54 protein-coding genes and 2 pseudogenes (2 of these 56 cut by a window edge) are annotated in these 54,949 nt (G+C 61.5%); 29 read left to right on the forward strand and 27 right to left on the reverse strand.

Annotated features, from left to right (window positions below):
* The 10 genes from ACRAWE_RS19110 to ACRAWE_RS19155 form a co-directional block, all read right to left on the reverse strand.
* On the reverse strand, nt 1-493 hold the 5' end (the start) of the coding sequence (locus ACRAWE_RS19110; protein ID WP_060430817.1) for a carbon starvation CstA family protein. Its footprint begins 1,688 nt before the window's first position; only the first 493 of its 2,181 coding nucleotides appear in the window; the start codon lies at nt 491-493; its stop codon lies beyond the left edge, outside the window.
* Nucleotides 494-754: 261 nt separating this feature from the next.
* Nucleotides 755-1,639, reverse strand: a complete 885-nt coding sequence (locus ACRAWE_RS19115; RefSeq protein WP_432525754.1) for a LysR family transcriptional regulator — start codon at nt 1,637-1,639, stop codon at nt 755-757.
* 27 nt (nt 1,640-1,666) lie between these two features.
* The gene (locus ACRAWE_RS19120; protein WP_019453282.1) at nt 1,667-2,359 is read right to left on the reverse strand and encodes an MgtC/SapB family protein; all 693 of its coding nucleotides are present in this window, start codon (nt 2,357-2,359) and stop codon (nt 1,667-1,669) included.
* Nucleotides 2,360-2,471: 112 nt separating this feature from the next.
* Nucleotides 2,472-3,251: an ABC transporter ATP-binding protein gene (locus ACRAWE_RS19125; RefSeq protein ID WP_063918074.1), complete on the reverse strand. Its 780-nt coding sequence runs from the start codon at nt 3,249-3,251 to the stop codon at nt 2,472-2,474.
* Nucleotides 3,252-3,834: 583 nt separating this feature from the next.
* Complete coding sequence (locus tag ACRAWE_RS19130) at nt 3,835-4,917, reverse strand: porin (RefSeq protein ID WP_432525755.1); 1,083 nt, start codon at nt 4,915-4,917, stop codon at nt 3,835-3,837.
* 32 nt (nt 4,918-4,949) lie between these two features.
* Nucleotides 4,950-5,741: an ABC transporter ATP-binding protein gene (locus ACRAWE_RS19135; protein WP_432525757.1), complete on the reverse strand. Its 792-nt coding sequence runs from the start codon at nt 5,739-5,741 to the stop codon at nt 4,950-4,952.
* Nucleotides 5,742-5,756: 15 nt separating this feature from the next.
* The gene (locus tag ACRAWE_RS19140) at nt 5,757-7,367 is read right to left on the reverse strand and encodes an ABC transporter permease (RefSeq protein ID WP_244889058.1); all 1,611 of its coding nucleotides are present in this window, start codon (nt 7,365-7,367) and stop codon (nt 5,757-5,759) included.
* Between the two features lie 595 nt (nt 7,368-7,962).
* On the reverse strand, nt 7,963-8,652 hold the full coding sequence (locus ACRAWE_RS19145) for a trehalose-6-phosphate synthase (RefSeq protein ID WP_432525759.1): 690 nt from the start codon (nt 8,650-8,652) through the stop codon (nt 7,963-7,965).
* 13 nt (nt 8,653-8,665) lie between these two features.
* Complete coding sequence (locus ACRAWE_RS19150; RefSeq protein WP_197667682.1) at nt 8,666-9,076, reverse strand: GNAT family N-acetyltransferase; 411 nt, start codon at nt 9,074-9,076, stop codon at nt 8,666-8,668.
* A gap of 29 nt (nt 9,077-9,105) precedes the next feature.
* Nucleotides 9,106-10,476 (reverse strand): glutamine synthetase family protein, encoded by a 1,371-nt coding sequence (locus ACRAWE_RS19155; protein ID WP_432525761.1) that lies wholly within the window; start codon nt 10,474-10,476, stop codon nt 9,106-9,108.
* 236 nt (nt 10,477-10,712) lie between these two features.
* Between ACRAWE_RS19155 and ACRAWE_RS19160 the strand changes: the two genes are divergently transcribed.
* Nucleotides 10,713-11,033 (forward strand): hypothetical protein, encoded by a 321-nt coding sequence (locus ACRAWE_RS19160; RefSeq protein WP_211130204.1) that lies wholly within the window; start codon nt 10,713-10,715, stop codon nt 11,031-11,033.
* Here the strand turns inward: ACRAWE_RS19160 and ACRAWE_RS19165 are convergent.
* The 4 genes and pseudogenes from ACRAWE_RS19165 to ACRAWE_RS19180 form a co-directional block, all read right to left on the reverse strand.
* A complete protein-coding gene (locus ACRAWE_RS19165; protein ID WP_154747159.1) occupies nt 11,021-11,416 on the reverse strand; it encodes a hypothetical protein in 396 nt (131 codons plus the stop codon). The genes ACRAWE_RS19160 and ACRAWE_RS19165 overlap by 13 nt on opposite strands.
* A gap of 13 nt (nt 11,417-11,429) precedes the next feature.
* Nucleotides 11,430-11,822 carry a hypothetical protein gene (locus ACRAWE_RS19170; RefSeq protein ID WP_063918083.1) on the reverse strand — a complete coding sequence of 131 codons (393 nt, stop codon included), beginning with the start codon at nt 11,820-11,822 and terminating at the stop codon, nt 11,430-11,432.
* A gap of 27 nt (nt 11,823-11,849) precedes the next feature.
* Complete coding sequence (locus tag ACRAWE_RS19175; protein ID WP_063918084.1) at nt 11,850-12,239, reverse strand: hypothetical protein; 390 nt, start codon at nt 12,237-12,239, stop codon at nt 11,850-11,852.
* Nucleotides 12,239-13,243 (reverse strand): annotated as a pseudogene (locus ACRAWE_RS19180) (hypothetical protein). Before ACRAWE_RS19180 ends, ACRAWE_RS19175 begins: the two are co-directional and overlap by 1 nt.
* A gap of 272 nt (nt 13,244-13,515) precedes the next feature.
* On the opposite strand from ACRAWE_RS19180, the gene ACRAWE_RS19185 reads away from it, so the two are divergent.
* Entirely contained in the window at nt 13,516-13,866 is a 351-nt protein-coding gene (locus ACRAWE_RS19185) for a type II toxin-antitoxin system RelE/ParE family toxin (RefSeq protein WP_432525763.1), read from the forward strand.
* Between the two features lie 3 nt (nt 13,867-13,869).
* Nucleotides 13,870-14,169, forward strand: coding sequence for a helix-turn-helix domain-containing protein (locus ACRAWE_RS19190; protein ID WP_019453270.1), 300 nt, complete (start codon nt 13,870-13,872; stop codon nt 14,167-14,169).
* Here the strand turns inward: ACRAWE_RS19190 and ACRAWE_RS19195 are convergent.
* A complete protein-coding gene (locus ACRAWE_RS19195; RefSeq protein ID WP_063918086.1) occupies nt 14,159-15,076 on the reverse strand; it encodes a LysR family transcriptional regulator in 918 nt (305 codons plus the stop codon). The two genes, ACRAWE_RS19190 and ACRAWE_RS19195, sit on opposite strands and share 11 nt — an antisense overlap.
* 168 nt (nt 15,077-15,244) lie before the next feature.
* Here ACRAWE_RS19195 and ACRAWE_RS19200 point away from each other — a divergent pair, with 168 nt between their 5' ends.
* The 7 genes from ACRAWE_RS19200 to ACRAWE_RS19230 all read left to right on the forward strand — a co-directional run bounded on the left by ACRAWE_RS19200 (nt 15,245) and on the right by ACRAWE_RS19230 (nt 22,476).
* Nucleotides 15,245-15,943, forward strand: a complete 699-nt coding sequence (locus ACRAWE_RS19200; protein WP_004933280.1) for a CoA transferase subunit A — start codon at nt 15,245-15,247, stop codon at nt 15,941-15,943.
* Between the two features lie 11 nt (nt 15,944-15,954).
* Nucleotides 15,955-16,608 (forward strand): CoA transferase subunit B, encoded by a 654-nt coding sequence (locus ACRAWE_RS19205; protein WP_025305151.1) that lies wholly within the window; start codon nt 15,955-15,957, stop codon nt 16,606-16,608.
* 14 nt (nt 16,609-16,622) lie between these two features.
* Nucleotides 16,623-17,807, forward strand: a complete 1,185-nt coding sequence (locus tag ACRAWE_RS19210) for an acetyl-CoA C-acetyltransferase (protein WP_432525764.1) — start codon at nt 16,623-16,625, stop codon at nt 17,805-17,807.
* 17 nt (nt 17,808-17,824) lie between these two features.
* Nucleotides 17,825-18,748, forward strand: a complete 924-nt coding sequence (locus tag ACRAWE_RS19215) for a 3-hydroxyacyl-CoA dehydrogenase family protein (RefSeq protein ID WP_019453266.1) — start codon at nt 17,825-17,827, stop codon at nt 18,746-18,748.
* 45 nt (nt 18,749-18,793) lie between these two features.
* Nucleotides 18,794-20,185, forward strand: a complete 1,392-nt coding sequence (locus ACRAWE_RS19220; RefSeq protein WP_025159601.1) for a GntP family permease — start codon at nt 18,794-18,796, stop codon at nt 20,183-20,185.
* 12 nt (nt 20,186-20,197) lie between these two features.
* Nucleotides 20,198-20,968, forward strand: a complete 771-nt coding sequence (locus ACRAWE_RS19225; protein WP_432525766.1) for a 3-hydroxybutyrate dehydrogenase — start codon at nt 20,198-20,200, stop codon at nt 20,966-20,968.
* A 371-nt stretch (nt 20,969-21,339) separates the two neighbouring features.
* The gene (locus ACRAWE_RS19230) at nt 21,340-22,476 is read left to right on the forward strand and encodes a porin (protein WP_154747154.1); all 1,137 of its coding nucleotides are present in this window, start codon (nt 21,340-21,342) and stop codon (nt 22,474-22,476) included.
* A gap of 38 nt (nt 22,477-22,514) precedes the next feature.
* Here the strand turns inward: ACRAWE_RS19230 and ACRAWE_RS19235 are convergent, their stop codons facing one another.
* On the reverse strand, nt 22,515-23,336 hold the full coding sequence (locus ACRAWE_RS19235; RefSeq protein ID WP_019453262.1) for an AraC family transcriptional regulator: 822 nt from the start codon (nt 23,334-23,336) through the stop codon (nt 22,515-22,517).
* A 120-nt stretch (nt 23,337-23,456) separates the two neighbouring features.
* Here ACRAWE_RS19235 and ACRAWE_RS19240 point away from each other — a divergent pair, with 120 nt between their 5' ends.
* From ACRAWE_RS19240 to ACRAWE_RS19250, 3 genes and pseudogenes are all read left to right on the forward strand, one after another.
* On the forward strand, nt 23,457-23,837 hold the full coding sequence (locus ACRAWE_RS19240) for a hypothetical protein (RefSeq protein WP_019453261.1): 381 nt from the start codon (nt 23,457-23,459) through the stop codon (nt 23,835-23,837).
* 10 nt (nt 23,838-23,847) lie between these two features.
* Nucleotides 23,848-24,723, forward strand: coding sequence for a helix-turn-helix domain-containing protein (locus ACRAWE_RS19245; RefSeq protein ID WP_019453260.1), 876 nt, complete (start codon nt 23,848-23,850; stop codon nt 24,721-24,723).
* A gap of 233 nt (nt 24,724-24,956) precedes the next feature.
* A pseudogene (locus tag ACRAWE_RS19250) lies at nt 24,957-25,874 on the forward strand (L,D-transpeptidase family protein); the annotation flags it as partial.
* Between the two features lie 93 nt (nt 25,875-25,967).
* Here the strand turns inward: ACRAWE_RS19250 and ACRAWE_RS19255 are convergent.
* Nucleotides 25,968-26,384, reverse strand: coding sequence for a MarR family winged helix-turn-helix transcriptional regulator (locus ACRAWE_RS19255; RefSeq protein ID WP_019453258.1), 417 nt, complete (start codon nt 26,382-26,384; stop codon nt 25,968-25,970).
* A gap of 181 nt (nt 26,385-26,565) precedes the next feature.
* Between ACRAWE_RS19255 and ACRAWE_RS19260 the strand changes: the two genes are divergently transcribed.
* The 4 genes from ACRAWE_RS19260 to idi are packed head-to-tail and all read left to right on the forward strand — an operon-like array spanning nt 26,566 to nt 29,438.
* Nucleotides 26,566-27,165: a non-oxidative hydroxyarylic acid decarboxylases subunit B gene (locus ACRAWE_RS19260; RefSeq protein ID WP_025159604.1), complete on the forward strand. Its 600-nt coding sequence runs from the start codon at nt 26,566-26,568 to the stop codon at nt 27,163-27,165.
* 2 nt (nt 27,166-27,167) lie between these two features.
* On the forward strand, nt 27,168-28,595 hold the full coding sequence (locus ACRAWE_RS19265) for a non-oxidative hydroxyarylic acid decarboxylases subunit C (protein WP_432525767.1): 1,428 nt from the start codon (nt 27,168-27,170) through the stop codon (nt 28,593-28,595).
* A gap of 9 nt (nt 28,596-28,604) precedes the next feature.
* Nucleotides 28,605-28,832 (forward strand): non-oxidative hydroxyarylic acid decarboxylases subunit D, encoded by a 228-nt coding sequence (locus tag ACRAWE_RS19270; protein ID WP_071532813.1) that lies wholly within the window; start codon nt 28,605-28,607, stop codon nt 28,830-28,832.
* Nucleotides 28,833-28,874: 42 nt separating this feature from the next.
* On the forward strand, nt 28,875-29,438 hold the full coding sequence (idi, locus tag ACRAWE_RS19275; RefSeq protein WP_043128832.1) for an isopentenyl-diphosphate Delta-isomerase: 564 nt from the start codon (nt 28,875-28,877) through the stop codon (nt 29,436-29,438).
* A gap of 68 nt (nt 29,439-29,506) precedes the next feature.
* Here idi and ACRAWE_RS19280 read toward each other — a convergent pair whose 3' ends face one another.
* The gene (locus ACRAWE_RS19280; protein ID WP_004933246.1) at nt 29,507-29,809 is read right to left on the reverse strand and encodes a DUF5862 family protein; all 303 of its coding nucleotides are present in this window, start codon (nt 29,807-29,809) and stop codon (nt 29,507-29,509) included.
* Nucleotides 29,810-30,364: 555 nt separating this feature from the next.
* On the opposite strand from ACRAWE_RS19280, the gene ACRAWE_RS19285 reads away from it, so the two are divergent.
* The 5 genes from ACRAWE_RS19285 to ACRAWE_RS19305 are packed head-to-tail and all read left to right on the forward strand — an operon-like array spanning nt 30,365 to nt 35,743.
* Complete coding sequence (locus ACRAWE_RS19285) at nt 30,365-30,772, forward strand: ExbD/TolR family protein (RefSeq protein ID WP_004933244.1); 408 nt, start codon at nt 30,365-30,367, stop codon at nt 30,770-30,772.
* A gap of 1 nt (nt 30,773) precedes the next feature.
* Nucleotides 30,774-31,520, forward strand: coding sequence for an energy transducer TonB (locus tag ACRAWE_RS19290; protein ID WP_019454929.1), 747 nt, complete (start codon nt 30,774-30,776; stop codon nt 31,518-31,520).
* A gap of 39 nt (nt 31,521-31,559) precedes the next feature.
* A complete protein-coding gene (locus ACRAWE_RS19295) occupies nt 31,560-33,803 on the forward strand; it encodes a TonB-dependent receptor family protein (RefSeq protein ID WP_019454930.1) in 2,244 nt (747 codons plus the stop codon).
* 46 nt (nt 33,804-33,849) lie between these two features.
* Complete coding sequence (locus tag ACRAWE_RS19300) at nt 33,850-34,500, forward strand: MotA/TolQ/ExbB proton channel family protein (RefSeq protein ID WP_019454931.1); 651 nt, start codon at nt 33,850-33,852, stop codon at nt 34,498-34,500.
* Nucleotides 34,493-35,743 carry a phospholipase D-like domain-containing protein gene (locus ACRAWE_RS19305; protein ID WP_063918090.1) on the forward strand — a complete coding sequence of 417 codons (1,251 nt, stop codon included), beginning with the start codon at nt 34,493-34,495 and terminating at the stop codon, nt 35,741-35,743. Before ACRAWE_RS19300 ends, ACRAWE_RS19305 begins: the two co-directional genes overlap by 8 nt.
* 36 nt (nt 35,744-35,779) lie before the next feature.
* On the opposite strand, the gene ACRAWE_RS19310 is transcribed toward ACRAWE_RS19305, so the two are convergent.
* The 4 genes from ACRAWE_RS19310 to ACRAWE_RS19325 form a co-directional block, all read right to left on the reverse strand.
* On the reverse strand, nt 35,780-36,889 hold the full coding sequence (locus tag ACRAWE_RS19310) for a P1 family peptidase (RefSeq protein WP_019454933.1): 1,110 nt from the start codon (nt 36,887-36,889) through the stop codon (nt 35,780-35,782).
* A 2-nt stretch (nt 36,890-36,891) separates the two neighbouring features.
* Nucleotides 36,892-38,268, reverse strand: a complete 1,377-nt coding sequence (locus ACRAWE_RS19315) for an APC family permease (protein ID WP_193843248.1) — start codon at nt 38,266-38,268, stop codon at nt 36,892-36,894.
* A gap of 125 nt (nt 38,269-38,393) precedes the next feature.
* On the reverse strand, nt 38,394-39,902 hold the full coding sequence (locus ACRAWE_RS19320; RefSeq protein ID WP_019454935.1) for a CoA-acylating methylmalonate-semialdehyde dehydrogenase: 1,509 nt from the start codon (nt 39,900-39,902) through the stop codon (nt 38,394-38,396).
* A gap of 10 nt (nt 39,903-39,912) precedes the next feature.
* On the reverse strand, nt 39,913-41,253 hold the full coding sequence (locus ACRAWE_RS19325; RefSeq protein ID WP_063918093.1) for an aspartate aminotransferase family protein: 1,341 nt from the start codon (nt 41,251-41,253) through the stop codon (nt 39,913-39,915).
* Nucleotides 41,254-41,388: 135 nt separating this feature from the next.
* On the opposite strand from ACRAWE_RS19325, the gene ACRAWE_RS19330 reads away from it, so the two are divergent.
* Nucleotides 41,389-42,318, forward strand: a complete 930-nt coding sequence (locus ACRAWE_RS19330) for a LysR family transcriptional regulator (RefSeq protein WP_211129456.1) — start codon at nt 41,389-41,391, stop codon at nt 42,316-42,318.
* Between the two features lie 134 nt (nt 42,319-42,452).
* Here the strand turns inward: ACRAWE_RS19330 and ACRAWE_RS19335 are convergent, their stop codons facing one another.
* On the reverse strand, nt 42,453-43,580 hold the full coding sequence (locus tag ACRAWE_RS19335; RefSeq protein WP_074055333.1) for an iron-containing alcohol dehydrogenase: 1,128 nt from the start codon (nt 43,578-43,580) through the stop codon (nt 42,453-42,455).
* Nucleotides 43,581-43,809: 229 nt separating this feature from the next.
* On the opposite strand from ACRAWE_RS19335, the gene ACRAWE_RS19340 reads away from it, so the two are divergent.
* The 3 genes from ACRAWE_RS19340 to ACRAWE_RS19350 all read left to right on the forward strand — a co-directional run bounded on the left by ACRAWE_RS19340 (nt 43,810) and on the right by ACRAWE_RS19350 (nt 46,355).
* On the forward strand, nt 43,810-44,568 hold the full coding sequence (locus ACRAWE_RS19340; protein WP_432525770.1) for a response regulator transcription factor: 759 nt from the start codon (nt 43,810-43,812) through the stop codon (nt 44,566-44,568).
* Nucleotides 44,569-44,669: 101 nt separating this feature from the next.
* A complete protein-coding gene (locus tag ACRAWE_RS19345) occupies nt 44,670-45,971 on the forward strand; it encodes an NAD(P)/FAD-dependent oxidoreductase (protein WP_432525771.1) in 1,302 nt (433 codons plus the stop codon).
* Nucleotides 45,972-45,989: 18 nt separating this feature from the next.
* Nucleotides 45,990-46,355, forward strand: coding sequence for a cupin domain-containing protein (locus ACRAWE_RS19350; RefSeq protein ID WP_019454941.1), 366 nt, complete (start codon nt 45,990-45,992; stop codon nt 46,353-46,355).
* A gap of 39 nt (nt 46,356-46,394) precedes the next feature.
* Here ACRAWE_RS19350 and ACRAWE_RS19355 read toward each other — a convergent pair whose 3' ends face one another.
* From ACRAWE_RS19355 to ACRAWE_RS19370, 4 genes are all read right to left on the reverse strand, one after another.
* On the reverse strand, nt 46,395-47,201 hold the full coding sequence (locus tag ACRAWE_RS19355) for an alpha/beta hydrolase (RefSeq protein WP_019454942.1): 807 nt from the start codon (nt 47,199-47,201) through the stop codon (nt 46,395-46,397).
* 94 nt (nt 47,202-47,295) lie between these two features.
* Nucleotides 47,296-48,408 carry a class II histone deacetylase gene (locus tag ACRAWE_RS19360; RefSeq protein WP_019454943.1) on the reverse strand — a complete coding sequence of 371 codons (1,113 nt, stop codon included), beginning with the start codon at nt 48,406-48,408 and terminating at the stop codon, nt 47,296-47,298.
* A complete protein-coding gene (locus tag ACRAWE_RS19365) occupies nt 48,405-49,592 on the reverse strand; it encodes an MFS transporter (RefSeq protein ID WP_432525773.1) in 1,188 nt (395 codons plus the stop codon). Before ACRAWE_RS19365 ends, ACRAWE_RS19360 begins: the two co-directional genes overlap by 4 nt.
* A gap of 140 nt (nt 49,593-49,732) precedes the next feature.
* Nucleotides 49,733-50,380: a helix-turn-helix transcriptional regulator gene (locus ACRAWE_RS19370; protein WP_019454945.1), complete on the reverse strand. Its 648-nt coding sequence runs from the start codon at nt 50,378-50,380 to the stop codon at nt 49,733-49,735.
* A gap of 482 nt (nt 50,381-50,862) precedes the next feature.
* Here ACRAWE_RS19370 and ACRAWE_RS19375 point away from each other — a divergent pair, with 482 nt between their 5' ends.
* From ACRAWE_RS19375 to ACRAWE_RS19385, 3 genes are all read left to right on the forward strand, one after another.
* Nucleotides 50,863-52,575: an arylsulfatase gene (locus ACRAWE_RS19375; RefSeq protein ID WP_432525774.1), complete on the forward strand. Its 1,713-nt coding sequence runs from the start codon at nt 50,863-50,865 to the stop codon at nt 52,573-52,575.
* The gene (locus tag ACRAWE_RS19380; protein ID WP_432525775.1) at nt 52,572-53,756 is read left to right on the forward strand and encodes an anaerobic sulfatase maturase; all 1,185 of its coding nucleotides are present in this window, start codon (nt 52,572-52,574) and stop codon (nt 53,754-53,756) included. Before ACRAWE_RS19375 ends, ACRAWE_RS19380 begins: the two co-directional genes overlap by 4 nt.
* A gap of 129 nt (nt 53,757-53,885) precedes the next feature.
* On the forward strand, nt 53,886-54,949 hold the 5' portion of the coding sequence (locus ACRAWE_RS19385; RefSeq protein WP_432525776.1) for an APC family permease. 430 nt of this gene lie beyond the right edge of the window; only the first 1,064 of its 1,494 coding nucleotides appear in the window; the start codon lies at nt 53,886-53,888; its stop codon lies beyond the right edge, outside the window.

A 54,949-nucleotide genomic window follows, 5' to 3' on the forward strand; every position in this document is an offset into this window, starting at 1 on the left:
CGATGGTGCCCGGTATCGGCCCCATCTCTTTTTTGATGATCTCACCGAGCGAGGCGCCGTTGCGGCGCGAGGAGATGAACAGCACCATAAAGTCCTGCACCGCCCCCGCCAGCACCACGCCGCCCAGCAGCCACAGCGTGCCGGGCAGGTAGCCGACCTGCGCGGCCAGCACCGGCCCCACCAGCGGCCCAGCGCCGGCGATGGCGGCGAAGTGGTGGCCGAACAGCACGTTCTTGTTGGTCGGCACGTAGTTCAGGCCGTCGTTGTTGACCACCGCCGGCGTGGCGCGGCCGGCGTCCAGCTTCATCACCTTGGTGGCGATGTACAGGCTGTAGTAGCGGTAGGCCACCAGATACACCGCCACCGAAGCGACGACGATCCACAGCGCGCTGATGTGTTCGCCGCGGCGCAGCGCCACCACGCCAAGGCAGGCTGCGCCGAGTATCCCCAGCAGCATCCACGGAATGTGCTTTAAAATCCCCTCTCGTTTCATGAGGTATCCTTAATTCCAGTCTGCAAAATATGAATGAACTCATCCGCTTGTAAGAGATGTCAGAGTGGCGCGGTGAGCCGTAGCGTCTTTCCCGAGGTAAGGCGGGTTTAGGAACAGCTCATCATCGCCGGGGGTAAGGGGGGAAGACAGGCGTATTTCGCTCAGCGGTCAGATCCGCCGGGTGAACGGTTGGATTGGCGGGGTAAGCGGTTGGCGGCCTGGAGAAGGGATTCGGCCGCCGGCGGGCGGCGGCCTGCCTCCTCAGGCCGTCTGCATGGCCTGCAGCAGGTGGATAAACGCGGCGCTGAGCGGCGGCGTGGCCGGCTCATGGCGGGTAAAGACGTAAAAGCGCGCGCTGATGTCGATCTCTTGCGTCGGGATTTTCTGCAGGTGCAGCTGCGGGGCGTAGTGCGCGACCACCCGATCGCTCAGCAGCGCGATATAGCCCTGCTGCCTGACCAGGCACCAGGTCGCCAGAAAGGAGTCGGTCTCGACGATCTGGCCATGCGGCGTGTAGCGTTCGGCGATCTCGCGGATGGCGGCATGCCCCACCGAGCAGGAGCGCGGCACCACCCATTTGGCCTCGGCCGGCGGCTGCCCGGCTGCGGTAAGGTCGCCTCCCTGATAGAGCGAGAAGCGCTCGCTCTTCAGCGCCTGCATCGCCAGATCGGCGCCGCCCGCCGCGCCGTTCAGGCTGCTGACCGCCAAATCCAGCTCGCAGTTTCTCAGCCGGGCCAGCAGGCCTTCCGGGCCGTCCTCCACCACCGTCACCCGGGTATGCGGGTAGCGGCGGTTGAAGCCTTCGAGCACCTGCGGCAGGTAGCACAGCAGCGGATCGACGCTCATCCCTACCCGCAGGCGCTTCTCGCCGTCAGCGCTCAGGCCGCGCAGCTCGTCAAACGCGTTGAGCAACTGATTGGTGGCGGCGTCTATCCGCCGGTAAAACAGCTCACCGACCACCGTCAGGCGCACGCCGCGGTTGCTGCGCTCCAGCAGCCGCGCGCCGATGGTCATTTCCAGCTCTTTCAGCACCCGGCTGAGCGTCGGTTGCGAGATGGCCAGCTTTTTCGCGGCCTCGTGCAAACTTCCACAGTGGACAATGTCTTTGAACATCGTCAGATGCGCCAGCTTTGGCATGGTTTTCATGGTTGATCTCCCTGGAAGTGAAAGGCATCAGCCGGAGCCGGCGATGCGGCTGTAATAGGCCTGTTTCATCATGCTGTCGTTCAGCAATTTATTGATGGTCTGGTCGAGCACCGGCGTGGTGACGGAGGCCGGCATCAAGGTGGCGGTGATCTCCACGTCGTCGTCGCCGAAGGGTTCGATATCCAGATGCGAGATAAAGCAGTTTTCCCCTTGCAGCACCTGTTTGAATTTGGCCAGCGCTTCACGCTGTTCATGCTCGAAGGCAATGACGCAAATCTGGTAGGTGGATTCGCCGTTAACGTCATTGAAGGGCTGTTTGTTGACCATATTGACCAGCGGGCGCAACAGGGTGTTGGCGGCGAGCACGAACAGCGTGGCGGCCAGCGCGTCACCGTACAGGCCGCAGCCGGCGCAGGCGCCGACCGCTGCGGAGCCCCAGAGCGTGGCGGCGGTGTTCAGGCCGCGGATGTTCATCCCTTCCTTCATGATGGCCCCGGCGCCGAGAAAGCCGACGCCGGAGACCACGTAGGAGATGACGCGCACCGCGCCGCCGCTGCCGTCGATGGTCATGGCCAGATGGACGAAGATCGCCGCGCTGGTGGCCACCAGCGTGTTGGTGCGCAGCCCGGCGGTGCGCTGGCGGAACTGTCTTTCGTAGCCGATGGCGGCGCCCAGGACGGACGCGGTCAGCAGCGTCAGCAGCGTATGAATGAAATGCATGATAATAACTCGATGTATTATCCGCTTATCATGAGCCACCCGTGGTGGGGTAACTCTTGATAAACAGGTAGTTAAGTTGGCGGGATTCCGTCCCGCCAGGCCAGGGCGGCGCTCAGTGCGCGGCGGCGATCTGCCGGCTGAGCGCCTCGCTGATTTTGTCCGTCAGCGGCTGCATCCCCTCGCGGGTGCGCGCCTCGCGGCGCTGCGTGATGTGATAGCAGCCGTCGAGGGTGCCGGCGCCCAGCAGGAGGATGCGGTCAGACATCATCACCGCCTCCTCTACGCTGTGGGTGACCAGCACGATGGAGCGGGTTTTGATCTGGCGCGTGCTCCAGATACGCAGCAGATCGCTGCGCAGGTGCTCGCCGGTATAGACGTCCAGCGCGGAAAACGGCTCGTCCAGCAACAGCAGCATCGGTTCAACCGCCAGCGCGCGCGCGAAGCCGACCCGCTGGCGCATGCCGCCGGAAAGCTCGCGCGGGTAGGCGTCGCGGTAGGGCGCGAGCCCGACCAGATCGAGCATTTTCAGCGTCTGGGCTTCGACTACCTGCGGCGGCAGATCCTGCGCCTGCAGCCCGAAGGCGATATTTTGGTAGACGTTCAGCCACGGGAAAATGGCGAAGGTCTGGAACACCATGTTGATCTGCGGATTCGGCCCCGAGACTTTTTTATCCCCCAGCATCACGCTGCCCAGATCCGGCGCGATCAGGCCGGAAAGCATGCGCAGCAGGGTGGATTTACCCGAGCCGGACTGCCCCAAAATGCTGACGACTTCGTTGTCATAGAGGCGCAAATTGATTTCATCCAGCACCAGACGTTTTTCTTTACCGGTAGGCTGAACGCTTTTGCTGACGTTATTGACCGTCAGCAGCGTGGTTTTTTTTACCATCATGATCTGTCTCCACCCAATTAAAATATGAGCATGGAAAAAGGGCCGATATTTATCGCCGGGCAGGCGTAAAATAAATGCGAGTGCAAATAAGCCTGGCCGTTATCGGGCTGTTAATACGCTATGCTGGAGGGGGTAGCCCGTCGGGCGCGCCAGTGCGGCGTGCGCGTAGGCCAGAGGCTGAAGGGTAAAGCGAAGGGATGCTGTAACTGACTCATATCCTGACACTTTCAGGATGCAATGGGATGACTATTGCTCCTGTGACCTCAGCGGCTCCAACAATAAAATAAACAACCAACTGTCGCCGTCCATATCATTCTCCCGTTATTTTTCGTGTGGCCATAATACGCGTGCTATTGCCTATTGTTCAATGTGGATGCACCGAATTATGGCGGCAAAATGTAATTTAATATGAATGCGGGAAAAATTTTCTTTATTCATTAAACGGGGTGTCAACAGAAAGCGCGAGAATGAATATAGGCGTCATTTTGTGGAAATATAAACCTGAATTAAACGAGAGAATAAGTGGCGGGCGGAAAGTCGAATAATGAACCGGCCGGAGGGTGCCCTCTGGCCGGGATGGGGGTCAGAACTGATACATGATGCCGGTTTCGACGATGTCGTCGGCGCTGGCGCCAGCGGCGTTCTGCCGCTGCAGCAGGTTGAGTTTGTACTCCACGTAGGTCGACATGTTGGCGTTGAAGCTGTAGTTCAGCGCCAGATCCAGGTATTTGACCAGATCGGCGTCGCCAATGCCGGGCAGGTTGCGGCCGCGCGTTTGCAGGTAGGCTACCGAGGGCGTGACGCCGGAATCGAAGTGATACTGCGCGACCGCCTCGACGGCGTCTGCGCGCGGGGCGAAGCCGGCGTAGCGATCGCCGTCGACGTAGGTCATGTTCTCGGTGCGTGCGTAGCTTGCCGCCAGGTAGAGGTTGTCCTGGTCGTATTTCAGCCCCAGCGTCCAGGCCCGGGCGCGATCGCCGTCAGCCAGGCCGAAGCGTTGCTGCGCCAGGGTGCGCGCAGAGTTGGCGTAGGCGGCGCCAAAGTTTAGCCCCGCGCCGGTGTCGTAAGTGGCGGAAAAGGCGTAACCATCGCCGTTTTGCGTTTGGATATCCTTCGCCCGGTGAGCGTCGTCCCCCCGATTCTTCCCCTGATATTGCAGGCCGAGATCCAGGCCGTCGACCAGACCGCCCAGGCTGCGATTATGGTAGGTCAGCAGGCCGTTGGCGCGGCCGGTCATAAAGTTGTCGGCCGCTTCGTAGCTGTCGTTGCCGAATTCAGGCAGCACGTCGGTCCAGCCGGCCACGTCATACAGCAGGCCGTAGTTGCGGCCGTAATCCAGGCTGCCCCAGCGGCCGAACGTCAATCCGGCGAAGCCGAGGCGGGTATAGCTGTCGCCCGGCCCGGCGCTTTCCGGCTGATTGAGCCCGGCCTGATATTCCCATTGGCCATACCCCGTCAGCCCGTCGCCGATCTGCGTCTCGCCTTTGAAACCGAAGCGGGTATAGGAGCGGTCGCCGTTATTGTCGGCGTCACTGCTGAAGTAATGCACGCCGTTCAGCTGGCCGTACAGATCCAGCTTATTGCCGTCTTTATTGACGATTTCCGCGCCGGTGGCGGCGGCCGGCAGCAGGATGACCAGCGTCATCAGCAAGCTTTTATGGTTCATTTCAATTCCCCAAGTGGATGAAAACAGGGCCGTTAACCGGCCGATTGCGCTTGCGCGATTTTTTTGTACAGGCAGCTGCGGATCCGATCGGTGAGGTGCCGCAGGCTTTCCCGGTTGCGCGCCGCGCGCGGGAGGTTGACGCTGAATTCGTCGTCGATCCGTTTGCTGGTCGCGTCCAGGATCAGCACCCGATCGGACATCAGCACCGCCTCTTCGACGTCGTGCGTCACCATCACCATGGCGCGCGTGCGCAGCCGGTTTTCCCCCCACAACGCCAGCAGGTCGCCCCGCAGTTTTTGCGCGGTAAAGATATCGAGAGCGGAGAAGGGCTCGTCCAGCAGCAAGACGTCGGGCTCTACCGCCAACGCCCGGGCGAAGCCCACACGCTGGCGCATGCCGCCCGAAAGCTCGCGCGGCCAGGCGTGCTCATAGCCGCTCAGGCCCACCAGGCGCAGCAGCGCGTCCAGCCGTTCGGCGATCGTCTGCGGCGGCAGTTTTTGCGCCAGCAGCCCGAAGGCGATGTTGTCGTACACCGCCAGCCAGGGATAGAGCGCGTAGGACTGAAACACCATGCCGGCGTTGGCGCTCGGGCCATCGACCGGTTTGCCCGCCAGGGTGAGCGTGCCGCTGTCCGGTGGGATCAGCCCGGCCAGCATGCGCAGCAACGTGGACTTGCCCGAGCCGGATTGCCCCAGAATGGTAACGAACTCGCCGGCGTGCACGGTCAGCGATACGTCGCGCAGCACGGGTTTGGGGCGTTTGTTTTCGCCGATAAACGTCTTGTTCAGCCGGCGGGCGCTGATAATTACCTCTTGAGTCACCATGTGGTTCCCCCTCGATCAGTCATATTTGAATTTGGTTTCCGCGATGCGATACAGCGGTTGCCAGATGAAGATGATGCACAGCGCCACCAGCGCGCACATCGCGGCGCAGCCCAGCGCAGACTCCGGGTTCTTGCCGGCGTCGGTGACGACGGAAATGAACGCGCCCAGCCCGGTGGCGCTGAGGGTGGTGCTGCCCCACTGGATCACCTCGGCGGCGATGGCGCTGTTCCAGGCGCCGCCGGCGGCGGAGATGATGCCCGTCACGATGTAGGGGAAGATCGCCGGCAGCATGTAGTAGCGCCACCAGCGGAGGCGGCGCAGCCCGAAGGTTTCGCTGACTTCGGTGATCTGCGTCGGAATGGCGGAAACGCCGGCGATCACGTTAAACAACACGTACCACTGGGTGCCCAGCATGATCATCGGAATGGCCCACCAGCCGAGATCCTGGTGATAAATGGCGATGAAGGCGGCGATCAGCGGGTAGAAAATGTTGGGCGGAATAGCCGCCAGGATCTGGATGATCGGCTGGAAGATCTTCACCAGCCGCGGGTTCATGCCGATCCAGACGCCCAGCGGCGTGAAGATCGCCACGCTGAGCAGCATGGCCGCAGCCACCCGCGCGGTGGTGAGCAACATCCACTCTGGCAACATGGCGAAGTACTGTTTGGGGAAATATTCCCACAACTGATAGCCGAACCACACGCAAGCCAGCACCACGCCGAGATACCACAGGCTGCGCCACAGCCAGTTGCCTTTGGCGGCGATCCTGAACAGGCGGTGCAGGCCGAGGGCGTACCACAGCCGCGGCAGCTTGAACAGCCACAGGTCAGCCAGCGTGCGCAGCGTGCGGCCGAGCGCCGCGCCAACGTGCGAGAAGGCCAGGCTGTTATAAAACCACGGATTGCCGAGCGGCCGGTTGGTGGTAACGTCTTCGTATTTGAAGCGCGCGGTGTAGCGCACCAGCGGGCGGAACACCAGCTGATCGAGCAGCACGATGTTGGCGGCCAGCGCGACGATCGCATACAGGATCGCCGGCACGTTCTGCTGCGCCAGCGCTTCGGCGATATAGGAGCCGACGCCGGGCAGTTCGACCGAGCGATCGCCGACCGGAATGGCCTCGGAGGCCACCAGGGCGAACCAGGCGGCGGATTGCGACACCATGGCGTTCCACAGCAGGCCCGGCACTGAATAGATGAACTCCAGCCGCCAGAAGCGTTGCCACGGGTTGTAATTGAAGCTGCGTGCGGCTTCATCCAGCTCCTTGGGCACGATGCGCAGCGTCTGATACAGCGTCAGCATCATGTTCCAGGCCTGGCCGGTAAACACCGCGAAGATGGCGGTGCACTCCAGCCCCATCACGCTGTGCGGGTAGAGGTTGAGAAAATACACGGTTGTGAAGGTCAGGAACCCTACCAGCGGCACCGACTCCATAAAGTTGACGAAGGGCAGGATCACCCGGCGCAGCGGCGCATAGCGCGCGGCCAGCACGGCGAATACCACAGAAAACAGCAGTGACCAGGCCATGCCGAGGAGAAAGCGCATGCTGGTTCTGAGCGAATAATAAAGCAGGTTCCAGGCGTCGAGATTAATGGCAGAGACGTTTTGTTCATTGAAGTCACCGTGCATGTCACCCCAGGCACGAATAAAAAAGGCAATGAAAAAAACACCGATGGCGATAACGATAAAGTCATTTAAATAAGACTTTCTGAAAACAGATGTACCCCGGTTATTTTGCATAACGCAATACCTTATTTTTCCCATAAGAAATCCGTCGGCGCTCGGGGAATATACCCGGCGACATCAGATAAATACCGCCGTAGCGGTTGAGACAGACGTTGTTTTCGCAGCGGGGCGATGGGTGGGCCGGCAGAGCGGGAAAGGCCGTCAGAAGGGGAGCGGTTGCCGCATTCCGTGTCTTTCAGAATGCAACGCGGATGGCATTACTGAAAGACGCCCAATAGTATTAGCGTAAAACTAAAACTTTCATCGCCCATGGGGCCCTCCTCGGTTTAAATATGGCAGGGAGAGGGTAATGTTTTTTACTAATAAAAAGCAATTGGCGGCGTAGGGTTTTTACGGATGATATGTAACAGGATGAATATTCATTTTTTAATCGCTATATTCATAAAGTGAAATAACGCATGCTGATGGCGATAAAGGCGGTAAAAATAAATCACGGCGAAATAAAACGGCGCGCCTGAAGGGGGCACGCCGCCGTAAATCAATAAACCTGTCTGCCGTTGATGCCGGCGGGGAAAATGCCGGTGGCGAACAGATGCCCGTTGGCCTGGATCTGGTCGTCGGGCAGCATCTCCAGCGGGAACTCGCCCGCCAGGCAACTGAGAAAGGCGTTGCGATCGTCCGTGCAGGTAAAGCCGATCAGATCGTAGAACAGCAGCGAAGCGATCAGCTGGCGGTGTTCCGGGATGCGTCGCAGCAGCGCCGCCGACGGAAACGGCAGGTGGAAAAAGAACGCGCAGGCGTTCAGCAGCCCCTGTTCCTTCAGCGCCTGGGCGCAGGGCAGCAGCTGGTAGTCATCGATGCAGACGATGTCGCCGGGGCACAGGTGCTCGCAGGCGATATCGGCAAAATGGCGGTTCAGCTGCCGGTAGGCGCGGTAGTTTTCCGGCGTGAAGTGCGCCTTCTCCGGCTGGTTGTGGAACACCGGCCACAGGCCGTCGTGGTAGTAGCCCTGATAGTGGCGGCGGAACTCCTCGATCGACAGCGGGAAGGTTACCTGATCGTAACCGGCGCGTTGGCGGCAGCTGATCGGGCGCTGCGCAAAATTCTGCACGTCGCCGTTCCAGCCCAGCCACAGCCCCGGTTCGGCGTCGGCCGCCAGCGTCTGGCCGGCGCAGGCCAGATCCTTGCCGTCGCACTGCTTGTTCGAAATCAGCACTAAACGAGACATCAGGAGCTCCTTATCAGTGAAGGGCGCGCGGGGCATGCGCCGAACAATCGGCGCGCCAGGGGGCTTGCAGAGCGGGCAGCGTGACGCGCAGGCCGCGTAATGCCGGATGCGCCAGGCAGCAGCGCGTCAGCCAGCTGCCCAGCCCGACGCCGCGGTATTCGGCGCTGACGAACAGTTCGCTCACCGAGGCGAAGGTGGCGTAATCGGTCACCATGCGGGCGAAACCGAGCAGGTGGCGCTTGCGGTACAGGCCGAAGCACAGGCCGTGGTGCACCAAGCGCTCCGCCGCCGCCCGATCCGGCAGGCTGAGGAAACGCTGGATCGCCTCGATGTCCAATAACTGCCGGTCGGTGCTGATATGAAAAACGCCTTTGCGCCAGCAGAGCAGCGGCTGCGCGGGCGCCGGTTGCGGTTGCATCTTCATGATTATCCTTAGGTTAATGAACCGGGTGGTTACAGCATCCAGCCGAGTTCGGCGGCGGTGACCTGTTCCTCGAAGCGGCGCAGTTCGGCGCTTTTGCAGGTGTGCCACAGAGTGCAGAACGCCGGGCCGAGCAGCTCGCGCAGCGGATCGCTGTGACGGAACAGCGTCAGCGCCTCCTGTTGGCCGAGCGGCAAGGGGGCGGCGTTGTCACTCTCGCAGCCGTTGGCGGCCGGCGGCAGCGGTAGCGGCTGTTCCAGCCCGTGCAGCAGGCCGCCGAGCATCACCGCCAGCGCCAGATAGGGGTTGGCGTCGGCGCCGGCCAGGCGGTATTCGATGCGCTGGTTGGCGCTGTCGGCGCAGGGCAGGCGCAGCGCCACCGTGCGGTTGTTGTGGCCCCAGGAGGCGCGCAGCGGCACGTGCATGCCGGGGCGGAAACGGCGGAACGCGTTGATATTGGGCGCCAGGATCGCCATCGACGCCGGCATCAGCGCCAGCATGCCCGCCATCGCCTGCTGCATGTTGTCGTTCAGTTCGCCCGGCGCGCCGGTCAGCAGGTTCTCGCCGTGCTCGTTCTGCAGGCTGATGTGAAAGTGCAGTCCGCTGCCGGCGGCGTGGGCGCAGGGCTTGGCCATAAAGCAGGCGTGCTGGTGATGTTGCTCGGCAATTTGCCGCGTCAGGCGTTTTAGCGCCATGATCTGGTCGCAGGCTTCCAGCACGCGCCGGCTGTGATGCAGGTTCAGCTCGTACTGGCCGGAGGCGGCTTCGGCCACCACGCCGGTCAATGGCAGGCTCTGCAGCCGCGCGTGCCGTTCGATGTCGCTCAGCAGCGCATGGTGGCGCTCCGGCGCATCCACCGCGAAGCTCTGCGTCGGGCAGGTTTCCGCCTCGGCGGGGTGCTGCGGATCCTGCAGGTAGAACTCCAGTTCGGCCGCCACCACCGGGAAACAGTTGCGCTCGTGCAGGCGCTTCAGCACCCGTTGCAGCACCACGCGCGGCTCCAGCTCGCAGGCGTCGCCATCGGCGTTTTGCATCGTCAGCAGCAGCTGGGCGTGGCGCTCGGGATCGCGCGCGCAGGGGCGCAGCGTACCGGGCACCGGCAGGCACAGCCGGTCCGGCTCGCCCGCCCGCTGCCCCAGCCCGCTTTCTTCTATCACCCGGCCGTGCAGATCCATGGCGTAGATCGACAGCGGGAAGTAGCAGCCTTTTTCCAGCCCAAAGGCTTCGGCGATCGGCAGCCGTTTGCCGCGCAGCTGGCCGTTCAGATCGTGCAGATAAATATCCAGCTGTTCGGTATCCGGATAGCGCTGCAGATAGTGCTCCAGCTCTTTACGGAAGGTGCGCGTCGGCGAAGCGGGCAGCTCCGCCAGCAGGGGATTGAAGCCGATGATATTAGAATGCATGGCGTGCTCCAGAACGAAGACCGGTCACGGCCAGAGGCAGGGATAAACGCATGAGACAACTCTCTTGTGAGGCCATAGCGGCGATGTGAAAAGGGTATCTGCGGCGGCAAAAACTGTCTGTAAAAACGCCGTAACGTTAACGGGGCGCGGAATAAAAATGCCGTAAAGAACGTGGCGGGTTGGCCGGGGCGGCACGGTCTATACTGGCGAGACGGGCCGTAGAAGGAGAGATAACGATGAAGAGAATAGGGCTGCTTATCGCCGCGCTGGCCGCGTTCAACGCCACTGCGTCTTCCCCCCAGGCGTGGGCCAAGAGCGAACGGGCGATGCGCGCCGCCTGCCTGCAAGCCAGCGGGCTAAAAAATGCCAGGGTGGAAGGGGCGATTATTCACTACGGTGACGACGTCGGCTATTCGGCGCTGTTTATCGGCGGGCGCTACCCGCAGCCGTTTATGAAAAACCAGCCGGGCAGGGAGCTGTGCTTATATCAGCGTGCCACGCAAAAGGCGGCGGTGCAGGCGGTGGAGGGGAGCAACGCGTCTGCTCAACTTAGATGATTGATGAGGTAAATAAAAATACAGCCCACGGTGGTAATCATGGCCTCTACGAGCAAAAGTATAAAATCCATCGCCAGCCACTTTTGTAGCTCAGGAGAGGCGGTTTTTTGCACGAAATCGTAGGTTTTCGCATCGAGCCAAACCTGATCCCTTATTTTTATTTTTTTCCTTTTCAGGATCCAAAGAAACCACTGTGCTTTCAATGAGGTTCCAAGCATGCCGAGGCTATCGGCAAAGGCGACGTAGGGCGGAATAAAATGTCCGCTGCCGGCGTAACGCTGATAGAAAGCATCAAACTCTTTTTTATGGCGACGGTAACCAATGAACTGGATGAAGGTGCTTAAAACCAGCAGCGTTAAGCATAATATGACAAGGGTTTTCATCGAGCAGCCTGAATCACGACATTCTCGTTATCATCATAAAGATCAATGCCATGATGAAGAACAAGCCTTCCAGCGCCAAAAGCGTGCCGTTGTTTTTCATCCAGGTCTGCAAGCGTTCAGATGATGAAAGACGAAAAAATTCATAGGTCTTGGCGGGAAGATATTGGTTTTTCTTCACCTTGATTTTCTTGCCGAAAAGGATCCCTCTGAACCATTGGACTTTGATGGAAGTACCTAAAGAGCCAAGGCCATCGGCAATTGCGACGTGAGCAGGGACAAAGTGGCCCTGTTGGGTATAGCGTTGATAAAAAACATCGAACTCGTGTTTATAGCGACGAGAGTAAATATATTGAGCAAGCCAACAAAGTAAGAGCAGCACGGCTGCAGTAAGTGATGCTATTTTCATAAGCCACCGGCTAAGGTTCAAGGGGCGTTATGCCTTACTCAAAAAAGCAAAAATGCACATTAACGCCAAACACCCCATTTTCAGCACGCTTAAGATGAAGTCTTTTCGAATCCAACTCTTCAGATGTTGAGATGTGTTTTCATTCACGAATTCGTAGGTTTTTGAGCTCAGAAAAGCGTTTTTCCCTATCCTTATTTTTCTGCCATTCAATACCCAACGGAACCATTGCGCTTTAATAGACACACCGAGCAAACCAAGGTTATCCGCGAAGATGACAAATGGAGGCAAGGGATGGGCGCTTTGCACATAACGTTGATAGAATTCAGAAAATTCGTCTTTATAGCGCCGATAGCAAAGATACTGCACCAAGGCGCTAATCAATGTCAGAGTGAAGAACAGGACGATAGCGATTTTCATTATTCACCAAAAATGAAACCAGTAATGCTGTCGGCGGCTACACCGCCACCCCAACTGCCAGCTGCGCCACCCAGAGCAGCGCCTGCTATACCACAAGCTAAAATACCGGTACCAAACGTGGAGGCGCCTAAGACGATACTGCAAGCCGTCATTGCTAACATTGCACCGCCTTCACCCCCCAAAATCCCCGCCGCAGTACTCGCCGCAAAATGACTGTATCCCTTTACCGCGATCTTGGCGCACTCCTGTTCGCGGCCAGTGGTGCAGGCATTGTAGACGTCGTTGGTGGTATTCAGCCCACTCAATCCGATGCCGATCCAGCCGCCGGCTTTCATAAACTTGGCCGCACGGCTGGCGCTGTCGACGTAGTTCGAATAACCCCTAATGGCGCCGACGCCGGCGGTGCTCCATTCATGCACCAGCGATTTACTGGAGAGCCCCAGCGCGTGTTTGATATGCGCATACTCTTTCATATTGAGTTGAGCACGAGTAAGGCGATTCAGTAACGGTTTTAATGTACCGAACAGCCGCGCCCGTTCCACCTGAAACTGGGTGCCAATCAACGCGCCACTCGTGCGGAACTGATTTTGGTAGGTTTTTTCAATCTCAACCAGGATATTTTTGATCTGGCTGAAGTAGCGTTCTCCGGCATCCGAAGCCAGCCCGACGACCGTTTCCCCATAGCTGGTGAAGGCGGCGATAGCGGCGTAATTACGGTGCAAGAAGGTGGAGAAATCGCTGTCACCGGCTTTCACCGCTTTGCTGGTACGTCTCTTGGCCTGCATCAGGGCGGCGATCTGCGTAGATTGATTATGATTGCGCGGATCGGCGACGATCAGCATTTGCCCCGGTTGAACCAGCGGCGTATCGGCATTGAGCTGCATAAAAAAGCGTGCCGCTTCCGATGGCCTGCCACCGAACAGGTAGTTGGCGTGGAAGGCGAGCGGGCCGGTTTGTTAGGCGATGCAATAGCCCGGTGCGATGCTGCTGGACTTCTGTTCCATGTCAAAAAGCCTCCTTATTTTTAGGAAACTTAACATTTTCTACAGGGTGGTAACAGGTTCTGGCTCACGCTCTCGATCGGAGAATCATCTGAAAACATCGGTATTTCGCTAAATTTGCCTCTCCTTCCCTCTATTTGATTGAATTGATAGACGATGGTCCTATCGGTTTCTTTTGCGAGTCGCCAGTCAAAACGCCAATGGCGGTCTGGATAAAATTATATATTCCGGTCTATCGTCTTGTCATAGATTGTACTCTATAATCAGGAGATGCCATGTGGACGGTAATGACAACGGAAGAGTTTGATCGGTGGCTCGGTGAGCAGGATGAATCGACGCAGGAAAAGGTGCTGGCCGCGCTGGTGATGCTCGAGCGTGCCGGGCCTTCTCTTCGGCGGCCTTTTGTCGACGTGCTGAAAGGCTCGTTGCATCCCAACATGAAAGAGCTGCGTATTCAGCACAAAGGGCGGCCGATTCGCGCTTTTTTCGCCTTCGATCCGGCGCAGCAGGCGATTGTGCTGTGTGCGGGCGACAAAACGGGTAATGAGAAGCGGTTTTATAAAGTGATGCTGCCCATCGCGGATGCGCAGTTCACCCAATATTTGATGTGTAATTTCAAGGAGTAACCCATGAGCACCTTAAAACAACTGCTGGCCTCCCGCACGCCGGAGAGCCGCCGGCGTATCGAGGAAATGGCCGAAGAGATGCTGTTTGAAGCGCACCTTCACCAGCTGCGGGAAGCGCTGAATATTTCCCAACAGGAACTGGCGAAAACGTTGGGCATTTCCCAGCCTTCAGTCGCGGCCATCGAAGGGCGCGGCAACGAGCTGAAGATTTCCACCTTGAAACGCTACGTGGAAGCGATGGGCGGCACGCTGCGCCTGGACGTTGAGCTGCCGGGCGGCAAGCACGTCGGGTTTACGGTTTAAACGCAGGTTCTGCGCCACTTCCCGCCATCTCCCGTTCGATCACCGTCGCCAGCGCCTGCGCGGCGGAAGAGAGCTGATGCTGCGCCAGGCGGATCAGGCCCACGCGCCGTTCGATGATCGGGCCGATCAGCGGCACGCAGACCGCTCCCAGCTCATCCATCTGTTGCTCACACAGCGCCGGTACCGCGCTGGCGCCGAGGCCGTTGGCCACCATGCGCCCGACCGTTACCAGCTGGTGGCTTTCAAACGCCACCTCCAGCGTGCGGCCGCTGCGGGCCAGCTCCTGCTCCAGCAGCAGCCGCACCGCCGATGGCCGCTGCAGGGTGATGAAATCCAGCGTCAGCAGCTCCTTCCAGCTCACCTGCGCCTTGCGCGCCAGCGCCGAATCCTTCGGCACCACCGCCATAAAGCGATCGCGGCACAGCGGGGTGAAGTGCAGGGTGTCGCTCGGCTCCGGCTCGAAGGCGATGCCCATCTCCACCCGGCCTTCGCGGATCATTTCAAACACCTGCTCGTTGATGACGTCGTGCACCGCCACGTTGATGCCGGCGTAACGATCGCGAAACGCCTTGAGGATCGGCGGCAGCGGGTTGCCGGCGAACGACGGCATGGCGGCGATCGCCACCTTGCCCATCTGCAGGGTGAAGCGCTGGCGCATCGCCTCTTCCGCGTTGTCCCAATCCGCCAGCAGCTGGCGCGCCATCGGGAAGAAGGTTTCCCCCTCCGGCGTCAGCGTCACCCGGCGGGTGGTGCGCAGCAGCAGCGGCCCGCCCAGCGCGTCTTCCAGCCCACGAATCGCCAGGCTGAGCGCTGGCTGAGAAATATTCAGCCGCTCGCTGGCCTGGGCGAAGTTCAGAGTGTGAGCTACCGCTAAAAACGCGCGTAACTGTTTGATGCTCATTTTCATTTTGGCTGGCGTTAACTCTTTGTTAATTGTCGGTTAACGGTTGATTAATAAAAATTCTAAATGAATGCGGCATAAAAACAAAATTAACAAATCATTTTTGTGACCTGAAGATGCCCTCACGCAAGCCAGGGCATTTCGCCCTGCGCCGCAACATGCAGGGGCAACGATATGGCAGGGCTCGACAAACGCGTCGGCAGCTACCAGGAAGCGCTGGCAGGCCTGACGGACAACATGACGGTGCTGGCGGGCGGCTTTGGCCTGTGCGGCATCCCGGAAAACCTGATCGAAGAGATCCGCCGGCGCGGCGTGCGCGGCTTGACGGTGGTTTCCAACAACTGCGGCGTCGACGGGTTCGGCCTCGGGCGGCTGCTGGAAACCCATCAGATCCGCAAGGTGGTGGGATCGTACGTCGGCGAAAACGCGCTGTTCGAGCAGCAGGCGCTCAGCGGCGAGCTGGAGGTGGATCTCACGCCGCAGGGCACGCTGGCTGAGAAGATCCGCGCCGGCGGCGCCGGTATCCCGGCGTTCTTCACCGCCACCGGTTACGGCACGCCGATCGCCGAAGGCAAAGAGGTGCGCGAGTTCAACGGCCGCCCTTACATCATGGAAACCGCCATCACCGGCGATTTCGCCATCGTTAAAGGCTGGAAGGCCGATCACTTCGGCAACGTCATCTATCGCCACACCGCGCAGAACTTCAATCCGCTGATGGCGACCGCCGGGCGCATCACGGTGGTGGAAGTGGAAGAGATCGTGGCGCCGGGCGAGCTGGATCCGGCGGCGATCCATACCCCCGGCATCTACGTCGATCGGCTGATCCAGGGCACCTTCGAGAAGCGTATCGAACAACGCACCCTGCGGGCATAAGGAGAATTCGCATGCTTACCCGTGAACAAATGGCGCAGCGCGTGGCGCAAGAGCTGAGAGACGGTTACTACGTCAACCTGGGCATCGGTATCCCGACGCTGGTGGCCAACTACGTGCCGGCGGGCATGGACGTGATGCTGCAGTCGGAAAACGGCCTGCTGGGAATGGGCGAGTTCCCGACCGAGCAGCAACTGGACGCCGACATGATCAACGCCGGCAAGCAGACGGTCACCGCGCGCCTCGGCGCGTCGATCTTCGATTCGGCGCAGTCGTTCGCCATGATCCGCGGCGGCCACGTCGATCTGACCGTACTGGGGGCGTTTGAAGTGGACGTCGAGGGCAACATCGCCTCGTGGATGATCCCCGGCAAGATGGTCAAGGGCATGGGCGGCGCGATGGATCTGGTGGCGGGAGCGGAGAACATCATCGTGGTGATGACCCACGCCGCAAAGGGCGGCGAGTCCAAGCTGCTGCCGCGCTGCACGCTGCCGCTGACCGGCGCCAACTGCATCCGCAAGGTATTGACCGATCTGGCCTACCTGGAAATTGAAGACGGCGCCTTCGTGCTGCGCGAACGCGCGCCGGGCGTCAGCGTGGCGGAGATTGTCGCCAAAACCGCCGGCCGGCTGATCGTGCCGGAGCAAGTGCCGGAAATGCGTTTCTGAAACGGGAGGTGAATGTGCAACAACGTGAAGTGGTGATCGTGGCGGCGACGCGCACGCCGGTCGGCAGTTTTCACGGCGCGCTGGCGCCGTTGACGGCGGTGGAACTGGGCACGGCGGCGGTGCAGGGGCTGCTGGCGCAAAGCGGCGTGGCGCCGCAGCAGATCGATGAAGTGATCCTCGGCCAGGTGCTGACCGCCGGCTGCGGGCAGAATCCGGCGCGCCAGACCGCGCTGAACGCCGGGCTGCCCGTTACGACGCCGGCGCTGACCATCAACAAGGTGTGCGGCTCCGGTTTGAAGGCGGTGCATCTGGCGGTACAGGCGATCCGCAGCGGCGACGCCGAGGCGGTGATCGCCGGCGGCCAGGAGAGCATGAGCCAGTCGCCTTACCTGATGGCTGGTGCGCGCGCCGGTCTGCGTCTCGGTCATGCGCAGATGGTGGACAGCGTGATCCACGATGGCCTGTGGGACGCGTTCAACGACTATCACATGGGCATCACCGCCGAAAACCTGGCGGAGAAATACGCCATCAGCAGAGAAGAACAAGACAGGTTCGCGCTGCGCTCGCAGCAGAAGGCGCAGGCGGCGCAGCAGGCCGGGCGTTTCGCGCAGGAGATCACGCCGGTGACGGTGCCGAAGCCGAAGGGGGAGGCGCAGCGGGTTGAGCACGACGAGCAGCTGCGCGACACCAGCCCTGAGGCGCTGGCGCGGCTGCGCCCGGCGTTTCGCAAGGAGGGTACGGTGACCGCCGGTAACGCCTCGTCGCTCAATGACGGCGCCGCCGTGGTGCTGCTGATGAGCGCGGAAAAAGCCGCCGCGCTGCGCTTGCCGGTGCTGGCGCGCATCGCCGGTTACGCCTCGTCGGGCGTCGATCCGGCGATCATGGGCATCGGCCCGGCGCCGGCCGCGCGCCGCTGCCTGGAAAAAGCCGGCTGGCGGCTGGAGGAGGTCGATCTGATCGAAGCCAACGAAGCCTTCGCCGCGCAGGCGCTGGCGGTGGGTAAAGAACTGGGCTGGGATGCGGAGCGGGTCAACGTCAACGGCGGGGCAATCGCGCTGGGGCATCCGATCGGCGCGTCCGGCTGCCGCATTTTGGTGTCGCTGCTGTTCGAAATGCAGCGCCGCGGGGTGAACAAGGGGCTGGCGATGCTGTGCATCGGCGGCGGGCAGGGCGTGGCGCTGGCGGTAGAGCGCCCGTAAACAACCGAGGAGGCACGATGCAGTCATCTGACTATGCGGTGCTGGGCGCCGGCTTGATGGGGGTGGGCATCGCCACCCATTTTATCCGCCACGGCCATGGGGTGCTGCTGTATGACCCGGATCCGCAGCGCCTGGCGGAAGCGCCGGTGGTGGCGAGCGGCATTCTGGCCGAGCTGAGCGACGTCGGGCAGTTTGATAACGATGAGCGCGACGCGGCGCTGGCGCGGCTGCGCGTGACCGGCGATCTGAACGAGGTGGCGCGCGCCCGGCTGCTTATCGAGGCGATCCCGGAACGGCTCGAGCTGAAGCATGCGCTGTATGAGCAGTTGGAAGGGCTGATCGCCGACGACGCGGTGATCGCCAGCAACACCAGCGGCCTGCCGCCGGATGAGCTGGCGGCGCGCATGACCCATCCGCAGCGCCTATTGATCGCCCATTTCTGGCACCCGCCGCACCTGATCCCGCTGGTGGAGATCGTGCCCGGCAGCGCCACCGAACCGGGTCATCTGGCGGCGGTGCAGGCGCTGCTCGGTGAGATGGATCTTGAGGCGGTGCTGCTGGAGCGCGCCGCGCCGGGGTTTGTCGGCAACCGGCTGCAGTTTGCGGTGCTGCGCGAGGCGCTGCACATCGTACACAGCGGTATCGCCAGCGCCGAGGTGGTGGATCAGGTGATGCGCGCCTCGCTGGGGCGGCGCTACGCCATGGTCGGCCCGCTCGAAGCCGCCGACATGACCGGGCTGGCGACAGTGGCGGACATCGCCCGCCACCTGTTCCCGGAACTGGCGACCGGCGACGAGATGATGGCGCTGGTGGAACAGCGGCTGCAGCGCGGCGATAGCGGCCAACGCAGCGGCCGGGGATTTTATCTGTGGGATGAAGCACGCAGGGAACGCATTCAACGGCGCCGGGCGCATCAGCTGCGCTTTGCGCTGAAACCGTAATTTCGCACTCCGTACCTGACAATAACAACGATAGCGAGGTGTCCGATGAGCGTTTTGATTGCCCTGGCAGCACTGGGATTACTGATGCTGGCCGCCTACCGCGGCTACAGCGTGATTTTGTTCGCCCCGATCGCCGCGCTGGGCGCGGTGCTGTTGACCGACCCCGGCGCGGTGGCGCCGACCTTCACCGGGCTGTTTATGGAGAAAATGGTCGGCTTCGTGAAGCTCTATTTCCCGGTGTTCCTGCTGGGGGCGGTATTCGGCAAGCTGATCGAACTGTCCGGTTTTTCCCGTTCGATCGTCGCGGCGGCGATCCGCATTCTCGGCCGGCGTCACGCCATTCCGGTGATCGTGCTGGTGTGCGCGCTGCTGACCTACGGCGGGGTGTCGCTGTTCGTGGTGGCGTTCGCGGTCTATCCGTTCGCCGCCGAGCTGTTCCGCCAGAGCGGCATCCCCAAGCGGCTGATCCCGGCCACCGTGGCACTCGGCGCCTTCTCCTTCACCATGGACGCCTTGCCCGGCACGCCGCAGATCCAAAACATCATCCCGACCAGCTTCTTCGGCACCAATGCCTGGGCCGCGCCCTGGCTGGGGCTGATTGGCTCGCTGTTCATCATCGCGGTCGGTCTGCTGTATCTTGAACGCCAGCGGCGCAAGGCGCAGCTGAAAGGCGAAGGGTATGGCACCGAGCTGCTGAACGAACCGGAAACCCCGGACGATATCAACCTGCCGAATCCGCTGATCGCCATCCTGCCGTTGATTCTGGTCGGGGTATTCAACCTTGCCTTCACCCATTGGATCCCGCAGTGGTACGGCGCCAGCCACGAGCTGACGCTGCCGGGGCTGGCCAAGCCGATCACCACCGACGTGGCGAAGATCACCGCCATCTGGGCGGTGGAAGCGGCGCTGGTGTCGGGTATTCTGCTGGTGGTGGTGTTCGGCTTTGGCAATATTCGCGGCCGGCTGGCGGAGGGCAGCAAGACGGCGGTCGGCGGCGCAATTCTGGCGGCGATGAATACTGCCTCCGAATACGGCTTCGGCGCGGTGATCGCGGCGTTGCCGGGCTTTTTGGTGCTGTCGCAGGCGCTGTCGGCGATCCCCAATCCGCTGCTGAACGAAGCGATCAGCGTCACCTTGCTGGCCGGTATCACCGGCTCGGCCTCCGGTGGCATGAGCATCGCGCTGGCGGCGATGGCCGATAATTTCGTGGCCGCCGCCCACGCCGCGCATATCCCGCTGGAAGTGCTGCACCGGGTGGCCTCGATGGCCAGCGGCGGCATGGACACCTTGCCGCACAACGGCGCGGTGATCACCCTGCTGGCGATCACCGGCCTCAGCCATAGGCAGGCCTATGGCGGCATCTTCGCCATCACCCTTATCAAGAGCGCCGCGGTGCTGTTCGTGATCGGCGTGTTCTACCTGACCGGCATTGTTTAAAGGAGCGATACCATGAGTGTACAAGGCAAAACCGCGCTGGTGACCGGCTCGACCAGCGGCATCGGCCTCGGAATAGCGTCCGTGTTGGCCGCCGCCGGCGCGCGCGTGATCCTCAACGGCTTCGGCGAGGTGGAGCAGGCGCAAGCGCAGGTCGCCCGGCTGGGCAGCGCGCCGGGGTATCACGGTGCCGACCTCGGCGATGCGGCCCAGATAGCGGACATGATGCACTATGCCGAACGCGAGTTCGGCGGCGTGGATATTCTGGTGAACAACGCCGGCATTCAGCACGTGGCGCCGCTGGATCAGTTCCCGGTGGAGAAATGGAATGCCATCCTCGCCATCAATCTGTCGGCGGTGTTCCATACCTGCCGATTGGCGCTGCCGGGCATGCGCGAGCGCCACTGGGGGCGCATCATCAACGTGGCGTCGGTGCACGGGCTGGTGGCGTCGAAAGACAAGTCGGCCTATGTGGCGGCCAAGCACGGCGTGGTGGGGCTGACCAAGACGCTGGCGCTGGAAACGGCCCGCACGCCCGTCACCTGCAACGCCATCTGCCCCGGCTGGGTGCTGACGCCGCTGGTGCAGCAGCAGATCGACAAACGCATCGCCGCCGGTACCGATCCGCAGCAGGCGCGCGATGAGCTGTTGGCGGAGAAGCAACCGTCGCAAGAGTTCGTCACGCCAGAGCAGCTCGGTGAGCTGGCGCTGTTCCTGTGCAGCGATGCGGCGGTGCAGGTGCGCGGCGCCGCCTGGAACATGGACGGCGGCTGGCTGGCGCAGTAGTGAGATTTTCCCCGGAGCGCGCAATGCGCTCCGTCGTTATTTCCCGCCTTTAATTAATTCCCTCGCGTGACGGTTTACCTGCGGCAATAATATTTATTTGTTATTTGCTATCATTATTCCCAGATAATCACGCCGGGTTATTTTGGATGAAACGTGCGGATTGGTTTGTTTCGTGCTGCAGTTATTACATTGTTTTTCTCCATGTTACAGGTGAACACGTTTTTGCTGAAATTAAATCCAACCTGAAATAATGGCAGGTTATGGCGTGAATTTTTATATCTTGCGTGCGCTGTTCACATCGGGTAATTATTTTGGCGTGGCTTAAGACCACCGTATTTATAAAAATAATTCTTTTTAGGGCAGGGGTAATAATGAGAAAAACCACAACGCCAATCGTCATTGGCGGCGTCTTGCTGTCGGCGATTTCCGCCGGCGCGCAGGCCGAGATCACCATTCTGGATAAAAACCCGCAGAGCAATGTGTTGCTGGCGCCGCTCAGTTTAAAGGTGGGCGGCAGCATTCGCCCCGAGTGGATCTTCAATAACGGCCCGGAGCCGGGCTATGACAAAAACGGCCACGACGGCGGCACGCGTTTTCGCTTCAGCGGCGACTATGCGCTGACGCGGGACACCTCGATCATCGGCTATTACGAGTGGGGCGTCGATCTGGCGCACGCGCTCAGCTGGGACGGGCACTATAACGAAGACGGCAAGCGCGACTATCAGCGCCAGCTGTACGCCGGTTTTAAAGACGATCGTTACGGCACCCTGACCTACGGCCATCAATACGGCATCTATTATTCCGTGGTCGGCATCAAAAGCGACGTCTGGGATAACGATGGCCATGCGGGCGGCACCGGCATCGGTATTTCCGGCGACTACGACGGCGGCAATAAACCGAAAAACAGCATCAAGTACACCAATGATTTTGGGCCGGTGACGCTGTACGCCAACTATTTATTGCCGGAAGACGATCTGCACACCGCGGATAACCTGATTTATCGCCGCAAGGGCGGCGGCGGGCTGGGCTTCGATTATAAGGTGACGAAAGACTTCACCTTCAGCGCCGCCTACAGTTATACCGATGCGAAGATCAAAGATAATCTGTACAGCGAAAAAGATTATCACCAGCAGCTGTCCGGCACCGCGTTAACCTGGCAGCCGAACAACTGGTATATCGTCGGCACCGCCAGCTACTACAAAGACTATGTGCCGAGCACTCGCCAGCGCACGCTGTCGCATTTCTTCGCCGGCGACGGCTACGGGCTGGAAGGCTTCGTCGGTTACACCTTCAATATCGACAAGCCGTTTCTCAAATCGATCCAGCCTTACGTGGCGGCGGACTCGCTGCGGCTGAAGGGTGACGAGGCGTATCACGCCAACCACGTTTACCTCGGCGCGGGCACCACCATCGGTTACGGTCTGTCGGTGTATGTGGAGCGCACCTTGGCCAACAGCAGCGACAATGAGCCGGACTCCACCTGGATTACGGTGTTCTACGACTTCTGATTTTCACCTGCTCCAAGCCGGCGCCTGCGCCGGCTTTTTCACATGGTTATCGCGCCGCCCAGGGTTTCTCCAGAGGCGTTGCGCTCCGCCAGGTAGCGCGCCGGCGGTTTGCCCACCGCCTTTCTGAACATGGTGACGAAGCCGCTGGCGCTCTCGTAGCCCAAATCCAGCGCCACCGTCTGTACGCTCTCGCCCTGCGTCAAGCGCTGCAGCGCCAGCATCACGTGCAGCTGGCGCCGCCAGTGGCCGAAGCTCATGCCCATCTGCTGCTGCAAGGTGCGGCTGAGGGAGCGCTCGCTCATGCCGATGCGCTGCGCCCACTGCCCGAGGGTGGATTTGTCCGCCGGGCTGCTCAGCATGCCTTCGGTCAACTGCCGGATGCGCGCGTCGTCGGACACCGGCAGATGCAGGTTCTCGATCGGCGCGGCCGCCAGCTGGTCCAGCAATACCGCCGTCAGGCGCCCCTCGGCGCCCTGTTCGTCGTAGAGCGGCTCGAAGGTGCTGGCCTGCAGCAGCAGCTCGCGCAGCAGCGGCGAGACCGACAGCGTGCAGCAGTTTTGCGGCAGACCGGCGGCGGCATGTTGATCGACGAACAGGCAGTAGGCCTCGGTGGAGCCGGCGCCCTGGGCGTTGTGCAACACGTTGCCCGGCATCCACAGCGCGCACTGCGGCGGCACCAGCCATAGCCCGTTTTCCACTTCGCAGCGGATCATGCCGCGTACCGTGTAGATCAGCTGCGCCTTCTGATGACGGTGCGGCTCGACTTCCCAGTCCTGCTCGAGGGTGGAACCTTGCAAGGCAAACAGCGGGCGCGGCACCTGATCGATATCCAGACAGTGGCGGGGGATCTGTACTTTCATGAGAACAATTCTCAATTTGGCGGAATTGAAAAGTATTATGTCCTGATTGCGCAATGTGGTCTAGCGCCGCTGCCGATAAAGTAAGCGCCAGTGCTAAACCCTTTCGTGAGGAAACTGATTATGTCATTGGATACCGCCGATTTTCCGCTGGTGTGGATGCGCCGCAGCGGGCGCGATACCCAGGCCGATTTGGCCGAATTCAGCGCGCTGCTGGCGCGCGCCGAGCCGTTCGTCCTGATGACCGACCGCAGCGTCGGCGATGAAGAAGAAGAGGGGCACGATCGCGATGCCCGCACTCAGGTGGCGCTGTGGAAACGTGATAACCGCGAGGCGCTGAAGCTATGGGTGAAAGGCATGATCATGCTGGAGCCGGACGACGCCAAACGCACGGCGGCGGAAGAGTTCGCCGAATATGGCGCCAAATTTTGGGGCTATCCGGTGCTGGTGGCCGCCGACGAAGCCGCTGGCCGGGTGCTGGCGCAGACGTTATTGATCAAATAAGGGGAATACCATGCATCAGCAACAGGTGATTGAACAACTGCTGGCCTGGATCGAGCAGAGCCTGGATCAGCCGCTGACGCTGGACGATATCGCCGCCCGCTCCGGCTACTCGAAGTGGCATTTGCAGCGGATGTTCAAACAGCAAACCGGCCATATCCTTGGCACCTATGCGCGCCGCAGAAGGTTGACCGCCGCCGCGCGCGAATTGCGCCTGACCGGCACCAGCGTGGCCTGCATCGCCGATACTTACCAGTTCGATTCGCAGCAGACCTTCACCCGTTGTTTTCGCAAGCAGTTCGGCCTGCCGCCGGCCAGCTATCGCCGCAGTCAGGATTGGTCGAGCTATGGCCTGCAGCCGCCGCTGCGGCTGACCGAAGCGCCGTTGCCGCAGGCGGAAATCGTGACGCTGCCCGCGATGCAGCTGGTGGGGCACACTCAACGCCGCCACTGCACGCTGGGGCAGCTGGCGGCCTCCAAGTGCGAGCTGCGCCGCCACGCCTGGCGGCAACTGCTGCGGCCGCAGGCGCTGCCGGAGGTGATGTATGGCCTCACCAGCCTGGAGATCGACAGGCAGCGGCGCGGCAATCCGCGCATGGCCTACACCGCCGCGTTGCCGGACGAAGGGGCTGTGGGGGAGCGGGTGCTCATCGAACAGGGGGAGTACGCTCGCTTTACCTATCAGGGGCAGGTCGAAGGGTTACAAAACTTTATCGTCCGGCTTTATGACACCGCGATGCCGCAGATGAATGCCATTCGCCGGCCAGGGCAGGATATCGAGCGTTTCTACCCGGCGCAGGAGGGCAGCAGCCCGCTCGGCGGCGCGGCGATCCGCTGTGAGTATCTGATCCCGATCCGGCGGGTGGAGGTGCTGGCCGCCGCCAGTTAGGCGGCGGTTCTCGCAGAAAATCGCCTTCGTGGCGCGTCAGGTTACAAAAAATTGCGATATTACATCGGTAATGGTTCACACTTTGATTGATGTGCACATATAATGCGCATCCGGTCAAATCCCCCCTGGTCTTTCAGGCCGCAGCGCGCTTGGCTGCCGGCTGAAATTCATCGGGGCAAGGTGGCCGTAGAAACCGATACCCATAATCGCCAGTGGCCTTGACCAACACGAAGATGAAAATGAGCATTCGCGCGTTATTAACCCTGTTTACGGCACTGGTTGCATTCAGCCAGGCTGCCTTCGCCGTCGTTTACCCGCTGCCGCCTAAAGACAGCCGCTTGGTGGGCGAGAATATCCAAATCACTGTACCGGAAGACAGCAAACTGCCGCTGGAAAGCTTCGCCGCCCAGTATCAGATGGGGCTGAGCAACATGCTGGAAGCCAACCCGGGCGTGGATCCGTTCCTGCCGAAGGCCGGCAGCACCCTGACCATCCCACAGCAGCTGATCCTGCCGGACGCGCCGCGTGACGGCATCATCATCAACAGCGCCGAGATGCGTCTGTACTACTACCCGAAAGGCTCCAACACCGTGGTGGTGCTGCCGATCGGCATCGGCCAGCTTGGTAAAGACACCCCGCTGAACTGGACCACCACCGTTCAGCGCAAGAAAGATGGCCCGACCTGGACGCCGACCGCCAAAATGCGCGCCGAATATGCGGCAGAAGGCGAAATCCTGCCGGCGGTGTTCCCGGCAGGCCCGGATAACCCGATGGGGCTGTACGCGCTGTATGTCGGCCGTCTGTACGCCATTCACGGCACCAACGCCAACTTCGGCATCGGCCTGCGCGTGAGCCACGGCTGCGTGCGCCTGCGCGCCGACGATATCAAGTACCTGTTCCAGAACGTGCCGGTCGGCACCCGCGTGCAGTTCATCAACGAACCGATGAAAGCCACCGTGGAACCGGACGGCTCGCGCTACGTGGAAGTGCACAACCCGCTGTCGGCCAACGAAGAGCAGCTGCAATCCAAAGATCCGGTGCCGCTGACTATCTCCGCCCCGGTCGGCAAAGTGCTGATGGACGCCGGCGTCAATCAGAGCGAAGTGGACGCGGCGATCAAGGCCCGTTCCGGCATGCCGGTGAAAGTGAACTGATCGCCCTCAGGCTGCTGTGAACGAGATAAAAAAGACGCCCGCGGGCGTCTTTTTTTATGCTTTCAGCCGCACGCTGTTGGCGCGGCGAATTTATTGCTTCCCTATCATCGTCTTTAAAACGAAAAGCGCCGATTCATGTTGGTCTTTATTGACCCGTTCGAGATATCTATTATCAATCGCGTCGGCAATGGGGCGGCTGGATTCGAACAGCGCCTGCCCTGCAGGCGTCAGGTAAATAAATCGGCGGCGCTTATCATGCTCGCCGGCTTCCCGTTTTAACAGACCTTTCCCTTCCATGCGGCTGAGCAATTCGGCCAGCGCGGCTTTACTGCTGATCGCCGCTTCCATTAATTCGACTTGTTCAATGCCCGGAGTTTCTGAAACGGTGGCCAGAATGGAATATTGCTGTTTGCTGAGTTCAGGAAGCGATTTTTGCCATTGAGCACTATGATCCTGAAGCAGCTCACGGATGAGATGGAAAAAAGTATTGGCCAGCGTTCTGTTCATACGTTTATCCCAGCGAGAAAAAAGCGAGTAATAATATCAATATAACAAAACCGGCCGGTAAGAGATACTTGCCTTGATAGGTCGTTCGCTTACGAACGGTTACATCTCGCCCACTTGTTTTATCGCCATCTCGGGACTAGATTTGACATATCGTTCGTATACGAACTTTGTGAGGTGTTGCATGAGACTGGTGATCGCGATGACGGGGGCGACCGGGGCGCCGCTAGGCACGGCGCTGCTTCAGGCGCTGAAGGCCATCGAGGGGATAGAGACGCATTTGATCTTGAGTAAGTGGGCCAAAACGACCATTGAACTCGAAACAAACTTCACCGTGCATGAAGTGATGGCGATGGCTGATGTGACACACAGTTCTGCCGATCAGGCCGCCACGATATCTTCAGGTTCTTTTCATACGGACGGCATGATCATTATTCCCTGCAGCATGAAAACGTTGGCGGGTATTCGAGCTGGTTATGCCGAGGGTCTTATTGGCCGAGCGGCGGATGTGATTATCAAAGAAGGGCGGAAATTGGTGCTGGTTCCCAGAGAAACGCCACTGAGCACCATTCACTTGGAAAATATGCTCGCGCTCTCGAAATTAGGAGTGTCATTGGTGCCGCCAATGCCCGCTTATTATAACCATCCTACTCATATCGATGACGTCACCGATCATATTGTCGCACGGGTTCTGGATCAATTTGGCATTGATTACGGCCGGGCAACGCGCTGGGCCGGATTAAAAAAGAATGGCCAAAAAACCACTGACACCGAGGAGGATTAAATATGGCTTATGACGATCTGCGAAGTTATTTAGCGGCGCTGGATAAGGCCGGACAATTACTCGATATCACCGAGGAAGTTCAGGCGGAACCGGATATTGCCGCGGCGGCCAACGCCACCGGCAGAATCGGTGAAGGCGCCCCCGCCATTGCATTCAGGAACATTAAAGGCTTTGAACATGCGCATGTGGTCATGAATACCCTTGGGTCATGGCAGAATCACGCCATAGCCCTGGAGCTTCCGCCGACCACGCCGGTGAAACAGCAAATCGATGAGTATATTCGCCGCTGGGATCATTTCCCTGTCTCTGCGGAACGCCGCGATAATCCGCCCTGGGCCGAGAATGAGGTCAACGGCGAGGAGATTAATCTGTTTGATATCCTGCCGCTGTTTCGCCTAAACGACGGCGACGGTGGATTCTACCTGGATAAAGCCTGTGTCGTTTCCCGTGATCCTGAAGATCCGACCCACTTCGGCAAGCAAAACGTCGGCATCTATCGTATGGAGGTGAAGGGCAAGCGCAAGCTGGGTCTGCAACCGGTACCGATGCACGACATCGCGCTGCATCTGCATAAAGCGGAAGAGCGCGGTGAAGATTTGCCTATTGCCATTACGTTGGGTAATGACCCGATCATTACGCTGATGGGGGCGACGCCGCTGAAATACGATCAGTCGGAGTATGAGATGGCCGGCGCCCTGCGCGAAAGCCCGTATCCGATAGCAACGGCTCCTTTGACCGGCTTTGATGTGCCGTGGGGTTCCGAAGTGATCATCGAAGGGGTGATTGAGGGCCGCAAGCGCGAGATTGAAGGCCCGTTCGGCGAGTTTACGGGCCATTATTCCGGCGGCCGCAACATGACGGTGGTGCGTATCGATAAGGTTTCTTATCGAACACGCCCAATTTTTGAATCCCTTTATCTGGGCATGCCCTGGACAGAAATCGACTATCTGATGGGGCCGGCTACCTGCGTGCCGCTGTATCAGCAGTTGAAAGCCGAGTTTCCGGAAGTGCAGGCGGTCAATGCGATGTATACCCACGGGTTGCTCGTCATCATCTCCACCAAAAAGCGTTACGGCGGTTTCGCGCGCGCGGTGGGAATGCGGGCCATGACCACGCCGCATGGGCTGGGCTATGTGAAAATGGTGATCATGGTCGATGAGGATGTCGATCCCTTCAACCTGCCGCAGGTTATGTGGGCGCTGTCCGCCAAGGTCAACCCGGCCGGCGATCTGGTGCAGTTGCCGAACATGTCGGTGCTCGAGCTGGATCCCGGCTCCAGCCCGGCGGGGATCACGGACAAATTAATCATCGATGCGACAACGCCGGTGGCTCCGGATACGCGTGGCCACTACAGCCAGCCGGTCAAGGATTTACCCGAAACCGCCCTGTGGGTGGATAAATTAATCGCCATGTTGGCTAACCGTCCTTAAGGAGCTCCTATGATTTGTCCTCGTTGTGCCGATAAACAGATAGATGCCATGGCGCATTCTCCGGTCAAGGGCGTGTGGACGGTATACCAGTGTCAACACTGCCTTTATACCTGGCGGAGTACCGAACCCGCTCGCAGAACGGAACGGGAGCATTATCCGCCCGAGTTTCGTATGATTCAGCAGGATATCGATAATGCGCCGGAAGTGCCGACCATTCCTCCTCTTTTGACAAAATGAAACCGCAGGCGGGGAAAGGCCCGCCTGTACATGGATATGGCAATGATGAAAAATGAAGACGTCGTTTTGCTTGATGCCGCCTGGCAGCCTTGCGGGACGATGCCCAAAAACCAGGTCCACACGCGCCATACGCCGCTGCATTTGGCCTTTTCCTGCTATCTGTTCACCCCAGAGGGCAACGTGCTGGTCACAAGACGCGCCTTGAGCAAAACCGCCTGGCCGGGAGTCTGGACCAATTCCTTTTGCGGCCACCCTTTGCCGCAAGAAGCGCTGGCGCAGGCGGTGATGCGCCGTGCCCAGGTTGAGTTGGGCACGGAAGCCGAGCAGATAACGTTGCTGAGCGACGCCTTCAGTTATCAGGCGACCGACGCGTCCGGCGTGATGGAGAATGAGGTCTGCCCGGTATTTGCCGCGCATAGTAAAGGCGCTCTCTATGCTAATCCGGATGAAGTGGTGGATTATGCGTGGGTCGAGCTCAACCATTTAATGGCGGCGGTAAAATTAACGCCTTTCGGTTTCAGCCCGTGGATGGTTTCGCAATTGAATACCGACGCGATAATTTCAGGCTTGAAAGAATATCGGGATGCGATCGTGACAAAGCGTTAAGCGGGCGACGTAGGGCAAGGACGGCAATAAAATAAATAGCCACCGCAAGGGTGACTATTTATTAATGCTTACAGGCTGCCGCCGACCGAGGTCGAGGTGGAGCCGATAGTTTCGCGGAAATGTTTGGCGTAGTCGGCCACTTCCTGCTGCGTATGCGTCAGACCATAAAGACCCAGCCCCACGCCGCCTGCAACGCCGCCGATGATAGTGCCGACCAATTGGCCGACGGCGCCGGCAATGAAGCCGCCTGCACCTGCGGATTTGCCTGCAATCAGCGCGCCGGTCATCGCGCCATCCAGCAACCCATCCCAGGCCGCGTTCAGATCGCCACCGCTGACGTACTGCTCTTCATATTGACTAAGTACTTTCATATACATTCCTTATAAATAAAAGGGTGACTTAGTGGGTTTAATTAACACCGAGAATAACGCTGTGGCGCTACTCCACTTTAAAAATATAACAGCTGATAATCTGTTGGCAATAATATATCCAATGAGGAATATTGTTTGGTTATATATGCGAGCATTTATTTCCTGTCGATATTTTTATGACAGATGTTGAGAATATTCTTGGTTAAAAAAGGCGATATCACTGGAAACGCCGCTGGAAAACTCATCATGCCCTTATTGTGGATGGGCTGAGGCGATTTCTCTAAGGGGGCTTTTTCCCGCCTTTGCCGCGCAGCCCGCTGTGGCTGTCACTATTCTCACATTTCAGGCTCTGTTACCGGTCAGGGAGTACGTCCGCATTGTGATTATTCCATTAAAAACTATAACTAATTAATAAGTTATATCTCTTCCGCTATCTCCTGCCATTGAAAAAATTCTCGCAAAAAATCCACACTGTGAAAATAAGATCACACAAGCGTAACAAAAGGTAAACAAAGCCCTCCTATATTGGCTGCTTCGCTTTTGGGAGGGAGTGTCATGCGTAACTGGAACGAACCGAAAAAGAATAAAGCGCACATCGAACTGATCCCGATGATCGACGTGATGATGTTCTTGTTGGTGTTTTTCGTCTTGATCAGCCTGAACGTCATTCCGGCGCTCGGGTTGAAAACGCAGCTGCCGTCCGCCGGCAGTGCGCAGCAGCTGAAACCGCAGAAGAAGGCGATCATTACGCTGGGGGCTGATGAGCAGCTGCAGCTGGATGGCCAGCCGATCGCGCTCGACGCGTTGGTCAACACGCTGAAGCAACAGCAGCAGGCCAACCAGACCACCACCATCATCGTCAACAGCGATAAAGGCGTGGCGGTCGAGCGGCTGGTGGCGGTCATGGACAACCTGCGCCAGGGCGGTTTCTTCTCCGTCTCCATCGCGACACGGAAGCTGTGACATGTATCTGCTCTATCGCTCACGTCATCTTTTCAGCTGGTTGCCGGCGCTGATTGTCGCCGGTTGCCTGCTGTTCGCCAGCCAGCAGGCGGCGCTGAAGATCCAGCCGCGCTACGACGAAACCGCCATCGAACTGGCGCTGGTGGAGCCTGAACCGGCGCCTGAACCTCAACCGGAAACGCCGCCGGAGCCCCAGCCCGAACCGCCGCCGCCCGAGCCGGAGCCGATTCCCGAGCCGGTGGTGCCGGCGCCGGAACCGATCGTGGAAGCCAAGCCGGTGCCGAAACCGCAGCCGAAACCCAAACCGAAACCGGTAAAAGAGAAAGCCAAACCGGTGGAAAAGCCTAAACCGACGCCGGCGCCAGCCGCGCCGCGCGCGCTGGTCAGCAAACCGGCGGCGCAGCCCGCGCCGGCTGCCCCCGCGGCGCCGAAGGTGAACGCGCAGGCGATTGAAAACGGCTATCTGCTGGCCTTGCGCCGCGAGCTGGAACAGCGCAAGCGCTACCCGACCGGCCGTCAGGCCTCGCTCGAGCGCCCGCAGGGCAACGTCGAGGTGTGGCTGGAGGTCGATCGCAGCGGGCGGGTGCTCTCTTCCGGCATCGCCAACAAGGCCGCCAGCATGCTGCTGAACCGCGCGGCGATGAGCAGCCTGCAAAGCATCAGTTCAGTGAAGCCATTCCCGAGCGACGCGTTCGCCGGGCAAACAACCAAAAGATTTACCGCGACGTTCAATTATCAGGCGCCTTAGCGCAAGAGTTAATCGTTTGATTTTTAAGGGATGCACACCATGAAATCTTTCAATCGTTCTGGGATCTATCTGGCGGTGATGTCGGCGATGCTGCCGGGCGCCGCGCTGGCGGCCGACGCCACCGATGTCGGCACCATCAGCGTCAAGGGGCAGTCGCTCGGCGGCGGCATGATGGTGCAGGACGACAGCGCCAAGGCGCGCTCCACCGTCACCAAAGAAGCGATGGACAAAATGCCGTCGGCGGCCAACGCCATCGATAAGCTGAAATTCACGCCGGGTCTGAACGTCAACAGCAACGACGCCAGCGGCCTGAGCGGCGTGGACTACACCATGCGTGGCATGAACTCGGATCAGATCGGTCTGTCGATGGACGGCATTCCAATCAACGACTCCGGCAACTACGCGGTGTACCCGAACCTGCTGGGCGACGCGGAAAACCTGGAGGAGGTGTTCGTTACCCAGGGCTCCTCCGAAGCGGACGGCCCGCACATCGGTTCCAGCGGCGGCAATATCGGCCTGGTGACGCGCCGCCCGGCGAAGGATTTCGGCGGTTTTCTCAAGCAGACGCTGGGCAGCAACAGCCTGAGCAAAACCTTCGCCCGCCTGGATACCGGCGAGTACAACGGCTTCAGCAACTGGCTTTCCTATTCGCATACCGAGGCGAAGAAATGGCGCGGCGAGGGCCGGCTGTACTCCGACAAGTTCGAGATGAATTCGCTGTACGAAGACGGCAACGGCAACAGCAGCAATCTGGTGATGAAGTACAACCGCCAGAACAACACCAACTACAACACCCTGAGCAAGGCGCAGTTCCAAAACGACGGCCGTGACACCGACTACGCCACCACGCCGGAATACAACAGCAAAGGGCAGTTGAACAAGTACTACAAGATTGAACGCAACCCGTTCGAGAACTTTACGCTGTCGTTCACCCAGAAGCTGCAGCTGCGCGACAACCTGTCGCTGACCCTGCAGCCGTATTACTACTGGGGCAACGGCGGCAGCTTCACCGGCCAGACGGCGTCGGTGCTGTCCAACACCTCCAGCAAGGCCGGGCAGTACGATCTCAGCAATCTGAAGTCCAACACCTATTACCGCCCGTCGTGGACCCAGACCTGGCGACCGGGCATCACCACCAAACTGAAGTGGGACATTAACGATCAGCACAGCCTGGATATCGGCTACTGGTATGAACGCGCGCGTCAGCTGCAGACCCAGCCGTTCATCAGCATCAAGGGCGACGGCAACCCGTCGCAGATTTGGGGGCAGCCGGGCGGTTCCGATCAGGTGAAGGACGCCAACGGCAATACCGTGCAGGGGCGCAACCAGTACACCATCACCCCGGCGCAAAAGGTGTGGCTGCAGGACACCTGGTTCGCCACGCCGGACTGGACCTTCGTCGGCGGCCTGGCCTATCAGTACGTGGAGCGTAAAGGGGACAACCGCGGTAGCCTGTACAACGTGCCGGAGAAGCGCAAAGCCACCTATCATGAATTCCTGCCGAACTTCAGCGCCAGCTATAAGGTGAACCAGGAAAACCAGGTGTTCTATAACCTGACGCGCAACATGCGCACGCCACCGAACTACGTGCTGTACAACGTCGGCGATTCGCTCAGCACCAAGCCGGAGCTGAGCTGGAACCACGAGCTGGGCTGGCGTTTCCAACAGGAAGACATGCTGCTGAGCGCCACGCTGTTCTACATGCGCTACAGCGATCGCCAGATCTCCACCACCAACTCGTCGGGCGACTACGAGATGATGAACATCGGCAACGTGGAGAACAAAGGGCTGGAGCTGGAGTGGAGCGGCCAGCTGCCGCATAACTTCAACTACTACACCTCTTATACCTATACCCAATCGAAGCAGAAGAGCGACATCGTCAGCAACGGCGGGCTGCCGCTGCCGACCTCCGGCAAAGAGGTGCCGAACGTGCCGAAAAACCTGCTCAACATGACGCTGGGTTATGACGACGGGCTGTATTACGGCAGCGTCAGCGGCAAGTACGTCAGCGCGTTCTACGGCGACTTGACCAACGACGAGAAGATCGGCGGCCGCACGGTGTTCGATCTGGCGGCGGGGGTGCATCTGCCGGTGGACAAAAAAATCGTCAAAAGCGCCGCGCTGCGCTTTGGCATCAGCAACCTGTTTGACAAGGAATACCTGACCTCGGTGCGCACCACTACCTTCAACGCGGCGCCTTACGGCGGCGTGAAGGCCAGCACCCCGTATTACAACGTCGGCGAAGAACGCACCTTCAGCGTCTCGCTGGAAGCCACCTTTTAACTGAACGCCCTGCCGCCTGCCGGGCGGCGGGGCAGAGGAGCCCTGTATGGACGCCAATCTGTTGCACGACATTATTTTCTACGTGATGTACGCCGCGCTGGCGATCGCGCTGGTGATCATCATCGAACGCACGCTGTACTTCGCCTATACCCAGCGCCAGGCGCGCCGGCTGGAGCAGGCGCTGACGCCGGACGTGCGCCGCGCGGCCGATCTGCCGGACGAGCTGACCCAGCGCAACAGCCTGCCGATGGCGGTGATCGCGCCGGTGCTGGCGCAGAAACACCGCGCCGGCGATCGCGAGGCGATCGGCGATCTGATCGACGCCCAGTATCTGCTGAGCAAGCCGCCGATGGCGCGCGGCCTGTGGCTGCTGGAAACCGTGGTCACCGCCGCGCCGTTGCTGGGGCTGCTGGGCACGGTGATGGGGATCATCGAAACCTTCAAGGCGCTGGCCGCCTCGGGCGTCTCCGAGCCGAGCCTGGTGTCGGCCGGGATGGGCACCGCGCTGTACGCCACTGGTCTCGGTATCGCCATCGCGCTGCTGTGCCTGGTGGCCAACAACTTCCTGCAGAGCCGCATGGAGCGCATCAACGAGCTGCTGAAGGTGCTGCTGATCCGCGCCGGTCAACCGGCCAGCCGCCCGGAGAGCGGCAGCGGTGAACAATGGGTTGACAGCGGGGCGCCGCGCTATGCCTAATGGCCATCCAACACGGCGGCCGTTCGGCCGCCTTTATACGGCATTGTGGGGCGGTTGTTTGTTGATGTTGAGCCAGAGCGCTGCGGCGCGTTTTGCGATTCCCGGTTATGAGCTGGTGTATACCGCACCGGTAGAAACTGCGCTGCAGGCCGACGACCTGCGCAACACCGCCGAGGTGTGGCGCGAGATGTTCGACGCGGCGAAAACCCGCATCGATCTGGGGCAGTTTTACGTGGCGAATCAGGACGGCTCCTTGCTGGACGGCGTGCTGCAGCGCCTGAAGGCGGCCGGTGAGCGCGGGGTGAAAATCCGTTTCCTGATGGAGGAGAAAGGCATCCGCAACTCCACCGCCGAGACGCTGGAACAGCTGAAGGCGATCCCCAATCTGGAGCTGCGCATCATTCCTTACCAGAAGCTGAGTGGCGGCATCCTGCACGCCAAGTATCTGCTGGTGGACGGCGAACAGGCGTTTGTCGGCAGCCAGAACTTCGACTGGCGCGCGCTGGAGCATATTCACGAAACCGGGCTGCGTATCAGCGACGCCAAGGTGGTGGGGCAAATTCAGGCGATCTTCGAACAGGACTGGCAGGCGCAGGCGCTGCTGGCGCAGGATAAACCGGTGCCGGCGCTGCCCGATGCGCCGCCGACCGCGCCCCCGCAGGGCGACTATCTGGTGGCCAGCCCGCGCGCCTACAACCCGGCAGGGGTGATCGACTCGCAGGCTGAGCTGCCGCGCCTGCTGGCCGGCGCCAAGCGGCGGGTGCGGGTGCAGGTGATGGATTACGCGCCGCTGTCTTTCGGTCCGGAGCGCAGTCGTCCCTTTTATGCGGTGATCGACAACGCGTTGCGCGGCGCGGCGGCGCGCGGGGTGCAGATCGAGCTGATGGTGGCCAACTGGAACACCAAAAAGCCGGACATCGCCTGGCTCAAGAGCCTGGCGCTGGTGCCGAACGTGCAGATCAAAGTGGTGACCATTCCCCCGGCCAGCAGCGGTTTCATTCCGTTTGCCCGGGTGATCCACAGCAAGCTGATGACCATCGACGATGAGATTGCCTGGGTGGGCACCAGCAACTGGACCGGCGGCTATCTGGACAACTCGCGCAATCTGGAGCTGGTGTTGCACAATGCGACGATGAGCGGGCGGTTGGACCAGCTGTATCAACAGCTGTGGAACAGCGTCTACGCCGAGCCGTTGAAGCTGGATTACGATTACCCGACGCCCAAGCCGGGCGGCGAATCCTGATAAGCAGGGCGCGGTTAATCCCCGCGCCCCGTTTTTTTATCGCCGCCAGCCGGCCTTCTCCAGCGCCGTCACCAGCTGTTCGGCGCTCAGCCCTTCCGCCCGATGGCCGTTGCCGCTGACGCTATTGGCCGCCAGCAGCGCATTGACGATCGCTTCCTCTACCGCTTCCGCCGCCGCGGCGAACAGCGCCGAAATATAGTCGTTGTTCACCATGCGCAGCGGCGTGGTGAAAGCGCCTTTATTGGCGTAGTCGGCGGGCGGCAGGCCGTCGTTGCCGGTGGCGAAGGCGATAAATATATCGCCGCTCGAATCTTCTGTGCCGCCGCCGGTGCGGGCGATGCCGATGCTGGCGCGCTGCGCCAGGCGCGCGCACTGGTGCGGCAACAGCGGCGCGTCGGTCGCCAGCGCAACGACGATGGAGCCCATGCCGGGATGCGGCAGCTGCGGCGTGAACGGCGAGGGGATATGCCCCAGATGGCGGCCCACCGGGTAACCGCCCACCAGCAGCGACTCGCGCTTGCCGTGGTTGGCCTGCACGATGGCGCCCACCGTCCAGCCGCCCTGATCGGCGGGCAGGCGGCGCGACGCGGTGCCGCTGCCGCCTTTGAATTCATGGCAGATCATGCCGCTGCCGCCGCCGACCGCGCCTTCCTGCGGCAAGCCGCCCCGGGCCGCCTGCTGCGCCTGGCGCACGTGCTCGGCCTTGACGTGAAAGCCGTTGATGTCGTTGAGCAGGCCATCGAAGGTTTCCATCACCACCGGCATATTCCAGTACACCGCGTTGTCGCCCGCGGGCAGCGTTTCGCGTTCCAGCGCGATCAGCGCATCGCGCACTACGCCCACGCTGTGGGTGTTGGTGAAGGCGATCGGGCTGGTCAGCAGGCCCGCTTCGCGCACCCATTCCAGGCCGGTGGCGTCGCCGTTGCCGTTCAACACGTGCACGCCGGCGAAGCAGGGCGCGTGGCGGGCGGAGCCGGGGCGCGGTTCGATCACCGTCACGCCGGTGCGCACGCTGCGCCCGTCCGCCAAATCGGCATGAATGCTAGCATGGCCGACGCGCACGCCGGGCACGTCGGTGATGGCGTTCAGCGGGCCGGGCGTGCCCTGGCCGATGGTGATGCCCAGATCCTGAGCGCGCTGCGTCATGGTTATTCTCCTTCTATTGAGGGGGCGGCGAGGGGCGCCGTCTGGCGGCCGCGCAGATGGTTCAGCGCCAGCCCGAAGCCGACGATGCCGGCAATGATAATAAAGTCTTTCAGGCTGCTGGCGATCAAAATCGTCCACAGCACGTACAGGCAGCACAGCAGCGCCGCCAGCACCGGCAGCGGCCACAGCGGCATCAGGTAAGGATGGTGGAAGTGGCGGCGGCGGCGGCTGATCAGCGCCGCGATCGCCATGATGATGTACACCAGCAGCAGCAGGATCACGGTGAAGGAGGTCAGCGATTCGAGATCGGAGCAAAACGCCAGCAGCGCCGACGGCACGCCGAACAGCAGGGTGGCGATCCAGGGGGTACCGAAGCGCGGATGGATGATTTTCAGCGCCCGGTTGAACGCCGGCAGCCAGAAGCCGTCGCGCCCGCTGGCGAACATCATGCGGCTGAATTGCGCCACGATGGCGATGATGGCGTTGAACACCGACAAGTAAATCGCGCCACTCACTACCCGCGCCAGCGTCGGGCCGCCGAGCTGGGTGACCACATAGCCGACCGGGTCGGCCTGTTTGGCCATCTCCGTCAGCGACGGCGAGCCGATCAGCAGGGCGGTGAACGGCACCAGTTCCACCAGCACCACGATGACCAGCGTCAGCATGATCGCCATCGCCATCGGTCTGCCCTGTTCGCGCATGTCCTCCGCCATGTACACCGCCGCGCCGTAGCCGTTGTAGGAGAACAGCGCGACCCCGACCATCGCGACGATCAGCGGCAGCGACACCGGCGCCAGGCTGCCCTGCGCGTCCAGCATCACCGGCGCGGTGAGGATCTCCGTGCTCTGATGCGGGTGGCTGAAGCCGAGCCAGGCGATCAGCGCCAGCACCGCTACTTCCACCACCAGGAAAGCGCCGGTCAGCAGGGCGTTGGCCTTGATGTTGAAAATGGCGCAGATGCCGCCGACCAGCACGGTGAGCATGCCGGCGGTCGAGGCGTCGAATTGGGTGCCCAGCGCGGTGTTCAGGTAGGGCACCGCGCCGGTGGCCAGCACCGCCGGCACGAACAGCGAGGCGCTGAGGATAAACAGGTAGGTCTGCAGCCCGCACAGGGTGCCGAACAGGCGTTTGATGATGCTGTATTCGCCGCCGGCGCTGGGGTGTGCGGCGCCAAGCTCGGCATAGCACAGCGCGATGGTGGCGGCGACGCAGGCGGCGATCAGGAACGACAGAAAGGCGCCGCTGCCGGCGCTGGCGATCGCCAGCGGGGCGATGACGAAGATCGAACTGGCCGGCGTCACGCCGGACGCGGTGATCATCACCACGTCGAGGACGCTGAGATTGCCTTTGAAGGTGTGTTCAGGGGCGGACTCTTGCATGGTTAACGACTCCATTAACGTGTGAGTGAGTTATTGTTTTGCTGCACAGGCTGTACGCAGGAATCAAATGGAGCGCGCGAAATGCCGGGGAGCTTTGCTCCCCGGAAGTTTATTATTCTTATGTGTTACCCCTGCCCCGACGGGAAGCTGAAGCTGGCGCGCCGGGCGTCGCCGGAAGCCGGCCAGCGCTGGGTCACGGTCTTGCGTTTGGTGTAGAACCTGACCGCGTCCGGGCCGTAGGCGTGCAGATCGCCGAACAGCGAGCGCTTCCAGCCGCCGAACGAGTGGTAGGCCACCGGCACCGGCAGCGCCACGTTGATCCCCACCATGCCGACCTGAATGCGGCTGGAGAAGTAGCGCGCCGCTTCGCCGTCGCGGGTGAACAGGCAGGTGCCGTTGCCGTATTCGTGGGCGTCGATCAAGGCCATCGCCTCCTGCAGCGAAGCCGCGCGCACCACGCCGAGCACCGGGCCGAAAATCTCCTCCTGATAGATGCGCATGCCGGGCGTCACGCGGTCGAACAGCGTCGGGCCGAGGAAGTACCCCTGGCTGGGGCGGCCGTCGGCGTCCGTCACGCTCAGCTCGCGGCCATCCACCAGCAGCTCGGCGCCTTCGGCCACGCCCTGATCGATATAGCCTTTCACCTTCTGATAATGCTGCCGGGTCACCAGCGGCCCCATGTCGTTGCGATTATCGCTGCCGGGGCCGACGCGCATGGCGGCCATCTGTTGCCGCAGCCCGGCGACCAGCGCCTCGGCGGTGCCTTCACCCACCGCCACTACCAGCGGAATGGCCATGCAGCGCTGGCCGCACGAGCCGAAGGCTGCGCCCATCAGCGCGCCGACCGCGCCGGGGATATCGGCGTCCGGCAGCACCACCGCGTGGTTCTTGGCACCGCCCAGCGCCTGTACCCGTTTGTTCTGCGCGCAGCCGGTGTGATAAATGTGTTCCGCCACCGGCGTCGAACCGACGAAGCTGATCGCTTTGACGCGCCCGTCATGCAGCAGCGTCTCCACCGCTTCGCGATCGCCGTTGACCACGTTGAGCACCCCCGGCGGCAGCCCGGCCTCCGCTGCCAGCCGCGCGATATACAGCGCGGCGGAGGGCACGCGCTCGGACGGCTTCAGCACGAAGGTGTTGCCGCATGCCACCGCCATCGGCCACATCCACAGCGGCACCATCGCCGGGAAGTTGAACGGCGTGATGCCCGCCACCACCCCCAACGGTTGAAACTCGCTCCAGCTGTCGATGCCCGGCCCCGCCTCTTTGCTGTGTTCACCCTTCAGCAGCTCCGGCACATAGCTGGCGTATTCGATATTCTCGATGCCGCGCTGCAGTTCGCCCAGGGCGTCGCTGAGCACCTTGCCGTGCTCGGCGGTGATCAACTGGCAGACGGCGTCGGCGTGCTGCTCCAGCAGATCCTTGAGCTTCATCATGATGCGCGCGCGTTTCAGCGGCGGGGTGTCGCGCCAGGCGGGATAGGCCTGTTCGGCGGCGGCGATGGCGCGCTCCACCGTGGCGCGGTCGGCCAGCTGCACCTCCTGCGCCGATTGGCCGGTGGCCGGGTCGTAAACCGGCTGGCTGCGTTCGCCGCCGGCGGCGGGCTCGCCGTTGATCCAATGGGTAATGGTCATGGTTCTCTCCTTATTCGGTGGCGTTGAGGGCGTCGCCCACGGCGTTGATCAACGCGTCGATCTGCGCTTCGCTGCTGATGAACGGCGGCGCCAGCTGCAGAGTGTCGCCGCCGTAGCGCACGTAAAATCCGCTTTCCCAGCAGCGCATCGCCGCCTCGAAGGGGCGCCGCGCCGGTTCGCCCGGCCGCGCCGCCAGCGTGATGCCGGCCGCCAGGCCGATGTTGCGAATGTCGGCGACGTGTTTGGCCCCCTGCAGACTATGCACCGCGCGCTCGAAATAGGGCGCCAGCGCCTGCACGCGTTCCACCATCTGTTCGCGCTGCAGGATGTCTAGCGTCGCCAGCGCGACCGCGCAGCTGACCGGATGGGCGGAGTAGGTGTAGCCGTGCGGGAATTCGAGCTGGTAGTCCGGTTCACCGCTGTCCATGAAGGTGCGGTAGATCTCCGGCCGCACCACCACCGCGCCCATCGGCTGCGCGCCGTTGGTCACCTGTTTGGCGATGTTCATGATGTCCGGCGTGACGCCGAACGCCTCGGCACCGGTCATCGCGCCGCAGCGGCCGAAGGCGGTGATCACTTCGTCGAAGATCAGCAGAATGTCATGTTGGGTACAGATCTCGCGCAGGCGCTGCAGGTAGCCGACCGGCGGCACGATCACCCCGGCGGAACCGGAGAAAGGTTCGACGATCACCGCGGCGATCGTCGAGGCGTCGCGCAGCGCGATGATGCGGCTGAGCTCATCCGCCAGCTCCGCCCCCTGTTGCGGCATGCCGCGCGAAAAGGCGTTGCCGGCCAGCAGGGTGTGTGGCAGGTGATCCGCCTCGGCGCCGGCGCCGAACGCCTTGCGGTTGCCGGCGATGCCGCCGACCGAGATGCCGCCGAAGTTAACGCCGTGGTAGCCCTTTTCCCGGCCGATAAAGCAGGTTTTTCCCGCCTGGCCTTTGGCGCGCCAGTAAGCGCGTGCCATTTTCAGCGAGGTATCCGCCGCTTCCGAGCCGGAGCCGGTGAAGAACACGTAATCCAGCCCCGCCGGCGTCAATGCCTTGATCTTGTTGGCCAGTTCGAACGACAGCGGATGGCCGAACTGAAACGCCGGCGAGTAATCCAGCGTCGCCAGTTGGCGCTGGGCGGCGGCGGTGATTTCCTGCCGGCCGTGCCCCAATCCGCAGCACCACAATCCGGACAGGCCATCGAAAATCTTTCTGCCGTCGTGGCTGGTGTAATACGCCCCTGCGGCCTGAGTAATGATGCGCGGCTGCGCTTTAAAATTGCGGTTGCCGGTAAAAGGCATCCAATGGGCCTCTAATCCTTCGGCATCGAGACGATTCAGCGGGTAATTTTCAGCGGCCATGTTTTCCTCCGGACAGGAAAATAAGTGCGATTAATTAAATAAAACGAGTTGTTAACGAATTGTTGTGCGAAATTGACTATGTACCGCTTGTTCTCTACTGTGAATAATCATATGTCGAAACTTACTTAAGGTTTTATGCAAGTAAAAAAGCGCGCGTTGTTAGGGCAATTGTCGGATATGGATCTGCGTTTGCTGCGGGTATTCAAGGCCGTGGTCGACTGTGGCGGCATGAGCGCCGCCGAACTGGAGCTGAATATCAGCCTGTCGACCATCAGCAAGCACATCAAGGACCTGGAGCAGCGGCTGGGCCTGACGCTGTGCCAGCGCGGGCGCGAGGGCTTTGCGGTCACCGACGAGGGGCTGTTGATCTACCAGGAAACGGTCAACCTGCTGGCGGCCACCGAGGCCTTCCGTCGCGGGGTGGACGAGGTGCATCAGCGCATGGGCGGGCAGCTGCACGTGGCGATATTCGACCATACGGTCAGTAATCCGCAGGCGCAGATCGGCCGGGCCATTGCGTTATTCAGCGAGCGCGCGCCGGAGGTTTCTTTGCAAATGTATGTGGAGCCGATTAATACCATTGAACGCGGCGTTATTGACGGGCAATTTCAGGTTGGGGTTATTCCCATGCACCGCAGCGCAGAAAGTTTATCTTATCATTCGTTATTCAGTGAGAGGATGTTCTTATATTGCGGCGCGCAGCATGAATTATTTTCCGCCAGTCATGAAACATTAAATTGGGATCTGCTGCACAATTATGCCTTCGCCGGATTAGGCTATCATTCGCCGAATATGGAACTGAGCCTGCAGCAACATTTGCATCGCAAGGCGACGGGATTTGCGCAGGAATCGATAGCGACGTTAATTCTGTCCGGCAAATACGTCGGCTTTTTGCCGGATCACTACGCGGCGTTTTTTGTGGCGCAGAACCTGATGCGGGCGATCAAACCGGCGCTGTTCCGCTATCACTGCGAATACTCCAGCGTGCTGCGCCGCTCGCCGGTGCCGCAGCGGGTGGTGAAGCTGTTCCATGAGTGCCTGCTGGCGGCCCACGGAACAGCGTGACGCTTACTGCTCTTTCTTCTTGCCGAAGATTCTGATCAGCGCGCCGACCAGGATGCCGACCGCGATGCCGGCGAAGATCCAGCCGATGATGCCCATTTCCTTACTCCTGCTAGTGCGTTGATCTGATTATATAATCATTCGACGCGAAACGCCTCTTCGATCATCCGTTGCCGCTGCGCCGGCGCATAGTCGATCCAGGAATTCTTGCTGTTGGATTTCTCCAGCGCCACCGCCAATTCCTGGCCGGAAATCGGCAAATCGTCCTGCCAGAACGGCGCGATGGCGTGACGGGTGATGAAATCGGTCAGGTAGCTCTCCGGGCTGCCCTGCCAGTGCGGATACAAGCGCGCGGCCAGCTCGGCCATCAGCGCGCGCTGCTGCGGCTGTTCGCTGCTTTCCAGCAGGGCGAGGAACGGCAGCAGCAGGCGGCCGCAGACCTGGCCGTGATGGTAGTCGCGCAGTGCGCCGATCTCGCCGGCGATGCCGTGAATGACCCCCAGCCCGGCGGCGCTCAGCGTCAGCCCCCCGAGGTACGAAGCTTGCATAATCGCTTCGCGCGCCGCGTCGCTGCGGTTGAGCGCCGGCCAGGCCGCAAGGAAGTGGCGGATGCCGCTTAACGACATGTCGCGCGTCATGGCACCGGCGGTTTTCGACAGATAGGCCTCGAACAGGTGGGTGAAGGCGTCGATGGCGCAGTAGGCCAGCACCTTGTCCGGGGCGCCCGCCAGCAACTGCGGATCGAGAATGGCGGTATGCGGCACGAAGTTGTTATGGCGCAGCGAGGCCTTCACTTTGCTGACCTGGGTGTCGGTGATCACCGCGTTCTGCGTCACCTCGCTGCCGGTGCCGGCGGTGGTAGGAATGGCGATCAGCGGCAGGGTGGCGCCGCTGATTTTACTGTCGCCCACCTTTTCCATATAGCGCAGCGTCGGCAGCGGGTGCTCCACCAGCGCGGAGAACGCCTTGGCGGCGTCCAGCACGCTGCCGCCGCCGATGGCCACCACGCGCCGCACCTGGCCGCGCCAGCGCGCCACCCAGGCGTCTATTTCCTGCGGCGACGCCTCGTGGCTGACGATCTCAGTGCCGATGAACAGCGGCGTCAGCGACTCGCGCAGGCCGGCGTACACCGGGCCGTTGAGAAAAGAGCGGCAGCTGAACAGCAGCGTCGGCTGCGGATCGGCCAGCAGCAGCGGCGGCAGCTGTTGGATGCTGCCGTGGCCGAACCAGGTCTGGCGGTTGGCGATGATGTGGCTGACGGACATGAGGTCTCCTTGACGGCGTTGCGGGGCGCGATGCCACAGCATAAGCCAGCGGGCGCGGAGCGGCCACCGCTTTCCCCGCCGTGGCAACCTGTGAGTTGTTTAACATGTAAACGATCTCGTTCTTGCATTTCGGCGCGCCGGATGCTTTTTTTAACAGTACCGGCCGTCATGCGGCCAACCCCATCCGAAATCGGTAGATTGTTAATGTATTAATAATGGCGAGGCGGGTATGGATATTCAGGTTGAACGCTTGTCTGCGGTGATCGATGCGGTGGCCAGCCCGCGTTTTTATCCCAGCCTGCTGAACTGGCTGGAAGGGTTTTTCGCCTTCGACAACGCCATCGTCTATGCCTTCGAACGCGGCCGGCCGCCGCGCTGCCTGATCAAAACCGAGCGGGAAAACAGCGACGCGGTCAACCAGATCTACCAGCAGGGCGCCTACCTGCAGGATCCGTTTTACCGCGCGCTGAACGACGGCGGCGAAGGCGAGGTGCTGACGCTGCGCCAGCTGGCGCCCTGCGGGTTTTATCACAGCGACTATTACCGTAACTTTTATCGCAAGACCGGCTGGCACGACGAGGCCGGGGTGCTGCTGCAATTGACGCCGGAGCGCGGGCTGGGCGTGTTCTTTGGCTCGGCGCGGCGCACGGTGGCGGTGCGCTACCCGCAGCGGGCGGATCTGCGCAGCGCGCTGACGCTGGTGAAAAGCGTGGCGCGGCTGCACGGTGAGGTGGTGGCGGCGCCGGCCGATGCCGCGATGGTGAACGACGACGGCGCGCAGGCGCGCTATCTGCTGACGCCGCGCGAGCGCGAGATCGTCGATCTGATCCTCGCCGGCTGCGGTTCGCAGCAGATCGCCGACCGGCTGTTCATCAGCCTCGGCACGGTAAAAAATCACCGCAAGAACATCTACGGCAAGCTGAACATCGGCTCGCAGGCCGAACTGTTCAGCCTGCTGCTGACCGCACCGCAGCGGCGCAGCGCGTGAATGTTAATTTTTTGTAGCGAATGTCCCTAAGGGGACATAGCGGCACGGCTGCTGCCTCCCGATAATCCGATGTCATGGCATAGGCAATCGGGAGTGCGGCAGTGAACAACGAAATCGAGTCCTTAACCTACTACGCGGCGACCAAAAAATACGATCTGCGCTTCCCGACGCTGGAAGAGGATCTGGACGTCGACGTGGTGATCATCGGCGGCGGCTTCTCCGGTATCAACACCGCACTGGAGCTGGCAGAGAAGGGCATCACCAACATAGCCATCCTCGAAGGCCGCTATCTGGGCTACGGCGGCACCGGACGCAACGGCGGCCAGGTGATGGCCGGCATCGGCCACGATCTGGAGAAGATCAAACGCCACGTCGGCCCGTCTGGGCTGGAAACCATCTTCAAGATCAGCAACCTCGGCGCCGGCATTATCCGCGAGCGCATCAAGAAATATGACATCGACGCCGACTTCTGCTTCGGCTACGGCTATCTCGGCAGCAACGCGCGCCAGGAGAAGACCCTGCGCGGATGGCTGAAGGAGTTCAGGGCGGTGGCGCCGGACGAAGAGATCGAGCTCTACACCGGCGCGGAGGTGAAGCAGGTGGTGGGCTCCGACGCCTATACCTGCGCGCTGAAACACATGGGCGGTGGCCATGTGCATTCGCTCAACCTGTTGCTGGGCGAGGCCAGGGCGCTGAGCGGCTACGGGGTGAAAATCTTCGAAAACAGCAGCGTGCTCAACGTGGAATACGGGCCGCGCATCACGGTGCGCACCGCCATGGGCTCGGTGCGCGCCAACAAGATGCTGTGGGCCTGCAACGGCTTCCTCAACGGCATGGAACCGCAGATCTACCGCAAGACTATCAACACCTACGCTTTCCAGCTGGCCACCGAGCCGCTGTCTGACGATCTGATCCGTCAGATCAGCCCGATCCGCGGCGCCTACAGCGACATTCGCCCGGTGATCGACTATTACCGGGTGACCAACGAAAACCGGCTGCTGTTCGGCAGCGCCACTCGCCTGATCGAATATTTCCCGTCGGATCTCAAGGCCTGGAATCGCAACCTGATGCTGAAGGTGTTCCCGTACCTGAAAGACGTGAAGATCGATCTGGCCTGGGGCGGCCCGCTGTGCTGCAGCGCCAACCTGTTCCCGCAGATCGGCACGCTGCCGGATCGCGACAACGTGTTTTACGTGCAGGGCTACTCCGGCTTCGGCGTGACGCCGAGCCACATCGTGTGCAAGGTGCTGGCGGAGGGCATGAGTGAAGGATCCGATCGTTACGATCTGATGAGCTCGATCCCGCACGTCAACATCTTCGGCAAGGACAAGCTGCGGCGAGTGATGACCACCGCCGGTAAGGTTTGGCACCAGACATCCGGCTATTGGAAAGGCCGCCGTTAATCCTCAGAGGAGAATGACATGAAACCGTTACTGCTTAAACAACCGCTGCCGGAACTGCTGGAGATCGGCAGCGTCAGCAACCTGGGCGCCACGGTGATCGCCGGCACGCCGACCGTCGGCGTGGCCAGCATCTTCGGCGAGCCGACCGACAATCTGAACTGTGGCGTGTTCAGCTGCACCCGCGGCAGCTTCGTGATGGAATATCCGTTCGCCGAGCACGCCACGGTGTGGGAAGGCAGCGCCACCCTGACCAACGAGCGCACCGGCGAGTCGGTGCAGTACCAGGCCGGCGACTCCTGGTTCGTCGAGAAGGGCACCCCGGTGCGCTGGGACATCACCTCGGATCGCTTCGTCAAACACTACCTCGCCATCGTCGAGGGCTGACGCCGCCATGCCCCCCTCAGCCCGCTGAGGGGGAGCGCCTTAACCTAACGCCCGCGCAATAAAGTCGCTTACCCGCTTGAGGATCTGATCCTTATTGGTTTCGTTAAAGCTCTCGTGCCGCCCGCCCGCATTGATCATCCGTTCGAAATCGTCGCCCCGCAGGCGATCGAGCGCGGTTTGCGTTTCGCTCATCAGCACCAGCCGATCGTCGTCGCCGTGGATCCACAGCGTAGGCAGCGCGCCGAACCCCGGCCCGGCGTTGATGGCGGCGAGGATCCGTTGCATGGCGCGCAGGGTGGGGCGTTTGAACGGCCCGTGCCACACCAGCGGATCTTCCTGATACGCCGCGCCAACCGCCGGATCGCGTGCCAGGGTGGCGGTATCCAGCGGCGCGTCGGGGATCGTCGGCAACTCTGCCAGATCGGAGATCGCCGTTCTGTCGCCGAGCAGCGGGCCGGACAGCACCAGCGCGCTCACCTCCTCGGCGTGGCGCTGCGCGTAGCGGGTGGCGATCATGCCGCCCATCGAGTGGCCGATCACCACCAACGGCAGCGTCGGATACTGTTGGCGAAGATGCTCGACCACGCGCTGAACGTCGTCGACGACGGCGTCATAATCCTCGATCAGCACGCGCTCGCCCTGTGACAGGCCGTGGCCCAGATGATCGGGGCCGAATACCCGCGCGCCCTGCGCCTGCAGCGTGCGCGCCACGTATTGATAGCGGCCGAGATGTTCGCCGTAGCCGTGCACCAGCAGCGCCAGATAGCGCGGCTTGTCGTTTCCCCAGTCATGCAAGGCGATGTCGCCGTGGCGGCCTTTGATAAAGCTGACGGTTTGTTCGGGCATGTTATTGTTCTCATGGTGGTAGGGTTGCCCTTCAGCGTAGCGGTTGGCGGCGAGGTTGTCAGGGGCGCCGGATGCGGTGCCCGCAGAGAGGACATTACAGACCGAACTGGCGCGCCAGTTCGTCGAGCGCTTCGCGCTGGAAGCGATTGAAGGCGTCGCGCGGCTGCTGTTGCTGGATGAACGCCAACAGCGGATCCTGCACTTCAGTGCGCACGCCGCTCAGCTGCTCCATCACCGCCAGCCCGCAGAACGGCACGTAGGATTCGGCGTAGCCGCCTTCATGCACCATCACCAGTTTGCCGCCGCACAGCCGGTCGGCGGCGTCTTGCACCAGCGCGGTCATGGCGCGGAAGCTGTCGCTGTGCAGCTGCATGCGCGCCAGCGGATCGAGCGCGTTGGCGTCGTAGCCGCAGGCGACGATGATCAGCTCCGGCTCGAATTTTTCCAGCGCCGGGATGACGATGCGCCGCATGGCGTGCAGGTAGCCGTCGTCGCCGGCGCCGGCCAGCATCGGCACGTTGACGTTGCAGCCCGCCCCGGCGCCTTCGCCGCGATCCTGTTCGCCGGAATAGCCCGCCGGGAAGCAACCGTCCTGATGCAGCGACAGCGTTAGCACGTCGCCGCGCTGCCAATAGATGTGCTGGGTGCCGTTGCCGTGGTGCACGTCCCAGTCGAGTACCGCCACCTTGCCCAGGCCGTAGCGGGCCTTGGCGCGCTCGATGGCGATGGGAATATTGGCCAGGAAGCAGAAGCCCATCGATTGATCCGGCAGGCAGTGGTGGCCCGGCGGGCGCGACAGCGCATAGGCGTTATCCAGCTCGCCCTGCAGCACCGCTTCCACCGCCGCGCAGGCCAGCCCGGCGGAGAGTTTGGCGATTTCATAGCTGCCCGGCCCCAGCGGCGCCTCTTCCCCCAGCAGGCCGCCGCCGCTGTCGCTCACCTGTTTGAAGCGCTGCAGATAGTGGGCGGGGTGGATGCGCAGCAGGTCTTCTTCCGTCGCCGGTTCGGCGCTCAGCAGGGTGAGCTGGCGCGACAGGCCGGACACGTCCATCAGGTTCTTCATGCGCCGTTTGGTTTCCGGCGATTCGGCGTGGCCGGCGCCCGAAGGCGGTTGCACCCAGCCGCCGACCGGCAGGGTGGTGGCGTGCAGGCCGGTGCTGTGCCAGAAACAGCGTTCATCAAACAAGAAACCGGTTGTTCTTTTCACCTTTCTCCTCCTGTTATACGGCGCGGTGTGCGCGGTGAAGCCAGCGAAATCAACAGCAGCGACAGCAGCGCGCAGCCCAGCGCGCCGAACAGCAAGGCGTTGAAACCGCCGGAAGATTCGATCAGATAGCCGGCCAGCGTCGGGCCGATGGCCATGCCGCCGCCGATCACCAGGTTGATGCCGTTCATCAGCTTGCCGTCGTTATCCAACCCGGCGACCCGCGCGAGAATGAATGGCAGCACGAAGGTCCAGGTGAATTTGAACAGCAGGGCCGCCAGGGCGAAGCGCAACAGCAGGGGCTGGCCAGTCAGCAGCGCCACGCTGGCCAGTAGCAGGGCGTAACCGAGCACGATCAGGCGTCCGCCGCCGAAGCGCGCGCCGATCATCGCCGCGGCCCCCGCGCCGACGATGCCGAGCAAGGTGGCGATGGCCAGCACCTGGCCGCTGTGGGCCGGCGACAGCCCGGCGCCGGCGGCGATGCCGCCGATGAAGGTCCAGACCGCACTCAGGCTGATGTAAAAGGTCAGCACCGCCATTACGGCGCACAGCTTGCGCGCCAGCGAAGCCGTGGGGCCGCTGCGGTCGGCGCGGGCGGCGGTGAAGCCGCTGGGAAACGCCGGGATGAGCGGCAGGCAGCACAGCATGATGGCCGCCAAAATCAGGTAGACCGCCATCAGGCCGAAGTGCGCGAACAGCGGCGGCAGCACCAGCAGCCCGACCGCGCCCAGCACCAACTGGCCGAGCACCCAGAAGGCATACACCCGGCTGGGATTGGCGGTGCCGGCGGCGCAGGTGATGCACAGGATCATCAGGGTGCCGCCCGCCAGCGAGGCGATAAAGCGCAGCGGCAGCAGCAGGGTGAAGTCCTGCACCAGCGCCGAGGCCAGGTTGCCGGCGATAAACACCAGCGCCGACAGCGTAGCGACCCGTCGCCAGTTGATGCGCCCGATCCACCACCACGCCGGCAGCGTGGCCAGGCTCATGGCGCCGAGTTCGGTGGAAAACAGGTGGCCAATCTGCGCCGGGCCGAGCTGCCACTGTGCGGCGAGCTGGGCGGCCACGGCGGGGGCGGTCATCAGAATGCCCGGCGCGATGGCGGCGAAGACGATAATGGCGGTCAACAGCCGCGGCGGGCAGGGGAGCGCCGCGCCGACGGCGGGCGCGGAAACCGAATCACTGGACATAAAGCTTATTCCCCAAGCGTTGAGTGACGATGAAATATCCCGCCAGGCCCGATTGCGGGCAGGGGGAGGCCGCGCCATAGATGGCGAATACGTTCTGACGTTATTTTCCGGACGCCGGCGACGGCGGCCGTTATCGGGCGTTAACCGTGGGCGAGAAAGCCGCTGGCGACCAGTTCGGTGCGATTCACCACGTCGGTTTTGGCGAAAATATTGCGCATATGGGTTTTCACCGTAGACAGCGAAATGCCCAGTTTCAGGGCGATGCGCTTATTGCTGGCGCCTTCGCGCACCATATTGACGATCTCTTGCTCTTTGGCGGTCAGCATCTGCGCCTCGCTGTCGGGCAGCAGATCGCGCGTCGCCAGCTCGATCAGCGGCAGCACCGCGCGCAGGCGGCCGCGCTCCACTTCGGTGAACGGCGTATCGCGGATCAACGACACCCCGGCGACGATGCGCTTACGCTGGCGGATGAAAATCTCCGTCATGTCGCGCATGTCGTTCGGCAGCATAAAGTCGTGGTAATAGCGGCGGTTGCCGGCGATCGCCGCCGGGCTCATGCCGACCATGGTGATGTCCTGGCGATGGAAATTGGCCGGCTGCAGCGGGTCTATCTGTTGGAAGTGGTTCAGGTACTGCTGATGCGTTTTATCGGGCATGCCGTGCAGGATGTAGTGATCCGGCCGCAGGTTGCGATCGACCAGATAAAACACCCCGGCGGAGACCGGGATCAGGTGCGTAATGGTCGCCAAACAGCTGTTGATAAAGGCATCGGATGCGGTGCTGTGCATGATTCGTGTTCCTCCCTTTATCGTTCAATCTGGAGAATGTTGGCGGTCAATATATGAACGATACAAGCATAGTTGTAGCAATTTAGCAACACAATAAAAACATATTAACAACGTGAGGCTGATTGCAATAAAACACATAAATAACAAGATGACACTGCGTTAATCAGGGCTTTTTCATTCGGATTTATCGCGATTTTCATTAATAGGTTAATGAAATAGTTCACCGCTTTTCTCGCTGAATTTACAGCGCTTTTCAATGCCTGCCCGGGTGCAGCCCTCGCCGCCCTGCGCGTGCTACAGCCGCTGCTGTCGTCGCCGTCCCTCATTCTTAAGAACGATAGCCAGGCTTTTCCGCCGCTTTCTACACTGCGAATTGAAGATAGCGCCAGGCGGCGCCAAACGTATAAGACGAAAAAATGATGACCTTTCTCGGGCTGAGGCGTCGGGTTGTTCAGTCCGCATGACCATACAGGGGACGGACGATGCAGAAAAAAACGTTGGCGGTGGCGTTGAGCGGCGCCTTATCGGGCCTGGCACAAGGAGCGGACGCCGATCGCCCCAATGTGCTGATCATTCTGGTGGACGATATGGGCTACTCCGACATCAGCCCGTTCGGCGGCGAGATACCGACGCCCAACTTGCAGGCGCTGGCCGAACGGGGCGTGCGCATGAGCCAGTACTACACCTCGCCGATGTCGGCGCCGGCGCGTTCGATGTTGATGACCGGCAACACCAATCAGCAGGCCGGCATGGGTGGCATGTGGTGGTATGAGAGCACCGCCGCGCAGCCGGGGTATGAAATGCGCCTGACCGACCGCGTGACCACGCTGCCGGAGCGTTTTCGCGACGCGGGCTACGCCACCATGATGGCGGGCAAATGGCATCTGGGCTATGTCGACGGCGCCAAACCGACAGATCGTGGCTTTGAGCGTGCCTTCGCCTTTATGGGCGGCGGCACCAGCCATTTCGACGACGCGAAACCGCTGGGTACCGTGGAAGCATTCCATACCTTCTACACCCTGAACGGCAAACGCGTGTCGCTGCCAAAAGATTTTTATTCCAGCAAGGCCTATGCCGACCAGCTGGAACGGTGGATCCGTGATACGCCGCAGAGCAAGCCGATCTTCGCCTATCTGGCCTTTACCGCGCCGCACGATCCGCTGCAGGCGCCGGATGACTGGATCGCCAAATTCGACGGCAAATACGACGCCGGCTATCAGCTGGCCTATCAGCAGCGCATTCAGCGCCTGAAAGCGCTGGGATTGATTTCCGATCGCACGCCGATGCCGACGCTGGCGCTGGATAAGGCCTGGAACGCGCTGACGCCGGAACAGCAAAGATATGAAGCCAAGACCATGCAGGTGTATGCGGCGATGATCGCTTATATGGACGATCAGGTCGGCGCGGTGTTGAACACCCTGAAGCAGACCGGCCGCGACCAAAATACGGTGATCGTGTTCGCCACCGACAACGGCGCCAACCCCGCCAGCGGCTTTTACTACGGCTCGAAGCCGGAGTATTGGCGGCAGTTCGACAACAGCTACGCCAACCTCGGCCGCAAGGGATCGTTCATCTCTTACGGGCCGCACTGGGCCAACGTCAGCAATGCGCCGTACGCCAACTACCACAAGACCACCAGCGCGCAGGGCGGCATCAACACCGATTTCATCATTTCCGCGCCAGGGTTGAAGGGCCGCGGCGGTATCGATCGCACGCCGATGGCGGTGTATGACATCGCGCCGACGCTGTACGACTATGCCGGCATCGACGCCAATAAACCGCTGAAGGCCAAGCCGACGCTGCCGATGGTCGGCGTCAGCTTCAAACGCTATTTCAGCGGCGAGGCCGACGGCGTGCCGCGCGCGACCTACGGCGTGGAGCTGCATAACCAGGCCGCCTACGTGGATGGCGTCTGGAAGCTGCGGCGGTTGGTGAAGGCCGGGCCGACGGCGCAGATGGCGCCGTGGGGGCTGTTCAACCTGCATGACGATCCGCTGGAGACGCGCGATCTGGCCGCCGCCGACCCGGAGCGGGTCAAACGGCTGAGCGAGGCGTATCGCCGCTTTGCGCAGCAGAGCATGGTTATTGAAGCCAAAGGTGCAGCGATCGACTATCTCGGCGTCGACGCCAATACCGGCGACTACATCGGCCTGGATCCGCAGACCCACAAACCGTTGCCGCAGGCGGCGCCATGAACCTGGCCCAGCTGCGCGCGCAGCAGATCCCGGTAGAGAGCGAACCGCGCGCGGCGGCGCCTTTTCACCTGCTGGTGAAACCGATCGGTGCCGGCTGCAACCTGGGCTGCCGCTACTGCTACTACCCGCAGCGCCAGCAAGCGCGGACGCGCAAGATGGACGACGACCTGCTGGCGGAGTTTATCCGCGGCTACATTGCCGCCCAGCCGCGCTACAGCCGCGAGATCAACTTCGTCTGGCAGGGCGGAGAGCCGCTGTTGGCGGGGATCGGTTTTTACAAGCGGGCGCTGGCGTTGCAGCGCCGCTTTGCGCCACTGGGCGTGCGGATCAGCAACAGCCTGCAGACCAATGGCACCCTGCTGAACGATGCCTGGTGCCGTCTGTTCCGGCAGCATCAATTCATCATCGGCGTCAGCCTGGACGGCGATCGCGAGGTGCAGGACGCCCATCGGCCGGACAAGCGCGGCGGCGCCAGCTATGACGCCGCGCTGCGCGGCATCGCGCTGCTGCAGCGCCATCAGATCGATTTCAACCTGCTGATGGTGGTGCACGACGGCGTCGCGGACCGCGCCGAGGCGATCTACGATCATGCGGTGGCGATCGGCGCGCGCTATCTGCAGTTTCAGCCGCTGATGCTGGAAGGGGACGCGCCCGCCGCGGGTTACGGGCTGAGCGCCGCCAACTGGGGGCGTTTCATGCTAGCGGTGTACCGCCGCTGGCGCAGCCGCGGGCACGTCGGCCAGGTGTTTGTGATGAACATCGAACAGGTCTACGCGCAGTATTTCACTCACGTCAGCCCCAGCTGCGTGCACGCCGAACGCTGCGGCGGCAATCTGGTGATGGAGCCGGACGGTCGCCTCTACGCCTGCGATCACCTGATCAATGCGCAGCACCTGCTCGGCCATGCCGATCGGCAGACGCCGCTCGCCACCCTGGCGGCAAAGGCGGCGGAGATGCCGTTCGGCAAGAACAAAAGCCTGCGCCGCGAGTGCCAACGCTGCAGCGTGAAAAGCGTCTGCCAGGGCGGCTGCCCGGCGCATGTGGGCGAAGATCGCTACAACCGGTTGTGCGCCGGCTATTACGCCTTCTTCTCCGCGTTGCTGGCGCCGCTGCTCGCCTACCCGCGCAGCCCGCAGGGGGCGATGCAGTGGCGCGCCGCCGTGAGCGCGGCCGCAGGTTGAAAGCGTCTCGTCCTTAAGGACGATAGTCAGCATTTTCCTTTCCTCTCTATAGTGAGATGACCGCCACTGGCGGTGAAAAACCTGCAAGCACCTGCATGCATCAGGCCAAAACTATAAGAGGAAATAACCATGAACCTGTCGTCGCGGTTGCACGCCCACCTGGCTCGAGGCAAGGTCGGCTTTCCCACCACCCTGGCCAGTTCGGTCGGGGTGATCATGGCCAGCCCGGTGATCCTGACGGTCACCAGCGGCTTCGGCATCGGCGGCGACACCTTCGCGCTGGCGATGCTGATCGCCTTCATCATGATGCAGGCGCAGCTCACCACCTTCTCCGAAGCGGCGGCGCTGCTGCCGACCTCCGGTTCGGTTTACGACTACATCTCCTGCGGCATGGGGCGCTTTTTCGCCATCACCGGCGCGCTGTCGGCCTACCTGATCGTGCATATCTTCGCCGGCACCGCCGAGACCATTCTCTCCGGCATCATGGCGCTGGTGAACTTCGAGCACCTCAACACCCTGATGGAAAGCCACAACGCCTCCTGGATGGTCGGCGTCGGGTTGGTTGTGGTGTTCGGCCTGCTCAATGCGTTCGGCATCGAGGCCTTCGGCAAGGCGGAGATCGTGCTGACCTTCGCCATGTGGAGCACGCTGGTGATCTTCGGCATCGTCGGGCTGCTGTCGCCGCATGCGGTGCCGCTCGAGGGTTGGTTCGGCAGCACGCTGAGCCTGAACGATCCCTTCGCGGTATTCAGCCTGATCGGCATGGCGATGTTCATGTTCGTCGGCTGTGAGCTGGTGACGCCGATGGCGCCGGAGATCAAACGCTGCGATCGGGTGATCCCGCGCGCCATGGCGCTCGGGCTGTGCGGCGTGGCGGTGTGCATGGCGCTGTACGGCGCGGCGCTCAGCCACCAGGTGGAAAACGTGGTGGTCGATGCCGCCAGCGGCACGCGCCTGCTGGAAACGCCGATGGCCATCCCGGCCTTCGCCGGCCAGGTGATGGGCCAGTTCGGCAAATACTGGCTGGGCGTCGGCCTGCTGCTGGCGGCCGCGGCGACCATCAATACGCTGATGGCGGCGGTGCCGCGCATCCTTTACGGCATGGCGCTGGACGGCGCGTTGCCGCGCATGTTCGCGTATCTGCACCCGCGCTTTAAAACGCCGGTGGTCGGCATTCTGGTGGCGGTTCTGAT

The organism is Serratia sp. BFP-2025, from assembly GCF_050880365.1.
Classification (GTDB): Bacteria; Pseudomonadota; Gammaproteobacteria; order Enterobacterales; family Enterobacteriaceae; genus Serratia; species Serratia surfactantfaciens.

Excerpts from the sequence above, each read along its gene's own strand:
- ACRAWE_RS19115 (WP_432525754.1), bottom strand. The coding sequence starts at position 1,639 with ATGAAAACCATGCCAAAGCTGGCGCATCTGACGATGTTCAAAGACATT.
- ACRAWE_RS19120 (WP_019453282.1), bottom strand. The coding sequence starts at position 2,359 with ATGCATTTCATTCATACGCTGCTGACGCTGCTGACCGCGTCCGTCCTG.
- ACRAWE_RS19125 (WP_063918074.1), bottom strand. The coding sequence starts at position 3,251 with ATGATGGTAAAAAAAACCACGCTGCTGACGGTCAATAACGTCAGCAAA.
- ACRAWE_RS19130 (WP_432525755.1), bottom strand. The coding sequence starts at position 4,917 with ATGAACCATAAAAGCTTGCTGATGACGCTGGTCATCCTGCTGCCGGCC.
- ACRAWE_RS19135 (WP_432525757.1), bottom strand. The coding sequence starts at position 5,741 with ATGGTGACTCAAGAGGTAATTATCAGCGCCCGCCGGCTGAACAAGACG.
- ACRAWE_RS19140 (WP_244889058.1), bottom strand. The coding sequence starts at position 7,367 with ATGCACGGTGACTTCAATGAACAAAACGTCTCTGCCATTAATCTCGAC.
- ACRAWE_RS19145 (WP_432525759.1), bottom strand. The coding sequence starts at position 8,652 with ATGTCTCGTTTAGTGCTGATTTCGAACAAGCAGTGCGACGGCAAGGAT.
- ACRAWE_RS19150 (WP_197667682.1), bottom strand. The coding sequence starts at position 9,076 with ATGAAGATGCAACCGCAACCGGCGCCCGCGCAGCCGCTGCTCTGCTGG.
- ACRAWE_RS19155 (WP_432525761.1), bottom strand. The coding sequence starts at position 10,476 with ATGCATTCTAATATCATCGGCTTCAATCCCCTGCTGGCGGAGCTGCCC.
- ACRAWE_RS19160 (WP_211130204.1), top strand. The coding sequence starts at position 10,713 with ATGAAGAGAATAGGGCTGCTTATCGCCGCGCTGGCCGCGTTCAACGCC.
- ACRAWE_RS19165 (WP_154747159.1), bottom strand. The coding sequence starts at position 11,416 with ATGAAAACCCTTGTCATATTATGCTTAACGCTGCTGGTTTTAAGCACC.
- ACRAWE_RS19170 (WP_063918083.1), bottom strand. The coding sequence starts at position 11,822 with ATGAAAATAGCATCACTTACTGCAGCCGTGCTGCTCTTACTTTGTTGG.
- ACRAWE_RS19175 (WP_063918084.1), bottom strand. The coding sequence starts at position 12,239 with ATGAAAATCGCTATCGTCCTGTTCTTCACTCTGACATTGATTAGCGCC.
- ACRAWE_RS19185 (WP_432525763.1), top strand. The coding sequence starts at position 13,516 with ATGTGGACGGTAATGACAACGGAAGAGTTTGATCGGTGGCTCGGTGAG.
- ACRAWE_RS19190 (WP_019453270.1), top strand. The coding sequence starts at position 13,870 with ATGAGCACCTTAAAACAACTGCTGGCCTCCCGCACGCCGGAGAGCCGC.
- ACRAWE_RS19195 (WP_063918086.1), bottom strand. The coding sequence starts at position 15,076 with ATGAAAATGAGCATCAAACAGTTACGCGCGTTTTTAGCGGTAGCTCAC.
- ACRAWE_RS19200 (WP_004933280.1), top strand. The coding sequence starts at position 15,245 with ATGGCAGGGCTCGACAAACGCGTCGGCAGCTACCAGGAAGCGCTGGCA.
- ACRAWE_RS19205 (WP_025305151.1), top strand. The coding sequence starts at position 15,955 with ATGCTTACCCGTGAACAAATGGCGCAGCGCGTGGCGCAAGAGCTGAGA.
- ACRAWE_RS19215 (WP_019453266.1), top strand. The coding sequence starts at position 17,825 with ATGCAGTCATCTGACTATGCGGTGCTGGGCGCCGGCTTGATGGGGGTG.
- ACRAWE_RS19220 (WP_025159601.1), top strand. The coding sequence starts at position 18,794 with ATGAGCGTTTTGATTGCCCTGGCAGCACTGGGATTACTGATGCTGGCC.
- ACRAWE_RS19225 (WP_432525766.1), top strand. The coding sequence starts at position 20,198 with ATGAGTGTACAAGGCAAAACCGCGCTGGTGACCGGCTCGACCAGCGGC.
- ACRAWE_RS19230 (WP_154747154.1), top strand. The coding sequence starts at position 21,340 with ATGAGAAAAACCACAACGCCAATCGTCATTGGCGGCGTCTTGCTGTCG.
- ACRAWE_RS19235 (WP_019453262.1), bottom strand. The coding sequence starts at position 23,336 with ATGAAAGTACAGATCCCCCGCCACTGTCTGGATATCGATCAGGTGCCG.
- ACRAWE_RS19240 (WP_019453261.1), top strand. The coding sequence starts at position 23,457 with ATGTCATTGGATACCGCCGATTTTCCGCTGGTGTGGATGCGCCGCAGC.
- ACRAWE_RS19245 (WP_019453260.1), top strand. The coding sequence starts at position 23,848 with ATGCATCAGCAACAGGTGATTGAACAACTGCTGGCCTGGATCGAGCAG.
- ACRAWE_RS19255 (WP_019453258.1), bottom strand. The coding sequence starts at position 26,384 with ATGAACAGAACGCTGGCCAATACTTTTTTCCATCTCATCCGTGAGCTG.
- ACRAWE_RS19260 (WP_025159604.1), top strand. The coding sequence starts at position 26,566 with ATGAGACTGGTGATCGCGATGACGGGGGCGACCGGGGCGCCGCTAGGC.
- ACRAWE_RS19265 (WP_432525767.1), top strand. The coding sequence starts at position 27,168 with ATGGCTTATGACGATCTGCGAAGTTATTTAGCGGCGCTGGATAAGGCC.
- ACRAWE_RS19270 (WP_071532813.1), top strand. The coding sequence starts at position 28,605 with ATGATTTGTCCTCGTTGTGCCGATAAACAGATAGATGCCATGGCGCAT.
- idi (WP_043128832.1), top strand. The coding sequence starts at position 28,875 with ATGATGAAAAATGAAGACGTCGTTTTGCTTGATGCCGCCTGGCAGCCT.
- ACRAWE_RS19280 (WP_004933246.1), bottom strand. The coding sequence starts at position 29,809 with ATGAAAGTACTTAGTCAATATGAAGAGCAGTACGTCAGCGGTGGCGAT.
- ACRAWE_RS19285 (WP_004933244.1), top strand. The coding sequence starts at position 30,365 with ATGCGTAACTGGAACGAACCGAAAAAGAATAAAGCGCACATCGAACTG.
- ACRAWE_RS19290 (WP_019454929.1), top strand. The coding sequence starts at position 30,774 with ATGTATCTGCTCTATCGCTCACGTCATCTTTTCAGCTGGTTGCCGGCG.
- ACRAWE_RS19295 (WP_019454930.1), top strand. The coding sequence starts at position 31,560 with ATGAAATCTTTCAATCGTTCTGGGATCTATCTGGCGGTGATGTCGGCG.
- ACRAWE_RS19300 (WP_019454931.1), top strand. The coding sequence starts at position 33,850 with ATGGACGCCAATCTGTTGCACGACATTATTTTCTACGTGATGTACGCC.
- ACRAWE_RS19305 (WP_063918090.1), top strand. The coding sequence starts at position 34,493 with ATGCCTAATGGCCATCCAACACGGCGGCCGTTCGGCCGCCTTTATACG.
- ACRAWE_RS19310 (WP_019454933.1), bottom strand. The coding sequence starts at position 36,889 with ATGACGCAGCGCGCTCAGGATCTGGGCATCACCATCGGCCAGGGCACG.
- ACRAWE_RS19315 (WP_193843248.1), bottom strand. The coding sequence starts at position 38,268 with ATGCAAGAGTCCGCCCCTGAACACACCTTCAAAGGCAATCTCAGCGTC.
- ACRAWE_RS19320 (WP_019454935.1), bottom strand. The coding sequence starts at position 39,902 with ATGACCATTACCCATTGGATCAACGGCGAGCCCGCCGCCGGCGGCGAA.
- ACRAWE_RS19325 (WP_063918093.1), bottom strand. The coding sequence starts at position 41,253 with ATGGCCGCTGAAAATTACCCGCTGAATCGTCTCGATGCCGAAGGATTA.
- ACRAWE_RS19330 (WP_211129456.1), top strand. The coding sequence starts at position 41,389 with ATGCAAGTAAAAAAGCGCGCGTTGTTAGGGCAATTGTCGGATATGGAT.
- ACRAWE_RS19335 (WP_074055333.1), bottom strand. The coding sequence starts at position 43,580 with ATGTCCGTCAGCCACATCATCGCCAACCGCCAGACCTGGTTCGGCCAC.
- ACRAWE_RS19340 (WP_432525770.1), top strand. The coding sequence starts at position 43,810 with ATGGATATTCAGGTTGAACGCTTGTCTGCGGTGATCGATGCGGTGGCC.
- ACRAWE_RS19350 (WP_019454941.1), top strand. The coding sequence starts at position 45,990 with ATGAAACCGTTACTGCTTAAACAACCGCTGCCGGAACTGCTGGAGATC.
- ACRAWE_RS19355 (WP_019454942.1), bottom strand. The coding sequence starts at position 47,201 with ATGCCCGAACAAACCGTCAGCTTTATCAAAGGCCGCCACGGCGACATC.
- ACRAWE_RS19365 (WP_432525773.1), bottom strand. The coding sequence starts at position 49,592 with ATGTCCAGTGATTCGGTTTCCGCGCCCGCCGTCGGCGCGGCGCTCCCC.
- ACRAWE_RS19370 (WP_019454945.1), bottom strand. The coding sequence starts at position 50,380 with ATGCACAGCACCGCATCCGATGCCTTTATCAACAGCTGTTTGGCGACC.
- ACRAWE_RS19375 (WP_432525774.1), top strand. The coding sequence starts at position 50,863 with ATGCAGAAAAAAACGTTGGCGGTGGCGTTGAGCGGCGCCTTATCGGGC.
- ACRAWE_RS19380 (WP_432525775.1), top strand. The coding sequence starts at position 52,572 with ATGAACCTGGCCCAGCTGCGCGCGCAGCAGATCCCGGTAGAGAGCGAA.